Annotated in this window: 46 protein-coding genes, 1 pseudogene and 1 other annotated feature; of the genes and pseudogenes, 14 read left to right on the top strand and 33 right to left on the bottom strand. The window is 48.3% G+C overall.

Going from position 1 to position 57,671, the window contains the following annotated elements:
* Positions 1-515: 515 nt before the first annotated feature.
* Positions 516-2,576, bottom strand: a complete 2,061-nt coding sequence (locus tag GRH90_RS05900; protein ID WP_162364996.1) for a carbon starvation CstA family protein — start codon at positions 2,574-2,576, stop codon at positions 516-518.
* Between the two features lie 344 nt (positions 2,577-2,920).
* The gene (locus GRH90_RS05905) at positions 2,921-3,178 is read right to left on the bottom strand and encodes a hypothetical protein (RefSeq protein WP_162364997.1); all 258 of its coding nucleotides are present in this window, start codon (positions 3,176-3,178) and stop codon (positions 2,921-2,923) included.
* A gap of 500 nt (positions 3,179-3,678) precedes the next feature.
* Between GRH90_RS05905 and GRH90_RS05910 the strand changes: the two genes are divergently transcribed.
* Together GRH90_RS05910 and sbcB are read left to right on the top strand one after the other, a co-directional pair.
* On the top strand, positions 3,679-4,971 hold the full coding sequence (locus GRH90_RS05910; protein WP_162364998.1) for a hypothetical protein: 1,293 nt from the start codon (positions 3,679-3,681) through the stop codon (positions 4,969-4,971).
* A gap of 257 nt (positions 4,972-5,228) precedes the next feature.
* A complete protein-coding gene (gene sbcB / locus GRH90_RS05915; RefSeq protein ID WP_162364999.1) occupies positions 5,229-6,650 on the top strand; it encodes an exodeoxyribonuclease I in 1,422 nt (473 codons plus the stop codon).
* A gap of 14 nt (positions 6,651-6,664) precedes the next feature.
* Here sbcB and GRH90_RS05920 read toward each other — a convergent pair whose 3' ends face one another.
* On the bottom strand, positions 6,665-8,050 hold the full coding sequence (locus GRH90_RS05920) for a glutamine synthetase family protein (RefSeq protein ID WP_162365071.1): 1,386 nt from the start codon (positions 8,048-8,050) through the stop codon (positions 6,665-6,667).
* A gap of 240 nt (positions 8,051-8,290) precedes the next feature.
* Positions 8,291-9,139, bottom strand: coding sequence for an SDR family oxidoreductase (locus GRH90_RS05925; protein WP_162365000.1), 849 nt, complete (start codon positions 9,137-9,139; stop codon positions 8,291-8,293).
* 227 nt (positions 9,140-9,366) lie between these two features.
* Positions 9,367-9,487: a sequence feature (His leader region), on the top strand.
* A 33-nt stretch (positions 9,488-9,520) separates the two neighbouring features.
* On the opposite strand from GRH90_RS05925, the gene hisG reads away from it, so the two are divergent.
* The 8 genes from hisG to hisIE are packed head-to-tail and all read left to right on the top strand — an operon-like array spanning position 9,521 to position 16,635.
* Positions 9,521-10,420: an ATP phosphoribosyltransferase gene (gene hisG, locus GRH90_RS05930; protein WP_162365001.1), complete on the top strand. Its 900-nt coding sequence runs from the start codon at positions 9,521-9,523 to the stop codon at positions 10,418-10,420.
* 7 nt (positions 10,421-10,427) lie between these two features.
* Positions 10,428-11,786 (top strand): histidinol dehydrogenase, encoded by a 1,359-nt coding sequence (gene hisD / locus GRH90_RS05935; protein WP_162365002.1) that lies wholly within the window; start codon positions 10,428-10,430, stop codon positions 11,784-11,786.
* On the top strand, positions 11,786-12,877 hold the full coding sequence (gene hisC, locus GRH90_RS05940) for a histidinol-phosphate transaminase (protein ID WP_162365003.1): 1,092 nt from the start codon (positions 11,786-11,788) through the stop codon (positions 12,875-12,877). The genes hisD and hisC overlap by 1 nt, the downstream gene beginning before the upstream one ends.
* The gene (gene hisB, locus GRH90_RS05945) at positions 12,874-13,941 is read left to right on the top strand and encodes a bifunctional histidinol-phosphatase/imidazoleglycerol-phosphate dehydratase HisB (protein ID WP_162365004.1); all 1,068 of its coding nucleotides are present in this window, start codon (positions 12,874-12,876) and stop codon (positions 13,939-13,941) included. Before hisC ends, hisB begins: the two co-directional genes overlap by 4 nt.
* On the top strand, positions 13,941-14,531 hold the full coding sequence (gene hisH / locus GRH90_RS05950; protein WP_162365005.1) for an imidazole glycerol phosphate synthase subunit HisH: 591 nt from the start codon (positions 13,941-13,943) through the stop codon (positions 14,529-14,531). The genes hisB and hisH overlap by 1 nt, the downstream gene beginning before the upstream one ends.
* A gap of 3 nt (positions 14,532-14,534) precedes the next feature.
* Positions 14,535-15,275: a 1-(5-phosphoribosyl)-5-[(5-phosphoribosylamino)methylideneamino]imidazole-4-carboxamide isomerase gene (gene hisA / locus GRH90_RS05955; protein WP_162365006.1), complete on the top strand. Its 741-nt coding sequence runs from the start codon at positions 14,535-14,537 to the stop codon at positions 15,273-15,275.
* Positions 15,257-16,030 (top strand): imidazole glycerol phosphate synthase subunit HisF, encoded by a 774-nt coding sequence (hisF, locus tag GRH90_RS05960; protein WP_162365007.1) that lies wholly within the window; start codon positions 15,257-15,259, stop codon positions 16,028-16,030. Before hisA ends, hisF begins: the two co-directional genes overlap by 19 nt.
* Positions 16,024-16,635, top strand: coding sequence for a bifunctional phosphoribosyl-AMP cyclohydrolase/phosphoribosyl-ATP diphosphatase HisIE (gene hisIE / locus GRH90_RS05965; RefSeq protein WP_162365008.1), 612 nt, complete (start codon positions 16,024-16,026; stop codon positions 16,633-16,635). The genes hisF and hisIE overlap by 7 nt, the downstream gene beginning before the upstream one ends.
* Positions 16,636-16,830: 195 nt before the next feature.
* Here the strand turns inward: hisIE and GRH90_RS05970 are convergent, their stop codons facing one another.
* The 16 genes from GRH90_RS05970 to GRH90_RS06045 form a co-directional block, all read right to left on the bottom strand.
* Positions 16,831-17,355: a hypothetical protein gene (locus GRH90_RS05970; RefSeq protein ID WP_162365009.1), complete on the bottom strand. Its 525-nt coding sequence runs from the start codon at positions 17,353-17,355 to the stop codon at positions 16,831-16,833.
* A 331-nt stretch (positions 17,356-17,686) separates the two neighbouring features.
* Positions 17,687-17,911, bottom strand: coding sequence for a hypothetical protein (locus GRH90_RS05975; RefSeq protein WP_162365010.1), 225 nt, complete (start codon positions 17,909-17,911; stop codon positions 17,687-17,689).
* A 96-nt stretch (positions 17,912-18,007) separates the two neighbouring features.
* Positions 18,008-19,087: a hypothetical protein gene (locus GRH90_RS05980; protein ID WP_162365011.1), complete on the bottom strand. Its 1,080-nt coding sequence runs from the start codon at positions 19,085-19,087 to the stop codon at positions 18,008-18,010.
* 217 nt (positions 19,088-19,304) lie between these two features.
* A complete protein-coding gene (locus GRH90_RS05985; protein ID WP_162365012.1) occupies positions 19,305-20,417 on the bottom strand; it encodes an F-box protein in 1,113 nt (370 codons plus the stop codon).
* 185 nt (positions 20,418-20,602) lie between these two features.
* Complete coding sequence (gene gnd / locus GRH90_RS05990) at positions 20,603-22,009, bottom strand: NADP-dependent phosphogluconate dehydrogenase (protein WP_162365013.1); 1,407 nt, start codon at positions 22,007-22,009, stop codon at positions 20,603-20,605.
* A gap of 206 nt (positions 22,010-22,215) precedes the next feature.
* Complete coding sequence (locus GRH90_RS05995) at positions 22,216-23,031, bottom strand: glycosyltransferase (protein WP_162365014.1); 816 nt, start codon at positions 23,029-23,031, stop codon at positions 22,216-22,218.
* Between the two features lie 14 nt (positions 23,032-23,045).
* Complete coding sequence (locus tag GRH90_RS06000) at positions 23,046-23,972, bottom strand: glycosyltransferase family 2 protein (RefSeq protein WP_162365015.1); 927 nt, start codon at positions 23,970-23,972, stop codon at positions 23,046-23,048.
* A gap of 114 nt (positions 23,973-24,086) precedes the next feature.
* On the bottom strand, positions 24,087-25,808 hold the full coding sequence (locus tag GRH90_RS06005; RefSeq protein ID WP_162365016.1) for an HAD family hydrolase: 1,722 nt from the start codon (positions 25,806-25,808) through the stop codon (positions 24,087-24,089).
* A 65-nt stretch (positions 25,809-25,873) separates the two neighbouring features.
* Complete coding sequence (locus tag GRH90_RS06010; RefSeq protein WP_218586221.1) at positions 25,874-29,611, bottom strand: glycosyltransferase; 3,738 nt, start codon at positions 29,609-29,611, stop codon at positions 25,874-25,876.
* A gap of 178 nt (positions 29,612-29,789) precedes the next feature.
* Positions 29,790-31,181, bottom strand: a complete 1,392-nt coding sequence (locus GRH90_RS06015) for an ABC transporter ATP-binding protein (RefSeq protein WP_162365017.1) — start codon at positions 31,179-31,181, stop codon at positions 29,790-29,792.
* Positions 31,171-32,004: an ABC transporter permease gene (locus tag GRH90_RS06020; RefSeq protein ID WP_162365018.1), complete on the bottom strand. Its 834-nt coding sequence runs from the start codon at positions 32,002-32,004 to the stop codon at positions 31,171-31,173. Before GRH90_RS06020 ends, GRH90_RS06015 begins: the two co-directional genes overlap by 11 nt.
* Before the next feature lie 49 nt (positions 32,005-32,053).
* Entirely contained in the window at positions 32,054-32,911 is an 858-nt protein-coding gene (gene rfbD, locus GRH90_RS06025; RefSeq protein WP_162365019.1) for a dTDP-4-dehydrorhamnose reductase, read from the bottom strand.
* Between the two features lie 2 nt (positions 32,912-32,913).
* Complete coding sequence (rfbC, locus tag GRH90_RS06030; RefSeq protein WP_162365020.1) at positions 32,914-33,444, bottom strand: dTDP-4-dehydrorhamnose 3,5-epimerase; 531 nt, start codon at positions 33,442-33,444, stop codon at positions 32,914-32,916.
* Complete coding sequence (rfbA, locus tag GRH90_RS06035; RefSeq protein WP_162365021.1) at positions 33,441-34,316, bottom strand: glucose-1-phosphate thymidylyltransferase RfbA; 876 nt, start codon at positions 34,314-34,316, stop codon at positions 33,441-33,443. The genes rfbC and rfbA overlap by 4 nt, the downstream gene beginning before the upstream one ends.
* A gap of 23 nt (positions 34,317-34,339) precedes the next feature.
* Complete coding sequence (gene rffG, locus GRH90_RS06040; protein ID WP_162365022.1) at positions 34,340-35,401, bottom strand: dTDP-glucose 4,6-dehydratase; 1,062 nt, start codon at positions 35,399-35,401, stop codon at positions 34,340-34,342.
* A 622-nt stretch (positions 35,402-36,023) separates the two neighbouring features.
* Positions 36,024-36,323, bottom strand: coding sequence for a hypothetical protein (locus GRH90_RS06045; protein WP_162365023.1), 300 nt, complete (start codon positions 36,321-36,323; stop codon positions 36,024-36,026).
* Between the two features lie 551 nt (positions 36,324-36,874).
* Between GRH90_RS06045 and GRH90_RS06050 the strand changes: the two genes are divergently transcribed.
* On the top strand, positions 36,875-37,756 hold the full coding sequence (locus tag GRH90_RS06050) for a DUF4339 domain-containing protein (RefSeq protein ID WP_162365024.1): 882 nt from the start codon (positions 36,875-36,877) through the stop codon (positions 37,754-37,756).
* Positions 37,757-37,832: 76 nt separating this feature from the next.
* Here GRH90_RS06050 and GRH90_RS06055 read toward each other — a convergent pair whose 3' ends face one another.
* The 3 genes and pseudogenes from GRH90_RS06055 to GRH90_RS06065 all read right to left on the bottom strand — a co-directional run bounded on the left by GRH90_RS06055 (position 37,833) and on the right by GRH90_RS06065 (position 39,035).
* The gene (locus GRH90_RS06055; RefSeq protein WP_162365025.1) at positions 37,833-38,105 is read right to left on the bottom strand and encodes a SymE family type I addiction module toxin; all 273 of its coding nucleotides are present in this window, start codon (positions 38,103-38,105) and stop codon (positions 37,833-37,835) included.
* 156 nt (positions 38,106-38,261) lie between these two features.
* Positions 38,262-38,588 (bottom strand): annotated as a pseudogene (locus tag GRH90_RS06060) (IS110 family transposase); the annotation flags it as partial.
* Between the two features lie 207 nt (positions 38,589-38,795).
* A complete protein-coding gene (locus tag GRH90_RS06065; protein ID WP_162365026.1) occupies positions 38,796-39,035 on the bottom strand; it encodes a hypothetical protein in 240 nt (79 codons plus the stop codon).
* Positions 39,036-40,249: 1,214 nt separating this feature from the next.
* Here GRH90_RS06065 and GRH90_RS06070 point away from each other — a divergent pair.
* Entirely contained in the window at positions 40,250-42,133 is a 1,884-nt protein-coding gene (locus tag GRH90_RS06070) for an acyltransferase family protein (RefSeq protein WP_162365027.1), read from the top strand.
* Positions 42,134-42,394: 261 nt separating this feature from the next.
* Entirely contained in the window at positions 42,395-43,543 is a 1,149-nt protein-coding gene (locus GRH90_RS06075) for an acyltransferase family protein (protein WP_162365073.1), read from the top strand.
* 102 nt (positions 43,544-43,645) lie between these two features.
* Here GRH90_RS06075 and galE read toward each other — a convergent pair whose 3' ends face one another.
* The 4 genes from galE to GRH90_RS06095 all read right to left on the bottom strand — a co-directional run bounded on the left by galE (position 43,646) and on the right by GRH90_RS06095 (position 47,946).
* Entirely contained in the window at positions 43,646-44,662 is a 1,017-nt protein-coding gene (gene galE, locus GRH90_RS06080) for a UDP-glucose 4-epimerase GalE (protein ID WP_162365028.1), read from the bottom strand.
* Between the two features lie 46 nt (positions 44,663-44,708).
* On the bottom strand, positions 44,709-45,599 hold the full coding sequence (locus GRH90_RS06085; protein WP_162365074.1) for a sugar phosphate nucleotidyltransferase: 891 nt from the start codon (positions 45,597-45,599) through the stop codon (positions 44,709-44,711).
* Positions 45,600-45,854: 255 nt separating this feature from the next.
* The gene (locus tag GRH90_RS06090; RefSeq protein ID WP_162365029.1) at positions 45,855-46,745 is read right to left on the bottom strand and encodes a glycosyltransferase; all 891 of its coding nucleotides are present in this window, start codon (positions 46,743-46,745) and stop codon (positions 45,855-45,857) included.
* 178 nt (positions 46,746-46,923) lie between these two features.
* On the bottom strand, positions 46,924-47,946 hold the full coding sequence (locus GRH90_RS06095; RefSeq protein WP_162365030.1) for a polysaccharide pyruvyl transferase family protein: 1,023 nt from the start codon (positions 47,944-47,946) through the stop codon (positions 46,924-46,926).
* Between the two features lie 310 nt (positions 47,947-48,256).
* On the opposite strand from GRH90_RS06095, the gene GRH90_RS06100 reads away from it, so the two are divergent.
* On the top strand, positions 48,257-49,279 hold the full coding sequence (locus GRH90_RS06100; protein ID WP_162365031.1) for an acyltransferase family protein: 1,023 nt from the start codon (positions 48,257-48,259) through the stop codon (positions 49,277-49,279).
* Positions 49,280-49,320: 41 nt separating this feature from the next.
* On the opposite strand, the gene GRH90_RS06105 is transcribed toward GRH90_RS06100, so the two are convergent.
* The 6 genes from GRH90_RS06105 to GRH90_RS06130 all read right to left on the bottom strand — a co-directional run bounded on the left by GRH90_RS06105 (position 49,321) and on the right by GRH90_RS06130 (position 57,653).
* Entirely contained in the window at positions 49,321-51,864 is a 2,544-nt protein-coding gene (locus GRH90_RS06105; RefSeq protein WP_162365032.1) for a right-handed parallel beta-helix repeat-containing protein, read from the bottom strand.
* Between the two features lie 89 nt (positions 51,865-51,953).
* A complete protein-coding gene (wcaJ, locus tag GRH90_RS06110) occupies positions 51,954-53,348 on the bottom strand; it encodes an undecaprenyl-phosphate glucose phosphotransferase (RefSeq protein WP_162365033.1) in 1,395 nt (464 codons plus the stop codon).
* A 77-nt stretch (positions 53,349-53,425) separates the two neighbouring features.
* Positions 53,426-54,514 (bottom strand): glycosyltransferase, encoded by a 1,089-nt coding sequence (locus GRH90_RS06115; RefSeq protein WP_162365034.1) that lies wholly within the window; start codon positions 54,512-54,514, stop codon positions 53,426-53,428.
* Complete coding sequence (locus GRH90_RS06120) at positions 54,492-55,619, bottom strand: hypothetical protein (protein WP_162365035.1); 1,128 nt, start codon at positions 55,617-55,619, stop codon at positions 54,492-54,494. Before GRH90_RS06120 ends, GRH90_RS06115 begins: the two co-directional genes overlap by 23 nt.
* Positions 55,606-56,712: a glycosyltransferase gene (locus GRH90_RS06125; RefSeq protein ID WP_162365036.1), complete on the bottom strand. Its 1,107-nt coding sequence runs from the start codon at positions 56,710-56,712 to the stop codon at positions 55,606-55,608. The genes GRH90_RS06120 and GRH90_RS06125 overlap by 14 nt, the downstream gene beginning before the upstream one ends.
* 23 nt (positions 56,713-56,735) lie before the next feature.
* Complete coding sequence (locus GRH90_RS06130; protein WP_162365037.1) at positions 56,736-57,653, bottom strand: glycosyltransferase family 2 protein; 918 nt, start codon at positions 57,651-57,653, stop codon at positions 56,736-56,738.
* Positions 57,654-57,671: the final 18 nt, after the last annotated feature.

Here is a 57,671-nt window from a genome sequence, read left to right on the forward strand (position 1 = left end):
TTCATAATAGTTAATTGCATTAAATTAAGTTAACAGTTAAATCAACTCCGAAATATTGTCAAAAAATAACTTATTTACACCAAATTAATATCATCACGCCCTACGCTAACTAATCATGCCACCGGGACAATGACAGGAACTGACTGATTTAAAATTTATATTAATTAACAATTTAATGATAAACCCACGTTTCTCACCAAGCTTCACTGTTCTGTGAGTAATATCCAAGCTATCATGACAGGAAAATACCTGTCGGTTAGAATACTCGGTAATTCCGTCACGCGATAAGCTTCACCGCTATTATTTATACTACTTCAATATTGCACATGGATATATGATAAACATCTCTCGTTCTTTAGCCTGGAAACTGGTTTTCCTGTTAAGCGGTTTATTTTGGCTGGGTGTATTCGGGCTAATTGCCTGGCTGTAACCAACGCACCGCGCCCTATGGCACAAGCTCCCCGGCAATATCGGCGTAAAGCCGCCCGCGCCGTACAGGGGCGCGGGCAAGGTTTTTATTTGGTCACCGGCAGGGCCTGGTAGGGAACTTCAGTGTCGCTGCGTTTATCAAGCCGGTAGGCAAGGTATGCCGAGCGTAGGCCGAATAAAAAGATGCTGATCATCACAAAAATAAACAGCGCGGTTAATCCGGCGTTCAGCTGGTTATTAAAGACCAGCCGCCCCATTTCCTGCATGGTTTTAGCCGGGCCGATAATCTGGTTCTGATCGATGCCCGCCTGATATTTACGCGCCAGCGCCAGGAAACCCACCCGCGGATCGTCGGACAGTATTTTCATCAATCCGGCGGTAGTGGTGAATACCAATAATAGCGTCATCGGCAGACCGGCCACCCAGGCGTAAGCCTGGCGTTTCATTTTGAACAACACCACAAAACACAGGGTCAGCGCCATGGTGGCCAGCATCTGGTTGGCAATGCCGAACAACGGCCACAGGGTATTGATGCCTCCCAGCGGATCCACCACGCCCTGGTACAGAAAATAGCCCCAGGCGGCGACACACAGCGCGGTGGCGATAATATTGGCCGCCAGCGAGTCGGTGCGCCGCAGCGACGGCACCGCCACCCCCAGCAGATCCTGCAGCATAAAACGACCGGCGCGAGTGCCGGCGTCCACCGCAGTCAGGATAAACAGCGCTTCGAACAGGATGGCGAAATGATACCAGAACGCCATGCTGATACTGCTGACGGCCTGGCTGAGAATATGCGCCATGCCGACCGCCAGGGTAGGCGCCCCGCCCGCCCGCGACACAATGCTGCTTTCGCCCACCGATTGGGCGTATTCCGTCAGCATCTGCGGCGTAATTTCAAATCCCCAGCCGCTGACCGTCGCCGCCGCCGCTTCCACCGTGGTGCCGCCCAGGGCCGCCGCCGGGCTGTTCATGGCAAAATAGATGCCCGGGTCGATAACCGACGCGGCAATCAGCGCCATAATGGCAACAAAGGATTCCATCAGCATGCCGCCATAACCGATAAAGGCCGCCTGGGTTTCGTTTTCCAGCATCTTGGGCGTGGTGCCCGAGGCAATCAGCGCATGGAAACCGGACACCGCGCCGCAGGCGATGGTAATAAACAGGAATGGAAACAGCGACCCCGACCACACCGGCCCGGTGCCGTCGATAAACCGGGTCATGGACGGCATTTCAAGCGTCGGCGCGATAAATACGATACCGATGGCCAGCCCGACAATGGTGCCGATTTTCAGGAAGGTCGACAGATAATCCCTGGGCGCCAGCAGCAGCCATACCGGCAGGATGGACGCTATGCCGCCGTAGATCACCAGCGTCCAGGTCAGCTGCTTGCCGTCGAGGGTAAAGTAAGGCGCAAGCGTCGGGCTGCGGGAAATATCACCGCCATAGATGATGGCGGCCATCAGCACGACGAAGCCGATTATCGAGATTTCGCCAATTTTACCCGGCCGGATAAAACGCAGGTAGATACCCATGAAAATTGCCAGCGGGATGGTGCATCCCACGGTAAACGCGCCCCACGGGCTGTTGGTCAAGGCCTTGACCACGATAAGCGCCAGCACCGCCAGGATAATAATCATGATCATAAAGGTGCCGAACAAGGCAATGACGCCCGGGACCGCCCCCAGCTCCTGCTTGATCAAATCACCAAGCGATCGTCCGTCCCGCCGCGTCGAGACAAACAGCACCATAAAATCCTGTACCGCGCCCGCCAGCACCACCCCCGCCAGGATCCAGATCATGCCGGGCAGATACCCCATCTGCGCCGCCAGCACCGGACCGACCAACGGCCCGGCCCCGGCAATGGCGGCAAAGTGATGGCCGAACAGCACATATTTATTGGTGGGAACATAATCCAGCCCGTCGTTATGACGATATGCCGGCGTCATGCGCGTAGCGTCCAGCCGCAATACCCGACGGGCAATAAAGCGGCTGTAATAACGGTAGGCAATCAGATAGACCGACACCGCGACCACCAGGATCCACAGCGCGTTGATTTTTTCGCCATTATGCAGGGCAATAACGCCCAACCCAAAAGCACCGGCAACGGCAACCAGGATCCAAATCAAATGGGAAGCAATGTTTCGCATACAACCGCTCCTTGATAATTTATTAGCTAGCTAAATAAAACGCTGTGCGGAAAAGACCAGACTGTTGTATTACCTTTTTTCATAACATTGCTTAAACAACTTTGACAGACACAATATCGATATTTGTGATCAGCCAAGAAAGCTTTAACTATCTCTTACTGAAAACGAGGCATCGGTTATAATTATGCGCGGCTAAAAATAACCCGGCGCGCGCGCCAGGGCGGATCGTCTCCCGGCGGCGCTATTAAGAATGGAATTACCCGACGGTATGGGAGCGAACGGTAAATAAAATATTTCGCATAACGGCCCCGGGGCGAATCGGTCCGGCGGCTACACTCCGGGCGTCATCTGCGGACCAGCAGGACCAATAACGCGACAACCGCCGGAATGCCGAGCACCAGGGCAAAGATCGGCAGTTCCTCAAGCAGGGTATAACCGGCGCGGAACACCCCCACCGCGAGGTTGGCCAGTGAAATCACCAGCCAGACCACGATAAATGCCTTGACCGCCGTCGACACGGCCGGGCGCCCGATAAAATGCGCGCTATAGGCAAACAGGCCAAGCAGCACCAGTCCAACCATTACGATAATCAACGTATGCATGCGGCATTATCCGTGGAAGGTAAAGGAGCGCTGAACGACAGGGATCGAAAAGCGAACAAGCATGGCCCAGTATAAAGTTTAACTGGGGAAAATCCAAACACAACGTGGCGCCAAACCGGAATCGAAACCATCTCCGGCGTAATCCGTAGAAGCGGCCATGGCGCCGGTCGGTACGATTAATATTATGCATTCTGCGGATGCCCACTAATCCTATAGAAAATGCAGGCTATGACTACTGCTTAGATTTTCACTCTCTCGCTGATTTTGTAAACTTTAGCCTGCCTTATAAAATAGCAAGGTAATAATTTAATGTGCTACACCAATAACATAAACAGTTCGGCAATATACGTATATCGAGATGTATTTGTGATAACGTTTATTTAAATTATTCGTCACTCACCCTTGGCATTCTTGCATGACAATGATAGTATTATTTTTTTTAAAGCATGTGCTTTTGATGGGGGTAAAAAATCAATAAGTCCAAAGCCGTACTTTATGTATTGCTCCTTTTCGCGCTGGGTATCGCCTGCCTCGCTATCCGTAATCCAGACCCGCTCATCAATCCTGTAGTTTATGCGGAAGATGGTGTATGGGTGGCCGACGCGTTGACGAATGGTTGGCTCAATACTTATCTTCACGCGAGGCCTGACTACTTCGTATTCTTCAATATTTTTACTCTGCATATTTCATCAGTGATAAGCAGTGCATTAAGTGGAAATCCTCTCTTTTTTCTCCCTCAATCCATTGCGTTCGTATCTTATGGCTTTTATTCTTTTGTGTCCGTGCTGGCTTTTATTACGATTAAGAGAATATCGAACAATTATTTTGCTTTCTTAATCTATTTTATTACTTTGATGATCCCTCTGGGAATGTCGCAAAATGAGATCATAGGAAGATTGCTTCAGATTGGTTTTTATATGCCTTTTATTACACTATGCTTGTTTTTTAGCAGGGAAAAAATTGCGTCGAGAAATTTCAGGTTATCGATAGACGCATTAATCACCCTGGCAGCGGCCACTAATCCAGTAGTGTTTTCTGTGGCTGGTATTTATACGATTCGTAAGTTTATAACCTCAAATGATAAAAAATATTTTTTTAATGAGCATATGCTTTTGTTGATAATGCTGGGCGTTCTTTTTTTGATAATCGCACCCAAAATGATCGGTGTCGGCGGCATTGTCGAGAAGTTCGACGGAAAAAACCTTATAGAATTAATCACCGCCAGATCTATTCTATATCCGTTCGTGTTTAAATTCTACAGTGAATTAAATGATGTATATTCAATTATTCTCACAATCGCATACGTGCTTTTTTGCGCATTTTCATATCGAAAAACGAATTCAAAAACCATACAAGACATTATAGTTATAACATCCTGCGCTCTTGTTATTTATATCGCCGCCACCGTATTTGGCCGCCCCGTCCTCACCGGCATGCTGTCCGGATATCAGGTTACTTTTCTTGATAGATACTTTATGGGGATCAATATAATATCAGTATTTCTTTTTGTTATTTGCTTAACGCAATTAAGCATTGGTATTAAAACTCAAATAATCACAAAAATTATCTACTTATCTCTCCTCATAAATTACATAATAAACGCGGGGCTTATCATCGAGAACTATTCAACCAGGCAAGCAGGTAAAACCACTCTCTTTTTCTCGGAACAATTATGCCTGGCAGAAAAATCTGAAGATCCAGATTCCCTTACTATCAAAATCTATCCCGTGCCAGAGTGGGAAATGAAAGTGCCTTCCATATACGTTAATATGCTGCAATGTCGGAAAAATTAATTTAATCGCATGGATCTATTGTGTCCATGCATGTTATATCAGTGGCTATGTTTAACATACACGTCCTCGTCGGTAGCGCCAATACTGGCTTAGTAATACCACCGCAGCGGCGATGCCCTCGTGTTCAGCCCATCGCCGCTGTCTGGGTCTTCAGACTTTCCCGAATATGCTTTACCATGTCGGGCACGTAGTTTAGTGTCGCTGGCAGCCATAAAAAAATTAATGGATTGTTCAACGAATGAGGACGGGTGCCCACAGTGAACAACAAAGATAAACATCCAACATTCCTGGTTCATGATTACGAAACCTTCGGCAAGCATCCGGCGCTGGACCGGCCCGCCCAGTTCGCGGGTATCCGCGCCGGCCTGGACTTCGAGCCGCTGGAAGAGCCGCAGGTATTTTTCTGCAAACCGGCCGACGACTACCTGCCGGACCCGGAGGCGGTGCTGATAACCGGCATCACTCCGCAGCAGGCCGCCCGCGAGGGGGTCAGCGAAGCGGAGTTTGCCAAACGCATCCATGCCATGTTCAGCGTGCCGGATACCTGCATTCTCGGCTACAACAATATCCGTTTCGACGATGAAGTAACGCGCAATATTTTTTACCGTAATTTTTACGATCCTTATGCCTACAGCTGGCAACAGGGCAATACGCGCTGGGACCTGCTGGATGTGATGCGCGCCTGCTACGCCCTGCGTCCCGAGGGCATCAACTGGCCGCTTAACGACGACGGCTTGCCCAGCTTTCGCCTGGAACACCTCACCCGCGCCAACGGCGTGGAACATGCCAACGCCCATGACGCCATGGCGGATGTCCATGCGACGATTGCCATGGCAAAACTGGCCCGCCAGGCGCAGCCAAAGCTATTCGACTATCTCTACCAGCATCGGGGCAAACAAAAGCTGAAAACCCTGGTGGACGTCGCCGCCATGAAGCCGCTGGTGCACGTGTCGGGCATGTTCGGCGCCGGACGCGGCAACACCAGTTGGATTGTGCCGCTGGCCTGGCACCCGGAAAACCAGAACGCCCTGATCGTCTGCGATCTGGCCGGCGATATGGACGTCCTGCTGCGGCTTGACGCCGATGAGCTGCGCACCCGCCTGTATACCCGGCGCGATAAGCTGGGCGAATGGTCGCCGGTGCCGATTAAACTGGTGCATATCAATAAATGCCCGGTGCTGGCGCCCGCCAGCACCCTGCGGCCGGAAGACGCGGAACGCCTGGGGATCGATCGCCAACGCTGCCTGCAAAACCTGCAGCTGCTGCGCCAGCATCCCATCGTGCGGGAAAAAGTGGTGACCCTGTTTGCCGAAGCCGAGCCTTTTGCCGGCTCGGAAAATGTCGACGCCCGGCTGTATGACGGTTTTTTCAGCGACGCCGACCGCGCGGCGATGGGCATTATCCTGGAAACCGATCCGGTAAACCTGCCTGCGCTGGATATCAGCTTTGTCGACTCGCGTCTTGCGCCGCTACTGTTCCGCTACCGGGCGCGTAATTTTCCTCACACCCTGGACGACGGCGAACAGCAGCGCTGGCTGGAATATCGCAAGGGCCTGTTCACCCCGGAAATACTGCAAGCCTATGTGGAAAATCTTGAGCGGCTGTACGGCGAGCATGAAGGGGATGAAGAGAAAACCCACCTGCTGAAGGCGCTGTTTGAGTACCTGCAACAGCTTTAATCCATCGGGCACCGTCACGCGTTCTTCAGCATGCAGTCGATTTCCGTTTCCGTGACCAGCCGTTCGAAATGGCTGAGTTCGGCATATTTACAGGCATGGTAAACCTGGCAAAACCGTTCGCCCAACAGGCGCGGCAGGCGTCTGTCATCCTTGAACACCCGCAAAGCCTCGCATTGCCGCAGCGGCAAAGACTCGCCCTGGCCTTCATCGCCGCCGTTGCCGGTCACCGCCTCCGGCAACGGCGGCGCGTTATCCAGCCCGTGCAGCACCCCCGCCAGCACCGCGGCCATTACCAGGTACGGATTGGCGTCCGCGCCAGGCGCGCGATATTCCACCCGATGGTTGTCGCCGCCGCCGCAGGGGATGCGCAACGCCACGGTGCGGTTGTTATAGCCCCAGTTGGCCTGGACCGGCACATACATACCCGGCTGGAATCGGCGGAAGGCGTTAACGTTTGGCGCCAGCAGCGCCATGGAGGCCGGCATTAAATCGAGCATGCCGGCCAGGGCGTCGCACATCAGGGCGGAATGGCGGCCGCGCCCGTCGGACAGCACGTTATGGCCCAGCCCGTCGCGCAGGCTGATATGGATATGCATGCCGCTGCCCGCAAAAGCCTCGTAGGGCTTGGCCATAAACGTGGCGTTCATGCCATGGTGTTCCGCCACCAGCCGCACCAGCCGTTTCAACTGCAGGGCCTGGTCGCAGACGGCGGGCAGGTTGTCGCCATGCTGGAGATTAATCTCAAACTGGCCGGGGGAAGACTCCGCCACCGCGCCGGCAGCGGGCAATCCCTGTACCGCGGCCAGCCGTTCAATATCGTTGAGCACGCCTGCGAAGAGGTCCAGATTATCCAGCGAATAAACCTGGCAGCGGGTATGGCGATCGCCGGTTCCCGGCGCGCAGGGCGGCTGCGGCAAACCGGATGCGTCGCGCGCGCGATCCACCAGATAGAACTCCAGTTCGACCGCCGCCACCGGAAACAGGCCGCGCGCCCGCAGTGCCTGCCAGATGCGGTTGAGGACATTGCGCGGCTCGACGTCAAAGGGTGTGCCGTCCTCATCCAGCATGGTCAGCAGCAATTGGGCGGTGGCGTCGGGATCGGCGGCGGACGGGACCAGGGTGCCGGCAACCGGGACACAAACATGGTCCGGCTCGCCTTTTTCCTGGCCCAGGCCCGCTTCCTCGACCGTATTGCCGTAGAGGTTAATGGCGAAGACCGACGCGGGGAAATAACAGCCGGATTCGATATCGGACAATCCGGCCAGGGGGATGCGTTTACCACGAAAACTACCGTTAAGATCGGTGAGAAGAATATCTACATGCTGCGTCCGGGGATGGCGTTCCAGGTAAGCGGCTATCTCACGCTGGAACGCGCTGGTTCGACGCTCGTCGGCCAGCATCCCGCGACGCGTCTGCGCCTCCGCCTGCGCGGAGGGCGTCGCCAGGGTATCGACTGCTACAAGATTGTGCATAGTTTACCCGCTGGAACATCCGTTCATCGTAACATTGGCGGACAGCAAACCGGCACGCGCGACATTGCGCCTGCCCTAAAAACATAGCGCCAAGACCGTTGTTTGGCAAATGCGCCGCGCTCCCCCGCCGCCCCGTGACAGACGCGCCCGCAGACTGCATCCGTCGTGCTATGACAGGCGCGCCGGCATCAGGGCGGGATCGGGATACAGGTATTCAAACCCCAGCTCGCGGCAAATCCGGCTACCGTCGACGATTTTACCGGTATCCTTATCCTTGCCGTCGCCGGCATCGTCCGCCAGGTATTCCGGCGGGGCAAGCGCCAACTCCCGGGCCCGGGCCGGGTAATAATCACGCTTCGCCGGATGGCGCGGCGCGCAGATATTATAGGTATGGCCGCCCTTGGGCAGCTTGAGCAGCAGCTCGATGGCGGCGATCACGTCCGACTGATGCACCAGGTTAACGCCGTGCGAGCCGCCCGGCAGCGCGATCTTGCCGGCCAGGAACCGGCCCGGGTGACGGCTCGGCCCCACCAGCCCGGCGAGCCGCAGGATATCCACCGAGGTGTTGGGCAGGCGATGCAGCCAGCGCTCCAGCTCCACCAGGGACACGCCCGCGGGCGTCGCCGGCGCCAGCGGGCTGTCTTCGCGCAGCGTGCCCGTCGTGTCGCCGTAAACCGAGGTGGAGCTGGTAAAGATGATGCGCGGCACCGCAAACGCCAGGGCGCTGTCCACCACCTGCTGCACCGCCAGGCAATATTCCTCGGCGCGCTCCATGGTGCGGCCCGCCGGCAGGGTAATAATCAACGCGTCCACCTGGAACAGGGCCGCCAGATCGTCCTGATCGGCGTTGATTTCCGGCGTCAGCACCAGCGGATAGCATTCCACGCCGCACATCCGGGCCGCCTCGACGCCGTCGGGCGTGGTTTTGGTGCCGGCGACCCGATAGCCCCTGGCAAGCAACGACAACGCCAGCGGCATTCCCAGCCAGCCTAAACCGACAATGGCGATTTTTTTCATATATCCTTCTCCAGGCGTAGTATGTTTAAAGTAGGCCGTTCGCCCCGCCCCTCTCCAAAAAAGGGTTGCATTTGACGTTAAAGATCGTTAGCTTAAATAAAAAGGCGCTTAGCGCAGCCCCGCTGCCAATGTCATATTACTCCTGTAATAGACAATGCCCGCTGTACAACTTAGACTGTTCAACCCAGTACCACGGAAATCATAATGAACAACGTTCTGTTTAACCACCATCATCACCATCATCCTGACTAGTCTTTCAGGCGTTTGGTGCTGGAAGACATAATATCTTCCAGTGGCGCAGAATGTAAGAGAGAGCCCTCGGAAGATATCTTCCGAGGGTTTTTTTTTGGACTTAAAAATTTTATTTCAGGCAGAGGATTTATGTTGGACAAATCACGATTACGGATAGCGATGCAAAAATCAGGCAGGCTGAGCACGGACACGCAGCAACTGCTGGAACACTGCGGCATAAAAATCAATCTGCAGCAGCAGCGCCTGCTGGCCTTCGCGGAAAATATGCCCATCGATATCATGCGCGTGCGCGATGACGATATCCCCGGCCTGGTGATGGACGGCGTAGTGGACCTCGGCATCATCGGTGAAAACGTCCTGGAGGAAGAGCTGCTCAACCGCCGCGCCCAGGGCGAGGATCCCCATTATTACATGCTGCGGCGCCTGGACTTCGGCGGCTGCCGCCTGTCGCTGGCGTTACCGCTGGACGAGCCGTTTACCGGTCCCGAATGCCTGCGGGGCAAACGTATCGCCACCTCCTATCCGCACCTGCTGAAGCAATACCTGGACAAACTCGGCGTTAATTTTAAGTCCTGCCTGCTAAACGGTTCTGTGGAAGTCGCCCCCCGCGCCGGGCTGGCCGACGCCATCTGCGACCTGGTGTCCACCGGCGCGACCCTTGAAGCCAACGGGCTGCGTGAGGTGGAGGTGATTTACCGCTCCAAGGCCTGCCTGATCCAAAGCAATATTGAACTGCCCCCGGCCAAACAGGCGCTGATCGATAAGCTGATGGTGCGCATCCAGGGGGTCATCCAGGCGCGTGAATCCAAATACATCATGCTGCACGCCCCGACCGAACGCCTGGATGAGATCGTGGCCCTGCTGCCCGGCGCCGAGCGCCCCACCATTTTACCCCTGGCCGGCGACCAGCATCGCGTCGCCATGCATATGGTCAGCAGTGAAACCCTGTTCTGGGAAACCATGGAAAACCTCAAAGCCCTCGGCGCCAGCTCTATCCTGGTGCTGCCGATTGAAAAGATGATGGAGTAAGCGGCCGATGACTACCTCCCCTTTTTCCACGCCGGTACGCTGGGACGATTGCTCAAGCGCGCAGCAAATCGCATTGCTGGCCCGCCCCGCGGTGGCGGCGTCCGATCGTATCAGCAGCGCCGTCGGCGACATTATCGACAGCGTCCGCCAGGGCGGCGACCAGGCCATCAAGGCCTTTAACCTGCGGTTCGACAACATCGCCACGGCGGAATTGCGCGTCAGTGACCAGGTCATCCGCCAGGCCGCCGGGCGCCTGTCGCCCGAGGTAAAGCAGGCCATGGCGACGGCGGTGGCGAATATCGACTGCTTCCACCGCGCCCAGCAGCTGCCGCCGGTGGATGTGGAAACACAGCCCGGCGTGCGCTGCCGCCAGCTCACCCGTCCGGTGGCGTCGGTGGGGCTTTATATACCCGGCGGCTCCGCGCCGCTGCCCTCGACGGTACTGATGCTGGCCACCCCGGCGCGTATTGCCGGCTGCAAACGGGTGATCCTGTGTTCGCCGCCGCCGATTGCCGATGAAATCCTGTACGCGGCGCAGCTGTGCGGCGTACAGGATGTATTCCAGGTAGGCGGGGCCCAGGCCATCGCCGCCATGGGGTTCGGCAGCGAATCCATCCCCAAGGTGGATAAAATCTTCGGCCCCGGCAATGCCTGGGTGACCGAAGCCAAACGTCAGGTCAGCCAGCGCGCGGGCGGCGCCGCCATCGATATGCCCGCCGGCCCTTCCGAAGTGCTGGTGATTGCCGACGGCGCGGCCACCCCGGCGTTCATCGCCGCCGACCTGCTCTCGCAGGCGGAACACGGCCCGGATTCGCAGGTGATCCTGCTTACCCCCGACGCGGCCATCGCCGACGCCGTGGCGCGTGAGACCGAAGCCCAGCTCGCAACGCTGTCCCGCGCCGCCATTGCCCGCCAGGCGCTTTGCGCCAGCCGCCTGATCGTCACCCGCGATCTGGCGCAGTGCGTGGCCATCAGCAACCGCTACGGGCCGGAACATTTGATTATCCAGACCCGGGAGGCCGAAGGCCTGGTGGACGATATCACCAACGCCGGCTCGGTATTCCTGGGCGACTGGTCGCCGGAATCCGCCGGGGATTATGCCTCCGGCACCAATCACGTCCTGCCGACCTACGGTTATACCAATACCTACTCCAGCCTGGGACTGGCGGACTTCCAAAAACGCATGACGGTGCAGCACCTGACGCCGCAGGGCCTGCTGGGACTGGCGCCCACCATCGAAATCCTGGCGCAGGCCGAACGGCTGACCGCCCATAAGAACGCCGTTACGCTGCGCGTCGCCGCGCTGACCCAAGCCCAGGGCACCCTTTCCACCCAAGCGCCGTTAACGGCCGATAAGGAGCAATAATGTCCATCAGCCAACTGGCGCGCGCCAATGTGCTGGCGCTAGAGCCTTACCAATCGGCGCGCCGCCTCGGCGGCAAAGGCGACGTCTGGCTCAACGCCAACGAATACCCGCTGCCGCCGGCCTTTGGGCCACGTCCCGGCAATCTCAATCGTTATCCCGCCTGCCAGCCCGAAGGCGTAATCAATAACTACGCCGCCTACGCGGGCCTGCGGCCGGACCAGGTCCTGGCATGCCGCGGCGCCGATGAAGCCATCGAGCTGTTAATACGCGCGTTTTGCGAGCCGGGCCATGATGCCGTCCTGTTTTGCCCGCCGACCTACGGCATGTACAGCGTCAGCGCCGAAACCTTCGGCGTGGCGCGGCGCACCGTGCCGGCGCGGGACGACTGGCAACTGGATATGCCGGCCATCGAGGCGCGGCTGGACGGCGTCAAGCTGGTCTACGTATGCAGCCCCAACAATCCCACCGGCACCGTCATCCGCCCGGACGACATCAAGCGCCTGCTGGAGCTGACCCGGGGACGCGCGCTGGTGGTGGCCGATGAGGCCTATATTGAGTTTTGCCCGCAGGCGACCCTGGCCGGCTGGCTGGCCGACTACCCGCACCTGGTTATCCTGCGCACCCTGTCCAAGGCGTTTGCCCTGGCCGGGCTGCGCTGCGGTTTTGCCCTGGCCGGCGCGGAGGTGATCCAGCTATTATTGAAGGTGATCGCCCCCTACCCGTTGCCGCTGCCGGTGGCGGATATCGCCGAACAGGCGCTCAGCGCCGACGGCCTGGCGCTGATGCGTGCCCGGGTGGCGGAAATCACCGCCACCCGCGACTGGCTGGCCGGGGCGTTGCGCGGGTGCGACTGCGTGCTGGAGGTCTACCCCGGCGCCGGCAATTACCTGCTGGCCCGCTTTGACCCGGCAAGCCATGCGTTCAAGGCGCTGTGGGACCAAGGCATTATCCTGCGCAACCAAAGCGCCCAGCCCGGCCTGCAAGAGTGCCTGCGCATTACCATCGGCACGCGCAACGAGTGCGAACGGGTGGTGAATGCCCTGCGCGCGCTCACGGCGACCGTAGATTCCCCCCGCAAGGAGGCCATGTGAGCCAAAAACTGCTGTTTATCGATCGCGATGGAACCTTAATCAGCGAACCGCCGGAAGATTTCCAGGTGGACCGGCTGGATAAGCTGGCGCTGGAGCCGGACGTCATCCCCGCGCTGCTGGCGCTGCAAAAGGCCGGTTTTCGCCTGGTTATGATCACCAACCAGGACGGCCTGGGCACCGCCAGCTTTCCACAGGCGGATTTCGACGCGCCGCATAACCTGATGATGCAGATTTTCAGCTCCCAGGGCATCGCGTTCGATGACGTGCTGATTTGCCCGCACCTGCCTTCCGACGGCTGCGCGTGCCGCAAGCCGAACACCGGCATGGTAACCGGCTACCTGGAGCGCGACCGGATGGATCACGCCAACAGCTATGTGATTGGCGATCGGGAAACCGATATCAGCCTTGCGCATAATATGGGCGTCAACGGGCTGCGCTACCAGCCGGAAACCCTGGGTTGGCAGGCGATTGCCGACCTGCTGACGCGCCGCGATCGCCATGCCCACGTCAACCGCGTCACCAAGGAGACGGCCATTGATGCGCAGGTGTGGCTCGATCGCGAGGGCGGCAGCAAGATCAATACCGGCGTCGGCTTTTTCGATCATATGCTGGATCAGATCGCCACCCACGGCGGTTTTCGCATGAATATCGAGGTCAAGGGCGATCTGTATATCGACGATCACCACACGGTGGAGGACACCGCCCTGGCGCTCGGCGAGGCGATAAACCAGGCGCTGGGGGATAAACGCGGCATCGGCCGTTTTGGTTATATGCTGCCGATGGACGAATGCCTGGCGCGCTGCGCGCTGGATATCTCCGGGCGACCGCACCTGGAATATAAAGCGGAGTATACTTATCAGCGCGTCGGCGATTTAAGCACTGAAATGGTCGAGCACTTTTTCCGCTCGCTGTCCTACTCCATGGCCTGCACGCTACATCTGAAGACCAAGGGCAAAAACGACCATCACCGGGTCGAAAGCCTGTTTAAGGTATTCGGCCGCACGCTGCGCCAGGCTATCCGCGTGGAAGGCAACACCCTGCCCAGTTCGAAAGGAGTGCTGTGATGAAGGTCGTGATCCTCGATACCGGCTGCGCCAACCTGTTCTCGGTCACCGCCGCGGTACGCCGTCTCGGTTACCAGCCGGTGGTCAGCCGCGATACCGATATCGTGCTGCATGCGGACAAACTGTTCCTGCCCGGCGTGGGCACCGCCCGGGCGGCGATGGACCAGCTGCGCGGCCGGGGCCTGATCGAGCTGGTCAAGGCCTGCACCCAGCCGGTATTGGGCATTTGCCTCGGCATGCAGCTCCTGGGCCGCGAGAGCGCCGAAAACGGCGGCATCACGACGCTTGGCATTATCGACGCCCCGATCGAAAAAATGACCGATTTCGGCCTGCCCCTGCCCCATATGGGCTGGAACCAGGTGCATCCGCATCACGACAACCGGCTGTTTCGCGGCATCGACGACGGCAGCTACTTCTATTTTGTCCATGGCTACGCCATGCCCCTGTGCGCCGCCACCATCGCCCAAACCCATTATGGCGAGCCGTTTACCGCGGCGGTGGAGCAGGATAATTTTTTCGGCGTACAGTTCCATCCTGAACGCTCCGGCGCCGCGGGCGCCCAACTGCTGAAAAATTTTCTGGAGATGTAATCGGTGATTATTCCCGCGTTGGATTTGATTAACGGCGAAGTGGTGCGGCTGCATCAGGGCGATTATGGCCGGCGGCGCCAGTACGGCGGCCATCCTCTTGCCCGCCTGCAGGAATACGTCAGCCAGGGCGCGCAGCTGTTGCACCTGGTGGATCTTACCGGCGCCAAGGACCCAGCGGCGCGCCAGATCCCCTTGCTAAAAACCCTGCTGGCCGGCGTGGCGCCCACGCCGGTGCAGATTGGCGGCGGCATCCGCACCGCGGAAGATGTGGCGGCGCTGCTCGACGCCGGCGCCACCCGGGTAGTGGTGGGATCCACCGCCATCCGGCAGCCGGAAGAAGTACGGCGCTGGTTTGAGCGCTTTGGTCCCGATGCCCTGGTATTGGCCCTCGACGTGCGCATCGACCGTAACGGACAGCGCGAGGTGGCGGTCAGCGGCTGGCAGGAAAATTCGGGCATGACCCTGGAACAGGCGATCGGCGAATATCAGCCCTTCGGCCTGAGGCACGTGTTATGCACCGATATTTCCCGCGACGGTACGCTGGGCGGCTCAAACGTGGCGTTGTACCGCGATATCTGCGCCGCCTGGCCCGCCATCGCGTTCCAGTCCTCCGGCGGTATCGGCTGCCTGGACGATATTGCCCGGCTGCGCGATACCGGGGCGCGGGGCGTCATCGTCGGCCGCGCGCTACTGGAAGACAAATTTACCGTTGAGGAGGCTATCGCATGCTGGCAAAACGTATAATTCCCTGCCTGGACGTGCGCGACGGACAGGTGGTAAAAGGGGTACAGTTCCGCAATCATGAAATTATCGGCGATATCGTGCCGCTGGCGCGGCGTTACGCCGGGGAAGGCGCGGACGAGCTGGTATTTTATGATATCACCGCCTCGTCGGACGACCGCGTGGTGGACCAGGGCTGGGTGGAACGGGTGGCGGAAGCGATCGACATCCCTTTTTGCGTGGCCGGCGGCATTAAAACCCTCGATCAGGCGGCCCGCATCCTGTCATTCGGCGCGGATAAGATTTCGATTAATTCCCCGGCGCTGGCGGATCCCGACCTTATCAGCCGCCTGGCGGACCGGTTCGGCGTACAGTGCATCGTGGTAGGCGTCGACACCTGGCATGACCCTGAAACCGACCGCTACCTGGTCAACCAGTATACCGGCGACGAAACCCGCACCCGGGTGACAACATGGGAAACCCCCGACTGGGTAACGGAAGCGCAGCGGCGCGGCGCTGGCGAAATTGTCCTGAATATGATGAACCGGGACGGCGTGCGCAACGGCTATGACCTGCGCCAGCTCAGGCTGATACGCGAGCTGTGCCATGTGCCGTTAATCGCCTCCGGCGGCGCCGGCACGCCCGAACACTTCCTCGAGGCGTTCCGCGATGCCGACGTGGACGGCGCGCTGGCGGCCTCGGTATTCCATAAACAAATTATCAATATTGGCGAGTTGAAAACGTTTCTCGCACAACAGGGAGTAGAGATCAGATGTTGACCACACAACAGCGCGACCAGCTGGATTGGGACAAAACCAATCGAATGATGCCCGCCATTGTCCAGCACGCGATTTCCGGTGAGGTGCTGATGCTGGGGTATATGAATCCGCAGGCCCTGCAGGTGACCGAGGATACCGGCAAGGTGACCTTTTTTTCCCGCAGCAGGCGGCGGCTGTGGACCAAGGGTGAAAGCTCCGGAAACGTCCTGCATGTGGTGGGCATCTATCCCGACTGCGACCAGGATACCCTGCTGATCCTGGCCAATCCCGACGGCCCGACCTGCCACACCGGCGCCAGCAGCTGTTTTTACCCGGCCGCCACCGACTGGGGTTTCCTGCATAATCTGGAAACCCTGCTGGCTGAAAGGAAAACCGCCGACCCGGAAAGCTCCTACACCGCCCGGCTGTATGCCAGCGGCACCAAACGCATCGCCCAGAAGGTCGGCGAGGAAGGCGTGGAAACCGCGCTGGCGGCCACGGTGCATGACCGCGAGGAACTGACCAACGAGGCGGCGGATCTGGTTTATCACCTGCTGGTGCTGCTGCAGGACCAGGATTTGGATTTAAGCCGGGTTATCGGCCGGCTGCGCGAGCGGCATCAATAACCGTTGCAGTGCCACCCGGCGGCAAACGAGGAATTCCATGCCCCCTGTAATCGCCAGGGGGTCATCCGAAACTGCCGCTATTCGCGGTTTCAATTCGCCTTGATGATGGCCGGAGTTCAACAGCCGCTTACCGGAAATGGGCCGCCAGGCCGGCGTCGGGCGCCTCTGATCGACCGGAATTTATCTTCAAATTGCTCAGAACCATTTTTTAATTGCTTTGCTAATGGTTTTTACAGCACGCGGAACTTCATTGCGAACCTGTTCCACGACCCGCTTGGTTTCACGTTCGATCTTATTATCCGCCATGACACGATCGAACTCTCGTTGCATCTTTGCTTTATCCAGCGATTGTATCTGGTAAATAATACGAATGCTTTCGCGCAGCAATTTTTGCGTCGGGGAAAGAGAGGTTGTCGATTCGTCCAGGTTATTATCGGCATCATTCAGGGTATCTGTTTTAGGATCGGTTACATCCCCTGGATACGAATTGCTCACCGAGTGTAGATAAGCGGAAATATCGTTGTATAATGCCATATCCATATCCCCGCCCACCCTGCAGTTATCTATACGTTCAAGCAGTCCGTCGGGCAAAGGCTGTTGGGACGAATTGGCGACGCCGGTAAGCTTGCTGCGCAGGGACGGAAAATATTCATTATTACCTGAGGTGTCGGGCTGAATGGCGGCATGAGAATTGGAGCAAGGAGAAATAGCTTTGTCCATAATAATTACCTTATTAATTATATTGATAAAAATAATATTGCTAATTAGTTTGCCATGCGTATTTATGGCAAAGAATAGCGTTAATGGAATCACTAACCACATGATTATCCGTTGGCGATTTTAAACAGTCAATCCGGCTGATAAAATATTTCAGTGAAACTGCAGGCTATTATTTATCTCACTATCTCACTATCTCACTATCTCACTATCTCACTATCTCACTATCTCACTATCCTACTATCTTACTATCTTATTATCTTATCCATTAGCGGCACCATTGTTTGCCGGCAATAACTAACCAAGCGATCGGGCGGTCTGTTAATTTTAGCGGCTACAGTGGTTCCGGCAGCGGCGCCGACCGGGTTGACGCGCCGCTGTCCGACCCTGAACTGCCGCGCCGCGAAGGATGGAACAATTCGTTGTAACTGGGCGGGCTTGAATAGAGTGTGACGACCCTGGACGTCTCTTTTCCCTTGTCGCGCGCCTGTGATTGGCCGTATTCGCCCCCCAGGTGGGAGTGGCGGTTCGACGCCGCACAGCATAACCGACTTAGCATATGATGCTCCTGGTGATAAAACGAAACAACATCAATAACATTGTCGGGGTGGTATTTTCCACCGCGCCCAACGCCCCTAACCAGAACGGCCGAATATTACCAGGCCGCCGCGTTCGGTATTTTATCCGTCACTTTGGGATAATATTTGCAGGCGATCTCATCAAAAAACCGCAGATTATTGCGATTAAGAAGGGTATTCATCAGACCGTGATAATAAAAGTAGGCTATTTCTTTCTCAATCAGCCATAGAAATTCATTTGCCAGCATCAGCTGGGTTTTTTGCCAAATAAACGCCAGCACCTCCAGTTGATGATTCTCCGGCAAAACGATTAATTTTTTTATTAATTGAGTGACCAGTATGGTTCTTTTACGCATCGGATAATGTTCGCACTCCGCCAACATCCGGTGAAAAATCTCGGTATTACTCACCCAATTTGATTTTCCCGGCAGGTAATGGACAGAATGCATCAGTTGCGTAAACACGCCAATCCGGTATTTCGCCGGGAAACTACGCATTTTCTCCAATAAATAAGCATAGATAAAAGGATAGATTTCATGGGGTAAATAATTCAACGCTTCGCGACAAAAATGGGGCCAAAACCTCCCCTTGATGGAGAACAGACCTTTTTTCATTTTGATCGAATCAGGCCATGCCTCGACAACGCCAACTATTTTTTTGAAGATAAATGATTTTTGTTGTTCAATGTACGCTTTGAATTTATCAATAATCACCAATAGCAGGGTATACTGATCGATACAATTGAAATATGAAATAATTCCTTGGTGTTCATCTTTTCCCAAGATGAACTCCAGCGTTTCATAATGCGAATTTGCGCGCAGTCCCTGTATCACCTGCGCAAGGTGATCGGTCGTTGCGATGATGATATTGGGCGCGCGGACGACGGCATTACTGGTATTATGCACTTTGGGCGGCGAAAAGAGCACCCTGCCACCCTGCGGATTTTGGACCAAGTCCCGGTCGCGCGCCCGGGCCACCGCCTCCGGGCATGGCCCGCGGGCCCGCGTTAGCCTTGCAGCCAGGGCCGACAGGGTATTGGCGCCCGGTGAAAAAAATTTGTCCCGGCGGGTTGAAGGGCGCGAGGCCCCCTCGCCCGAGGGTCCGGGCCGCAGGGAATCGCCATAAATATGGGCATAGCCGGCAGGGTCGATTAACATCGTTTACTCCTGTGCGCATGTAACCGGCGGTGAGTTAAATCCCCAGCATCGCCGTCCGCACAGAAGTATTCTGAATATTAACTTCTTTTTCATCTGGCTTAATCGTTGTGTTGAAAAACCATTAAGTATTTTCAACCTAATATATGGGGCCGTTGATAGCCTATTGATATTTTTATCACCGGTCATCACTCTTCGTCTTCATTACCTCAGGCAACAGTTAAATCGGCTGATAATGTTTTTTTTCCATCAGGCTCCGCCCCGCCGCAACAAGTCTATTTGTTACCTTATGATCAAGCCCATGCAGTTCGACATGGGGCAGCTGGCACCGAAGTTCACGCAGGACCCTCACTCTCCCGCCCACGGCCAGGGTGAGCGCCGCCGCAAGCAATGCGTCCAATGCCGGTAACATATGCAACGGACACAGATGAAAAATATCAAGCGACAGCCCTATCAGCACAGCCTCCCTGGCCGTTCGGCCGTAGCTGCCCGCCTGCGCCAGCAGCCGCAGCATAATCCCGCCCCGGTCCCGCTGCGCCAGCAGCCTGAAATGGTAAAGGATATTGTCGGCGACCTGCTCCCGGCTGGCCGTCGATAGCGCCGGCGCCGCCAGCAACAGGTCTTTACAGGCACCGGCGAGGGCTGGGGCCGGCAGGTCCCGCAGACGATGAAGGCTCAGCGCCGGCCAGCCCTGGTTTTGCAATGAAACCGGCCAGGCCTTGATCATCAGGCTAAGACGCTGATAAATAAATTCCGCCGCCGCTTCATCCGGCGGACCGACCCGCTCGATGATACGCAAAACCGGCGCCAGCTGGCAGTGGGGAGGAAACGCGGCCAGGACGCCCGGGACAGTCTCCTTGCCCACCAGCATCACAACCCGCGGATAACCGCACCGGCGCGCCAGGCTGCCGGTCAAGATAATGCTATCCCGCTGCATTTTCAGCTGCTGATTGAGTTTTTTATTGGCGCTGGATAGCCTGAGCAGATCCCTATGGGGAAGATAACGGCCGATGTGCGCTATAAGCTCCATGGACAAGTTATCCAGGCCCGGCGGGCGGACCCCGCCGGCGCGCGCATCCGGCGTCATCCGCCCCGCCCGTGAGAATCGACCGGCGACCGCGCTGAAGCCCCGCGCCAGCGCGCCGGAAATGCAGTTTTCGGCGGCTATCGCGTTAACAGAACCCAACGAGGCGACAAATTCAGGTTCACTCGGGAAATGACAGCTTAATAACGAACGCAGCATCGCATACTCCTCTTCACGACCGGCAAGGCTTGCCCTGGCTTTTTTATCGTAATGGCAGCTATATTTACGCTGTGCGGCGGCACTTTGCATCCGGCTTGCGCGACTAAAGTTAATGCTTTAAACCACCTTGATATCGCCAGGAAAAAAGCAAAAAAAAACCGCCCGGTTTCCCGAACGGTTGATGATGACATCGGTGAGGGTATATTTGTGGCCCCCCCCTATTTCAGACGGTTTATGCCGGCGCCGACGCTAAAACGGTTTTACCCGCGGGCGGTTTATTCCAGCCACTCGGTATGGAATACGCCTTCCTTGTCGGTGCGCTTATAGGTATGCGCGCCAAAATAATCGCGCTGCGCCTGGATCAGGTTAGCCGGCAACACCGCCGCGCGGTAGCTGTCATAATAGGCAATGGCGGCCGACAGGGTCGGGGTCGGGATGCCGTGCTGCACCGCATAGGCCACCACGTCACGCAGCGCCTGCTGATAATCGTCGGCAACCTTTTTAAAGTAAGGCGCCAGCAGCAGATTGGCGATGTCCGCGTTGTCGGCATAGGCATCGGTGATTTTCTGCAGGAACTGGGCGCGAATGATGCAACCGGCACGGAAGATTTTCGCGATTTCGCCGTAGTTCAGGTTCCAGCTATTCTCTTGCGACGCGGCTTTCAGCTGTGAGAAACCCTGGGCATAAGACACGATTTTACCCAGATACAGCGCGCGACGAACTTTCTCGGTAAATTCCTTTTTATCTCCGCTGAAGGTTTGCGGCGCCGGCCCGGTCAAGACTTTAGACGCGGCCACACGCTGGTCTTTCAACGATGACAGATAACGGGCAAACACGGATTCGGTGATCAGGCTTAACGGTTCGCCCAGATCCAGCGAGCTCTGGCTGGTCCATTTGCCGGTACCCTTGTTGGCCGCTTCATCGAGGATCACGTCGACCAGGTATTTACCTTCTTCATCCTTCTTGGTGAAGATGTCTTTGGTAATGTCGATAAGATAACTGTTCAGCTCGCCTTTATTCCATTCACTAAACGTGGCGGCCAGCTCTTCATTGCTGAGGGCCAGGGCGTTCTTCAGCAGCGAATAGGCTTCCGAGATCAGCTGCATATCGCCATACTCAATGCCGTTATGCACCATTTTCACATAATGACCGGCGCCGTCCGGACCGATATAGGTCACGCAGGCTTCGCCTTCGGCGCGCGCGGCTATTTTTTCCAGGATCGGCGCCACCAGATCGTAAGCGGCTTTTTGCCCGCCGGGCATGATGGACGGGCCTTTCAGGGCCCCCTCCTCGCCGCCGGAAACGCCGGTGCCGATAAAGTTAAAACCTTCGGCGGAGAGTTCGCGGTTACGACGAATGGTGTCGCGATAAAAGGTGTTGCCGCCGTCGATCAGGATATCGCCTTTTTCCAGGTAAGGCTTCAGCGAGTCGATGGTTTTGTCGGTGCCTTCGCCGGCTTTGACCATCAGCAGGATGCGCCGCGGTTTTTCCAGCGAATTAACAAACTCTTCCAGGCTGTAATAAGGCACCAGATTCTTGTCGGCATTCTCAGCGATCACTTCTTCCGTCTTTTCGCGTGAACGGTTGAAGATGGACACGCTATACCCGCGGCTTTCAATGTTCAGCGCCAGATTGCGCCCCATTACCGCCATACCGACTACGCCGATCTGTTGTGTGGACATTAAGCAACTCCTGTCTGAAGTATGTGTCTTAAGTATGAACCACCTGTGGCCGCACGCCGGCCGCCAGGTTATAAAATGTGGATGATATGTTAACCCAGCTTTGCATCCGGCGGGTAGTGATTGGTGCGATAGGCTTCTTTACCGGCGCATTTCGGTAAATCCGGCTTAGCGGCACCCGCCTGCGAAACGTTCCTGACCGGTCCGGACTAATCCGCCGCCAGCGGCAGCTTTTCCAGGCAACGCCGGTTAAGCCGCTTACGCTGGCGGTCAAACAGCCAGCCCCATTTATTGAAATACCGGATGGCCGAGACTATATGGTAGAGCATAAAGCGCAGATCGACATACGAACGGCGCTGGGACTCATGCACCACCAGCGAATCCGGGCAATAGCAGACCCGATGCTCGGTGCTGCTCACCCGGCGGGAAAGATCCACATCCTCCAGATACATGAAGAACCGGGGATCAAACCCCTGTACATCGCGCAGCACCTCGCGGCTGATAAGCATAAAACAGCCGGAAAGCGAGGGGGCAAAAAAAGGTTTGCTGTAATCAGCCAGGCGCAGTTCATAATCATGATTTAACGAACCCGCCGAGTTGGCGAAGAACCGCCGCATAAACAGCTGGTAAGGCGCCGGCAGCAGTTTGCATCCGTGTTGCAGGCTGCCGTCGGGGTATACCACCTTCGGAATGGATAAACCCACCCCGCCGTTGAGGCTGAATTGATATAATTTATCAATTTCTCCCCGGGCAAACGCGATATCCGGGTTGCAAATCAGGATAAACGGCGCGGCATGGGAGTAACGCTCAAAAACCTGGTTATGCCCCGCCCCAAAGCCTTTGTTCTCAGGTAGCCTGATAACATCCAGTTTTTCATGTGAAAAGTCGTCAAGCCAATCACAATGGGCGCCGTTATCGACAATGACGACCTTGGTAACGCTCAGTTCGCCGAACAGCGCGGTTAACGTCTGCTTGATGTCTTGATACTGATGCTTGTAAAGCACCAGTGAAGCTATAATTTTCACTGATTGCACCAATTCTATATTTTATTAAGCAGAATATAAGTTAATGTGCTGATACTGCCCAACAATTGCTGATGATAGATGCCGGATTGTCGCATTAAGTTCAGGCGCTTGAATACATTATTATCGCGGATGGCGCTAAATGCCGCGAGGGAATCCTTCGCCGCCGGCGTCAGTTCATCCGCCAGGCGCGACAATACGGCACGATTAACATCATTCCAGCGGGCCGCGCGGCCACCGTGCGCATAATGGAAATTACGCAGCCGGCGCAAGGGTTCCATACTGTTGCCAATAACGTTTTCATCATGCTGGCGATAAAATACCGTCGGTTCGGGATCATACCTCACCCTGCCGCCGCAGCCGGTCACCAGCTGATACAACGTCCAATCATGGATAACCGGTTTAACCGGCATTATCTTCGCAAGCAGTTCCCGGGCCCGCTGGTTAAACACCATGGTATTGCCGCTGGCGATATTCTGCAGCAAGGCATTGCCGAACGACGGCGCTCGGGTATAAAGCGGGGAATATCCGATTGGTTTGCCGTTGCCGCCGATCAGGCGGGTGCGGGAGCAATACAGGGCGGGGAGGCTTGCATCGGTTAGATCCAACCATTGTACCGCCCGTTGGAGCTTATCGCTGGTCCAGGTATCATCCTGATCGGCGAACGCGTAATAGTCGGCCTGGATGGCGCTGTTGCCAATCAAAGACATAAAATTATCGCACAGGCCGGTTTGCGGCCCGGCCAGCAGGTGCCCGTCAATATCAGGGCGGGCGATAAACGCCTCTATCTGCGCAACGGTCGTATCGGTTGAACCGTCATCGGAGACCCAAAGCCGCCACGGCCGATAGGACTGACGGCTAAATGAGTCCAACTGCTGTTCGAGATAAGTTGCGCCGTTCCTGCTGGCGAGCAGGATAGCCACGGCCGCGGATTGCTTATTCATTTCTTTCCACTGGTTAAAAAAATAACGATCCAGGCCCTTGGGGGCCCTGGTTCAATATCGATCATCTAAGAATCAATCTGGGCTTTACTCAACATAATCGGCAAATTTCAGTCTCTAGTTCCCGGTGGAACCCCAGGAATCAAAGTTTTCCAGACTGGTAAAACGCTCATCGCCAAGCCATTGACCGCCGGTGGCAAAATCAGTTAATGGCCGCACCTGCTCCATTGGGCTTACCACCAGTCCGATGCGCTGTTGCAGCGCAATGAAATCGTCGAGGAAAACATCAATACCGTCATTAAGCTGATTGATGATGTTAATATGATTAGTGATATCGGCCCGGCCGCGATAATCGACGGCGGTTACCGTTGTACCCTTAAGTTTATACCCGATGACGGTAGGATGCGGCGCCGAAAAAAACAGCTCAATCACGACACGGTTTTCATATAACTTATCCACAAATGCGGGCGAGGTCGAATCGGAGGAGATCAAGGCTTTCATAACCTGACGCTCGCTGCGCCGCTGGCGTTCCAAGGTATTGGCCAGGCAGAAATAATACCCCACTACGTCGAGATCCATCAATTTGGCGATAGCCAACTCAAAGGCTTCCTGGGTACTGCCGCTCCAACCGATATCCACCAGCGCCACCTTGCCGCCGGGTTTGATATTCATGCTTTTGAGATAAACAAAAAGTCCACGCCGATTCCGCTGGCAAATCTTGAGGATTTCACCCCGGTATGCCGTAATGAATTGCGTTACCAGGGCATAGTTTTCCGGTCCGATTGTTATCCCTGGCTGAAAGCCAAGATCGGTCAATACCGATTGCAGCGGCGGCTCAAGGCCAATTCGTTCCAATAATTCAGCTGGAGTCAGGCCTTCGGCGCCGGAAATCAAGAAAGGGATGTGCTGATTAAAATTATGTACATCGATCAGCGCCAGGTTGAAGGCGATGCGCGATCCCTTAAAATAACTGAACGGCGGCAAATCGGCGCCAAAATAACGTCGCGCCACACGCTCGGGAATATGGCCATCACGTGAAACAAACAGCACATGATCAACGCCGTCCGCTTTGCTCTGCCCAGCAATCCATGACAGGAATCCCAACGTGGCCGGGGCCTGATATTTAAACCCCAGTTCCTGGAATGAATGTAAGGGAACGCTATCGGCGCTGATGGTCCGCAGCATGCCCTCGGCAAGTGAACTCATCAAAGGCAGGGATTTTCTTGCGGCCATCGGGGGAAAGGCCTGATAATGGAATGCCGCCAGCTTTCGTTCCCGTGGCCGCTGCACGTCGGACAGATAGTTATCCCCAATATGCAGTATCTCCTGCGGGGCGACGCCATAAGCGTCGACAATCAGATCAAACATCTCGCCGTAATCACGTTTGGTGGCGTTGCGATCGGCTGAGATAAACAGCGGAATATCCTTGAGATCATACTTCAGCAACACCTCGTTAAAGAAGTTGGTGCCAAAATACATATCCGATGTGATGACAACGGTTTTGCCCTGGCTTATCAATGTGGTAAAAATGCCAAACAGCGCCGCATTAGGCATGACCAGTTTTTTTTCGAGTTCGTATTCCGCTTGCATCAGCGTATCGGCAGGCACTGATGAATCGCTGTAGTTGTCGTAGATATTGCGTAAGGTAATCTCCTTTTTACCGTTTTTCACCATCTGGCGAAAAGCATCCTTCTGGGCTTTCTGGCGCAACTTACGAAAATTAGGAATACTAAACTGATTGCCGATAATATCAAAAGCATCTTCAGGATCCGCCAGCGGGCGCACAAATAGCGTGTCAAAGAAATCAAAGGAGATGATTTTTGCATTATTGATAGCCAACCATAATGCTTTCGTAGAAAAAGCATCCGGATGCGCATCATGTAACAACTCAGACTTCTGGCACACTAGTTTTGCACCTCAAAACAATATCCATTAGGGTGAAGATTAATATTGAAAAACGGGTCATACTGAAAAAAAGCGGGATGCTTATTATACAGATGAGACAATTCACGTTTTAACCTTGCCAGTTTTTCCTGATCCATATGATCAATACCGCGGGATATCGATTCATGGTGGATTAACGTCGCCCCTTGGCACACCACATTATAAAGGCCCGCTTCCACTAAGCTCATGCACACATCAACATCGTTATAAGCCACCGGGAAGGTTTCATCAAAACCACCAATACTGAGATATTTCTTACGCTCTATCATCAAGCAGGCGCCGGTCACCGCCAGCCAGTTATAATCAACCTGGTTACGCATAAAATATCCCGGGATATCTTTAGGTTGGCGCATATAGGCATGCATCGGGCCATCGTTAAGGTTCAAGACTCCCATATGCTGCAGGCTGGCGCCATCGCCATACAGGAGTTTAGCGCCCACCGCGCCGATATGGGCAAGCTGCGCATAACCAGCCATCCGCTCCAGCCAGCCGTCATGCAGCGCTTCGGTGTCGTCATTAAGCAGCAGCAGCAAATCGCCTTTGGCGTTCGCCACCCCCACGTTTATCAATTGCGAGAAGTTAAAGGGCATATCATGCCGTACCAGCTTAACCTTTTTATTCCGTTTTAGCTGATCCAGGTAAACCAGCGTGCCGGCGTCGACAGAGCCATTATCGACTATGACCAGTTCAAAATGAGCATAGCGGGTTTTAGTAAGAATCGATTCCACGCAACGTTGCAAAAACGCCTGGTTATCACGGGTAGGGATAATGATCGAAATCAGCGGATTACCCTGCGGTGCATAGTTTATCCGAAAGAAACCAGGATGATTGGGTAATGGCTCTACGATGCCGTTTAGCCCACGACGCTTTAAGGCGCTCTCGCGCACCGCCTTGGACGCCGCCAGCACATAAGGCTTAGCGGTAAGATCCGACGCACATGACGCCGGAATGATGCGCCAATGATAAAGAACCTTGGGGATATGGCTTATCTTGCTGGTTATTTCGGTCAATCGCAGGACAAAATCCCAATCCTGACAGCCATTAAACTCCCCGCGTAATCCCCCCAATTTCCTGGCGACACTTAGCCTGACGCAGGCGACGTGACAGGTATACATGGTGCCCATCATCGTATCGGGAGACCAGTCCGGCTTGAAATGCGCCTGGGAGAAACGGCCTTCCGGGGTGAGCTTATCCTCATCGCTATAGATGAAGTCGGGGTCGTCCGCGTTGATACATTTAGCCAGCTCGAATAAACAATCGTCGGTTAATTCATCGTCGTGATCGAGAAAGACAATATAATCATTGGCCGCGCGCTCGATGCCGGCATTAGTTGCGCCGGCTATGCCCTGGTTTCTATCTAAATGGATTACGCTTATGCGTGTATCATCAAACGCATCAAGCGCCGCCGCCGTCTCCTTCAAGGGGCTGGCGTCGTTAACCAGCAGCAGTTCCCAGTCCGGATACCATTGGTTACGCACCGACGAGACCATCTTTTCCAGCAGATCCAGCGGCGTATTATAGATAGGCACGATGATGGAGAATGTCGGCCGCACGGAGAATTCGCTTAGCATATCGACAAAGCGGCGTGGTTTCTCGGTGGCAATATAGTTATATTCATCCGGGCGAGCGGCGTAATGGTATTTACCATTGTCGTCGCGGCTGATATAAAGCGGGCCCATGTGATGTATATTCCCCGGCAGCGTATCACCGGTCATGACATCCGGACGAAATGAGGGATGATGTAAAAACCATCCCGGACGAATTCGCATTGCCAGCTTTAATAAGCGCCCTTTATAACGTTGCGGCGCGCGCGCGTATAGCGACTTGGCCAGTTTGCGGGCCTTGAGCTTAATCGTGCCGGGGCGAGAAACCCCAGTAGTCGCGCCGCCATGCAGTGCCTGGCTGACATTAACCTTAATCGCCTGCCCATAAATGAATGCCCCGCTAAAAATGTGGCGCGCCCTCCGGCGCAGGCCGGTGGGAATATTGCGGCCAATGATGCGTACAGGAGCGGATATTCTCCAGCTTGATGAATGCAGAATACGGTGCATATCTTGGTGTAGTATGGCGATTATCGTCGCCTGTTCGGCAATCTCCCGCTGCAGTTGCGCCAATTGCCGCTCATAATCAGCCGACCGCTCCAGATTTTGCTGAAGAGTGGCTCTATCAACCGCCTCCGCCTCATTTGCCCTTAAACGCAGAAATTCCACCGACGGCGCGCGCATCACCATCTTAAGTTCTTGCACCACTTGATTAAGTTGGTTCACATCACTTTGCTGAATTAACGCGAGGAAGCGCGCCTCCTGCGCAATAAAATCAGCCAAGTCGTTCTTGTCCAGAACAAAACCGACCTCGTTCAGCACATCAAGCGCCAGCGTCGCCAAACTGGTCTGGGTATAAAATTGACTGTAGGAGACTGAACTAATACGCAAAAATGAGTGGACTATGCCGCGAAAACCAATATACGCAATGGAAATAACCTCATGGGATACCCATTCCTGATCGAAGAAACTCAGCTCTCCGTTTTCTTGCCGAATGATATTAAACGGTAATGCATCCTGATACCCATTAGGAATGACCACATTGCGCTCATAGGCGATGGGCAAACCCGCCCGGACCAGCAAAAGATCTATCCAGCTCCGCGCCCAGTCGCCAATGTCGGACAGACGCCAGTCCGGCTGGTTGATAATATTGACCAGATCAAACCACAGGGTATCACCCCGATAAAAATCATCACGACTTGCAACATGATGGATAGCGGCGGTTAATTCATGGTCCGTGCCGCCTTTTACCGCGTGGACGGAAAGCCCACCCTCAGGTTTTATCGCGAAGGTGGTCGCCTTGCGATACCGGGGCAAACGACTGTCGGAATAGTGAAATGCCGCAATGCCGGTGGTAAGTGGCGGCGCATCATCCTGGGTGGCGACCATCAAAAATGAATTGGCCAAATCGGCGGCAAGTCCATTATGCCAGATATTATTAATGCCCTGCTCAAGGGAAAATATACTTTCCACAATCCCCTGCTGGTCTTTATGGGCACTTTCCACCGCCAACGGCGCCAGGTCCAGCGCATGGTTCTGCCACCCATGCGGGGTTACCACCGATACCGGCAGCTTATAATCAGGCAGCGGCAGATAGTCTTCGCAAAAGTTAAAACCCGCCCTGGCCAATACCGCATGGAGTTCCAGGCGGCCGAAGGTGACCACTCCGTGCTCATGGTACGAGTTATTGATGCCGTACATGGGCAGACTGACGTGATCTTCCTTGGCGCCGGCGAAATATTTGATGCCCAATTTATTTTCAATCGCCACAAACAGCTTGCCGTCGGAGGTCATGCGCGACTGGCAGGATTTCAGCAACGCTTGCTGGCCATCTGTTCCCAGAAACATACGGGCGTATTCCAACACGCCGATAAGCATTACCGCATCAAACTGCCCCAGATCGGGAATTTGATCGCTGGGCGAGCAAATCACCTCGACGTCGGGCAAATCGCGGCATCGCTCGCGCGCAATAGTGGCGCGGCGCATGCTGCCTTCCACCGAAACCACATGTGCGCCGCTTTCGCCCAGGAAGCGCGAAATGGCGCCGCAGCCGCAGCCGATCTCCAGTATCCGCTTGCCTTTAAACCAATCGCTAAACGGCCGCAACAGATTGGCGCGCAGCGAGCTGAGATGATAGGTTGAAGGCCAATCCTTCATTTTCAGAGCCAAATCGCAAGACTTCACGCTGACATCAGGCGCGTTTTTTACAACGTCAAAGATATAGTTTTCCGCTTCATCTCCGTCACTATAGGCAAATTCAGATAATTCTTCTGGCCGCCAAATCCGGTTATCCTCATCAAGAATAAAATGATGGGATGATAGAATTGAATGAATATTACTTGGTTTCAAATTTAATTCTCGCATTCAGGTCCGCCAGGCCGGTAAATGAAGTTACCGCCCCAACAGCAAGGTGGATAGAATCATAGCGACGGTCATGGGGGATAACGTCACCCTCGGTAGAACTGCTAGCGATTCCTACCGAAATAAAATAATCACCTTCATAAAGCATTACCGGCATGGTGACCGAAACAATCATTTCCTCGTTCGGCTGGGCCACGTCGGTTAATTCAACCGATTGCCATTCGGAATTGGTATTGTAAATCGTCACCCCCTCCTTGGTTTTTACGGCAAAACCAAAGATCGGGCGCACTACGGTGGCGCGAAACAGCACCCGGAAAGAAAATACAATTTCTTCATGGGGTATCAGGCTGCTCGGGTAGCTTTTGCCCGCCTGCGAAAGGTGGTAGTCCATGAACTCCGCCGCGCGATCGCCCCAACGGTATTCCGAGGGGTTATAATTCGGCCGCTCAGTATAAACGCCGTTTAATTGATCGGCGATCCCCATGGAACCATTGCTGCCATTGACCGACTGCATCTCGCGAGCCGAACGTTTCTCCTCACCCTCGATGGCAACATCTATCTGCTTCACCACCGCCTGGCGTTCGCTATTCTGGATTTTTTGTTTACCAAAAAGAATATCCAGGTAACGATTTACGATATCGCGTGGAGCCCCCTTGCTCTTCATTACACCACCATCGAGCAACATGGCGCTGTCACAATGGGTAACGATTTGTTCGGTCGCATGGGAAACAAACAGAATGGAAGTACCGTTTTGTTTAAGTTTTTTCAAGCGGGCAAAACATTTGGCCTGGAACTTGGCATCGCCAACGGCCAACGCTTCATCGACAATCAGAATTTCCGGGTCGATCTGGGCCTGGACCGCGAAGGCCAGGCGCACCAGCATTCCGCTTGAATAGGAGCGCACCGGGGAGTCGATAAACCGACCGATATCGGCAAAAGCAAGTATATCATCAAGCTTAATGTCGGTTTCCTCGCGGCTTAACCCCAACAGCGAGGCGTTAAGGTAGACATTTTCCCGGCCGGAAAAATCACTGTTAAATCCGGCGCCAAGTTCCAGCAGGGCCGCAACCCGGCCATTGACCTGCACATTTCCCCCGGTGGGGGATAATGTGCCGGCAATGATCTGCAGCAAGGTGGATTTGCCCGACCCATTCCGGCCGACAATGCCCATGGTTTGGCCACGCGGCAGTTCAAATGAGATATCTCTTAACGCCCAGAAATCTTCGTGGTAATTGCGCGGCGGTTTACCTAAATAATGATCCAGCCGAGGCACGATAAACTGTTTCAGACGGCGAGTCGGACTTTCGTAGACCTGATAGCATTTACTAATGTTATCAATCTTTATAGCCATATCGTTAAAGGACATCGGCAAATCCTTTTCGTGTTTTCTGGAACCAGGCATAACCCAACCACATCACTATCAACGCAACCAACGTATACCACCCCAGGCCGACAAAATTCGGATATTTTCCCCAGATTATGACGGCGCGCGCCTGTTCAATGATAAAGGTCAATGGATTGAGCAAAATCAGCGGGCGTACTTTTTCCGGTAACGAGGAGATAGGATAAAATACCGGTGAAAGAAACATCGCGATGGTCATAAGAATGGTAATGGTTTGTCCTACATCGCGCACAAACACGCCCAGCGACGCCAAAAACCAGCTTAGCCCCAGGGTAAGGAACACCAGTGGCAACATCACCAATGGCGTAAAGATCAATGTCCAGTGCAAATAGCCATTAAAGATAAAAAATGCGGTAACCAGCACTATCATGCTGATCATACTGTGAAACAGCACGCCGCCCAGGGAAACTATCGATAAAATCTCCAGGGGAAAAATGACCTTTTTGACATAATTGACATTGGCCAGCACCAGTGTGGGCGCGCGGGTCAATGTCTCGGCAAACAGGGTATGCATAATTAAACCGACAAATAGGATCACGGCGAAATCCGTTTTGGAATCCGTGAGTGCGCCGGCTCCCCAGCGTGCTTTGAACACCACCGAAAAAACCAGGGTATAGACCGTCAGCATAAAAATCGGATTTATGACAGACCAAAAGATGCCCATAAAGGAACCCCGGTAGCGTCCGATGATATCCCGTTTAACCATCTGGTAAATCAATTGCCGATTGTTCCATGATGTGGCAACCAAAGAAACAAACGATGTGGGTTTATCTGTATGAGGATTCATTTAAAACTCTTTAGTCGGCGGCAGTGCATGCCGCATGCCGCCGTGGTGGTTATGCTATTTTGGCCATGCAGGAATTCAGCGCCGCAGCCCAGTCCGAAGGACGGATACCGTAACGCGCTATTTTTGCGCATGACAACGTCGAATGCCCCGGACGCTGCGCCGCGGTTGGATATTGATCGGTCCCGATGCCCTTAACTATCGGCAGGGCATCAAGTAAGTCAAGGCGCGCCGCGGTAGTCATAATCTCATCGGTAAACTCTTTCCACGAAACCTCGCGGTCGCCGCAGAAATGATAAATACCGCCGTCCGCCCCGGCTATCGTCATATCGATTATCGCCTGGGCAATATCGCCGGCATACGTGGGACAACCGCGCTGGTCATCGACGATGCTCAGCGCCGCGCGCTCACGCCCGAGACGCAGCATGGTCTTGACGAAGTTATTGCCATACTCGCTGAAAACCCACGCGGTGCGGATAATAATCGATTGCGGATACTCACGCATCACGGCAATTTCGCCATCAAGCTTGGTGGCGCCATACACCCCCAGCGGATGGGTGGCATCGGTTTCCACATAAGGCGTCTTCGAGGTGCCGTCAAACACGTAATCCGTCGAGATATGAATAAACCCGGCATGGGCGCGTTTAGCCGCGCGCGCAAGATTTGCCGGCCCCCCGGCATTGATAAGCGCGGCGCGGGCGGCATCTGATTCCGCTTTATCCACCGCGGTATAGGCCGCGGCGTTAACCACAAGCCCAGGCTGGAATGCCGCCGCCACCCGGTCGACCGCGCTCGCATCGGTGATATCCAGCGTATCGCTATCAGTGGCCATGACCTGCCAACCGGCGGGAACACGATCCTGGAAACAGCGGCCCAATTGGCCGTTAGCCCCGGTAAGTAATACTTTCATCTTTAAAGATCCTTCAACAACTTGCCTAATTTGTCTTTTTCTGACAATAGGGGCTGAGTTACCGGCCACGCAATGGCAACCGCCGGATCGTTCCACAGCAGGCACTCTTCGTGCTGCGGGTTATAATAATCGGTGCATTTATATTCAAAATCGGCGACATCGGTTATCACCACAAAACCATGAGCCAGGCCCGGCGGGATCCAAAACTGTTTCTTATTTTCTTCGGAAAGCAGCACCCCTTCCCATTGGCCGTAGGTGGGGGAATCACGGCGGATATCGACCGCCACGTCAAATACTTCGCCGCGCACCACCCGGACCAGCTTGCCCTGTGGATTGGTCTTCTGGAAATGCAGGCCGCGCAGCACATTTTTTGCCGAGCGCGAGTGGTTATCCTGAACAAATTCCAAATCGATATCCAGCAATGACTGGTAGCGCCGCTTTTCAAAGGTTTCCAGAAAAAAGCCACGCGCGTCGCCAAAGACTTGAGGCTCGATGATCTTGACGCCGTCTATTTTTGTGTTAAGCACTTTCATGCATTTTTTTCCCCGGCAATTTGAATCAAATACTGGCCATACTCGGTTTTACTCATCAATCCGGCCTCTGCCAAAACCTGCTGTTTATTTAGCCAGCCCTTATTAAAAGCAATTTCTTCCAGGCAAGCGACTTTAAAACCTTGCCTTTTTTCGATGGTATGAATAAACACCGAGGCTTCAATCAAGCTTTCATGGGTGCCGGTATCCAGCCAGGCAAAGCCGCGCCCCAGCAGCTCGACGTTTAATTGGTTTTGTTTTAGATACATCTCATTAAGCGAGGTAATCTCCAGCTCGCCGCGAGAAGAGGGCTTTACCCGCTTCGCCATTTCCACGACCTGTTCATCGTAGAAATAAAGCCCGGTGACCGCCCACTCGGATTTCGGCTTGAGCGGCTTCTCCTCCAGCGATAACACCCGGAACTGGTCGTCAAACTCCACGACGCCAAAACGCTCGGGATCGACGACATGATAACCAAATACCGTTGCGCCCGTGGTACGGGCCGCCACGGTTTCAAGCTTGGCGCCGAAGCTCTGGCCAAAATAGACATTGTCCCCCAGCACCAGCGCGCAGCGATCGCCGTCGATAAATTTCTCGCCGATGATAAACGCCTGGGCCAGGCCATCGGGACTGGGCTGGATTTCATAAGAAAAATTAACGCCAAACCGGCTGCCGTCGCCAAGCAAACGCTGGAACGAAGGCATATCCTCCGGGGTGGAAATAATTAAAATATCGCGTATCCCGGCCAGCATTAATACCGAGATCGGGTAATAAATCATGGGCTTATCATACAGGGGCAGCAGTTGCTTGGAGACCCCGCGGGTAATCGGATACAGGCGCGTGCCCGTACCGCCGGCCAATACAATACCTTTCATAAGATGCACCGATTCCTAACGCATTAATTTAAGCCAAGACGCTCGCCAGAGTAGGATCCGTCCTGCACCCGCCGCCACCAGGTCCGGTTGTTCAAATACCATTCCACGGTTTTACGAATGCCGCTGTCGAAAGTCTCCAGCGGCTGCCAGCCCAATTCCCGTTTGATCTTGGCGCCGTCGATGGCATAACGCAGATCGTGACCGGGACGGTCAGTGACGTAGGTAATTAAATCTTCGTAGTGAGCCAGCCCTTCGGGCTTGCCCGGTACCAGTTCATCAAGCAAACGGCATAGGGTTCGCACCACATCGATATTCCTGCGTTCGTTATGGCCGCCGATATTGTAGGTTTCACCCACCGCGCCGGCTGTAACGACTCTATATAAGGCCCTGGCATGGTCTTCGACATACAGCCAGTCGCGAATTTGCGCGCCGTTACCGTATACAGGCAACGGTTTGCCGGCGATGGCATTTAGAATAATCAGGGGTATCAGTTTTTCAGGAAAATGGTAAGGACCATAATTGTTAGAGCAATTAGTCACCAGGGTGGGCAGGCCATAGGTCCGGTGCCACGCCCGTACCAGGTGGTCGCTGGACGCTTTTGATGCCGAATAAGGACTGCTGGGGGCATAAGGGGTGGTTTCGGTGAACAAATCATCAGTGTTGTGCAAATCGCCGTAAACTTCATCGGTCGAGATATGATGAAAGCGAAAAGCCGCCTGGCGCGCGGCCGCCAGGGCCAGCCAATAGTGACGGGCGGCTTCCAGCAGGGTGTAGGTGCCGATGATGTTGGTTTCCATAAAGGCCGCGGGGCCGTCGATGGACCGGTCCACATGGCTTTCCGCTGCCAGGTGCATCACAGCGTCAGGCTGGTGTTGCGCAAAAACCCGATCCAGTGCGGCGCGATCGCATATATTGACCCGCTCAAAACCGTAGCGGGGGTCATCTTTTACACCGGCCAGGGACTCAAGGTTTCCCGCATAAGTTAGACAGTCAACCACCAAAACCTGATCCTGCGTATCCCTGATGATATGCCGCACAACTGCGGAACCAATAAAACCGGCACCGCCGGTAACTAAAATTTTCATTTAAAATGAATCCATTATTTCTTGTTGCTGGAAGATTGCATCAAAAATAGTTCATGTCGCCTGGGCCCGGCGGGCGATTATTGCCGCGCCCCGGGAACAGGCATCAACAGCCGCATGACGTACCACCGATATATTAACATCGATAAAGATAACTTTGGATGACTTACATTAAAGAAAATCGCCCAATCGTCCTTGATCTTGCCCGCGTTTGCTGACTCGTGCGCTATCCTGCGCGCCCAACCTACCGCCTGTAACGCCGATCATAGACAACACCATTAGGTTAGCAATGGACGATAACATGATGATAAAGGTACCCGTTATTCAGTGAAGTGGTATCAGAACTCACTGAAACTGACAATATAAGTATGCCGACAGTGCACACAATCAAACGGCGTCTGCCACGTGTAACGACATGGCGACATTAAGGTTTAAATCAAGAAAAAAACCGCACGCTAAAGCAGGGTTCACGGCGCGTTGCGCGTTTTGCCGGCCACAATCTGGGCTAAGGCGATTTTTAGTGGAAAAAACCAACACACCGGCGTCAAACCAGACGGCCTGGAAAGATAAAAAGCCGAAGCGAGCTTCGGCTTTTTATCTCAATTCAACATAGACTAGGAGCGGATCACTCTTTTTTGATGGAAAGATATGCCGGCATCTTCATTTCACGGTGACCCAGAGTCACATTTTCCAATAAAATAGCGGGAATAAACCATATCGCTGATAAAATCATCAAGCCGGTGGAGAGTATAGCCGTGGAGAATCTTGGCACCAGGCCTGTTTCATCATGATCATGGAATAAAGGTATCGCGAAAACAACACTGCTAATCGTGAATAACAGCGCCAAAATGCCATAAAAAAATGCTGTCCAATCGAGTATAGTTTTATTTTTGTAATGCATCGACTGGCGGTTTACTGCCTTCATGCCTAAATTGTTTCAATAACAGATAACAGCCGGTGACTGAGTAAATCACGATAAGGTTGGCGCTGGCGAAGCATAAAGTATATTTAGCGATGGGATTGATGTCATTTCCAAATAGGCAAGCAAGGCCAGGCGCGTTAATATCGCGGCTAAACTAACAAAGCAAAGTACAACAACGGGCGTTGCGTACCAATTTCCAACAAAACGCAATAAACTGACCCAAAAACCCAACACCGCGAAGAAGAACAAAAATGGCATCACCTTGCTATCTATAAAAAAACACTCCTCTCTCCTACTGTCCATTGTAGTTCGCTTCGTGCAGTACTAGACCGCCAAATGCAGTCGTCATTTTTGGGCAGGATAAACATAACTAACCCGCATATCGGTTTGAGCCAAAGGCGGCCCGCGGCTTTTCGGCAGTGCTCAGACGGCATGCAGAAAGTCTGAAATGTCAAAAATTGAGCATTAACACCTCTTTTGCTGCTTGATTTCCCCTACCCTCTATGGCCATCGGTGATAAAATGCCCTAATCAATTTTATCCAAGGGTATCGTTATGGCCAGGTGGTGGTACATTGCAGGCAATAAGCAGCAAGGTCCGGTTACCTTACCGACGATCAAACGCCTGTTAAAACGGCAGGTATTGGGCGCGCACAGCATAGTTTGGCGCGAGGGTTTTAGACAATGGACCCGACTGGACGCCTCGGCTGAACTGCAGCCCTTGCTGAAAACCACCCCGCCGCCCCTGCCGCGTGCGCCTGGTGCAGCTGCACACGCCGCTATGCCATACCCCAATGCAGAATCAAAACCGGCACAGCCCCAAACCCAAACGCCCGGCAACTGTCGCTGGCTGGCCGGCTTGCTAGCAATGTGTTGCTTAACGTTTGGCGCTTACCTGTTTTATCCACAGCACCTGTTAGAGCAAATGGTCGTGGGGGTTAAAACGCTCACACCTTCACTCACCCAGTCAGTCGCTTCCGCCACGTCCAGCACTGCAAGTGCCACCCTGGGAGAAAACCAGTGGCAAAATCCGGTCACCTTAAAGCAGGCCAATCTGGAGGGCTGGACCGTCAAACAGCTATCGACGGGTGAAGGCAGCGTCGCCAGCTCCTTTATCAGCGATAACGCGGTAGTCAATTTCAGCGTTGCCGCAGCCAAAAACCAAACCTTAAATGCCTTGGTCAATTATTTAAAAACCAATGAATCCGCGCTGCGCTTTGTCAACCAGGGTATCTATAGCCATACCGGCGGCCTGCCGAACTGGACCGGTATTGCCACCAGTACCGACGATCATGATAAAAGCTACGTGGTGCACGTCACCAATGCCCCCGATGGTTACGGCATCTTGATCGCCGCGATTAACCAACAAACTGCAAACAGCGTAAGCCGCCTTGAGGCGCTGATGACAAAGCTGGATCAGACTTTCAAGGGTAATTGATTCGTCAGCTTAGAGGTTGTCTGTCTCACATTAAGCAATACTCCCCTTTACAGAAATCGACATCGATCGCCTTTTATTAACCTGCTTCCGCGCAATTTTCAGCCGCTTTGATGATGATAAGCCCGCGCTTAGCCGAGACTATCAGCTGCTGACCGGTGATGAATCCAAACTCGGCGAGCCAATGGCCGCCAAGGTTGATTGCCGGCGCAGGGGTACGTTTACCGCCGTTAGGCACATAGCCCACCCGGTAAAGATGAACTTTATTTTTTGTTTTTGGGAGAGGTTTAGGCATGGCGCCGGCTTTGATCATGGGGACGATTGTGCTTGGCAATTCATTCTGTTTAAACATATCTAGTATTCCTTATCGGCCCAAAAAGTGGTAGAAATAAAAACAATACTGTATACATTACCAGTAAAAAACACCAAATCCAGTCAGAATATGATTTAAGAGGATAAGAATCGTTTATTGCAAATCGCATGCTATAAAATAGAAATAACTGTAATAGCGCACCAGTCTGGCGGCATCACGGCGATCAGTCTTCACACGCTCACCCGGTTTTTTCGGGATCAGGGACGGTGCACAGACCATGCAGTCAAAACCTTTCTTTATCAACCGGCGATAAAGGCCGTAACCACAGGGGCCGGCTTCATAAACAACCTGGACTTGTCCTGCTTTTGATATCAGCCGCTTGCAAAGGTGCCCAATGTCCGTTGGAGTGGTGCCGATTTTACCCATCAGTTCGACCGGTTCTGAGTTGATGGAATAGGCAACAGTAATCGATTCTTTGTGGACATCTAATCCGACATACAACGTGCTATTATTGTTGTTCATGCTGGCCTCCGTGAGGGAAATACCGGGGTGCGGCTCATGCCCACCCATGCGGCTCTGGCAGTGATGTTAACCCGCGTTAAATACTTCACGCCAGGCCAGCACCTGTCTCACGGAAAGTCATATTGTCTTACCTTCCGCCTCGCCGTAATCCTGATTCAGCTTTTTCGCAAGAACAGCAAGGCGTCTGCCTCCGCCAGGTTTTTTTCCTTACGGGCAGTTCCCGTTGTAGCCCTTTGATTTCTTTTTGCACTTGTTTTGCGACTGGCGGGTATATGTTTGCGGCGTCTGGAGAAAGTCCTGTTTCCACTGGTCAATTTTTTCAGGGCAAAACCCTTTGAGGCAGCAGTATTCACTCAGTTCGGCTTCACTGAGTGTGGCGGGTTCAACGATGACGGCAAAACGGGATTCAGTCGACCATTGGTCGGTGTTTTTATTGGCTCCGGGCACCGGTTTTCCCTCCATTTTGGCTTGGTTTCGCCAGTTATAAATGGTAGCTGACGATATCCCTTCCTGGAGTGCAAGTGCGGTAACAGTCATATTGTAAGGGGGGAAGTAATTCGGCTAAAACTGCCGCTTTACGTTCTGTTAAATAGCATTTCATATCAGGCTCCGTTGCCCCCATTTGAATTTTAGTATGGGATGTCAACTACCCGGTCAGAAGGGGGAAACACCGTCCTCTCATTCTCATTACACCCCGTAAAACCGCTGTGAGATGAACTATAACAAAATACTTTTCCCGTATTGAACGACAACAACATATCAACGCTTAGCAACGTAGCGGTTTGACCAACAAGACTATTGCCAGCAGCATGCCCAAACCATTAGCTTCTTTAATTATTGGATCAAATACAAAAAAAATGGCACTACTACAACAGTGATACCGGCCTTTATTCCTGTGCACCGGAATGTAGCAGGGAGTAATAGATCCGAGGGAGCCACTCAACCTGCCCAACAGCTGTTTGCCTGCCTAGTCCAACAACCGGATAAACAAACTTTTATTCTATGCTGAAAACAGCTTCACTTAACACGCGCTTAGCAAGGCGGGTTATCTGCCAAGTTAAGTCAGCTTGTTACCCGCTTATAAAATAACACCATAAACAATCTCTTCATGATGAGGTGAAAAATAACCGGCAAAAAGCCCGGCCAGCAACATTAGCCTACCAATACAACCTGTCAACAGCTCACAGTAATGAAACATGAACAAGGCTTTATAGTGGAAGAGCAAGTCACAATTGCTACATAATGGTACCATCGTATTGCCAAATCGGGTTGTGGAACACGTGAGAAAAATCTGCCTGTCAATATCAAAGGACATGACGAGTTAGCCACCAGCTAACGGATAAAACGCATGCAAATGCTGTAGAAAGTGGTTTTAGGCATGAAAACATAGCCTTATCGTGATAGTTATTGATAATTTTTATCCGGGTAACCGTGTGGGGAATCAAGTGACTCTGTAGCGCGTGAAACCTTTTACTTATTGTTAATTTTTTATGAATAGCTGTATTATCGCAGTTATACAACATAACCAATTGATTAAAATAGAAAGAAAATTGCAACATTCATCAAAACCCTAGCTTTTATCTTAATTTTTATAAAAAAATATCAATTTACATAAAATTATATTACTTTACGTTTTATGCTATGTTTAGATGGGTATTGCCGTGAAATACAGAGCAGATATTGACGGTCTAAGAGCTTTAGCAGTATTACCTGTTATTGCGTTTCATTTAGGGTTGCCTGGATTAACAGGTGGATTCACTGGTGTTGATATTTTTTTTGTTATATCTGGCTATTTGATATCAGGAATTATATATCAAGACACTATAAATAATGAATTTTCATACATTTCTTTCTATAAAAGAAGATGCTTACGTATTTTACCACCATTAATAGTAATGTTATTTTGCACTCTTATCATAGGCTATAAAATACTGCTGCCTCACCAAGTCGCCGAGTTGGGGAAAAGTAGTATTGCAACAGCTTTATTTTTTTCAAATTTTTATTTTTGGAGTCAAACCGGCTATTTTGATGGCCCTGCGGAAATGAAACCATTGCTTCATACTTGGTCACTCGCTGTTGAAGAACAATTCTATATTGTATTTCCAATTATTCTATTCTTTACTTTAAAACACATAAGAATAAAACCAACCTTTATATTAATTTTTTTAATTTTGGTTTCCTTTGCTTTAAGTGTATATGGCGTAAAATATAAGCCCAACTTGACATTTTATTTACTGCCTGCGCGAGCTTGGGAACTACTTTTAGGTGGATGGTTAGCATTATCCAACTTTGAAGAGTATCTAAATAATAAAAGCATATTATGCAGGAACTTATTAAGCTCAATAGGATTAGCGCTAATTTTTTTTGGTTTTTTTTGGTTAGACTCCTCAAAAAACTTCCCTTCTTATAATGCCTTATACCCATGCTTAGGTGCATTTCTAATCATTGCGTCGGGTAAGAATTCAATAATTGCCAAGGGATTGGCCTTAAAATCTGTGGTATATATAGGGACGATATCATATTGTTTGTATCTCTGGCATTGGCCTATTATCGTCTACACAAACTTACTTTTTGATTTATCAACGGCATTGAAAATAATGCTCGTTTTTACGCTGACATTATTACTGGCTATCTTTTCAAGGTATGTTATTGAAATTCCTTTTCGGTATAAGCTCAAGAATGTAAAATCGAAGTTTATAATCAATTCGTCTTTTATAGCGATTGTAATCACTGTAATTTTCTCAACGTATACGGCATATATTTCACATGATAGCTCTTTCTCAAAGGAGGCCTTAAGAATCGCTGAATATGCTGACTATAAAAATACTAAGGATTATGAATATCAGTATCGATACGGAAAATGTTTCATAAATGGCAGTGTCGGCTCTCCTGAAGATTATGACATGAAATTTTGTCTTTCATTGGAAAACTCAAAAAAGAATTATATCTTAATCGGTGATAGTCATGGCGCGCATTTATGGCGGGCATTGAGTAACGCAGCAGGAAGTCATATAAATATGATCCAAGCTACCGAATCGGGCTGTAAACCAGTAATGACCCAGAACATTGTAAATAAGTGCAGTATTTTCATGTCATATATTTATAAAGAATTTTTGCCCCATAATAAGGTAGACGGTGTAATTGTATCAGGAAGGTGGCGAAATGAAGATATCAAGGACTTGGTAAAAACCATTGAGTACATGAAAAACTTTGTAAATAATATTTACGTATTAGGCCCTACGGTTGAGTACAATGGCGTTTTACCAGATATCTTAGCCTATCAGATCAATGGAAGAAAAAACTTAACAAATAAACATCGTAAAACGGATATAAAAATTATCGATCAAACCATGAATCAGATACTACTAGCTAATAACATAAAATATATTTCAATATACAATATAATATGCTCAGAGAAAAAGTGCTTAGAATTGACTAAAGATAACGTCCCTATTGATTTTGACTATGGACATTTCACTTTAAGTGGAGCCAACAACGTAGCAGAAGTTATTATATCGATTTTTAAATCAGATAATTTCTTATGAAAATATATTAATATAAAAATAGCAAACGCGACACATCAAACTATTAACTACTAAGGAGAGCGAGCAATGGTGATATCAACATAACCATGAATAAAATATTCACATTTCAGGCATTATGATTCAGTAAGGTTAATCCTATTTTTAATTGCGCTAGTGTAAATGACTATAAATTGATATTTGCATTTGTTACAGTGAATAAATTGCTCGTAAAATGTATTTTAGAAAGTGAAGAAAGGCACTCTTGGAAGAGGAATTTTTATGATTGTCCCTGTAAAGACATGGTCGCCTGAACTTGAAGGTTTGAGAGGTATAGCATCTCTTTGGGTTATGTTCGGACATATTTGTTTATTAACACAGTTCCATTTCCCTGTCTTGTCTGATCCAGGGATTGGTGTTGATCTATTTATCCTGCTTTCTGGATTTTTGATGGCTAAAAACTATATGGAGCGACAAGTCGTTGAACCTTGGAATGACAAAAATACCTTTTTTAGATTTTGGATTAGACGCTTTTTCAGGATAGCGCCTTTATATTATTCCCTTTTGATATTTGCTTTACTCTTAGGGCCATGGTTTGGTGAACTTAGAGATATTATTTCGAGTTATTACCCTACAACCTCAACGGCAGCATCACGATATGCTGACCAATCATTTAATAACCTGATTACTCATGTAACATTTGTATTTGGCTTTATTCCACAGTATTCATTTAATACAGTACTTCCCGACTGGAGTATTGGATTAGAAATGCAATATTACGCCTTATTACCATTCATTATGATTTTGATAATAAAATTAGGCTATGTTAGAACATGTTTAAGCATAATAGTTTTCTGTATTATACTAAAATTTTCACTACCTTCTTATTTTAAATCTTTCGCAATGCCCTCAATGATATTCACTAAACTTCATATGTTTATGGCTGGCATGCTGATTTCTGAGGGAATAAGACGCAACGATATTAAATTTATATTCTATGCATTAATTGCACCATTCGCAAGTATATTAATTCATGTTGGTATTGATCGATTAAGAGTGATGGCAGAATTTGCAATGATAATGTTTATAACTGCTCTCATTTGGAAAAATGAGAAAAATGGCATCTTCAAAACCTTAATGTCTATACCAAAAAAAATGCTTACATCAAAATTCGCAAATTTTCTCGGCGATGTTTCTTTCTCTGTTTATCTTTTGCATCTCCTCATTATAATCCCTGCTATAGCTTTCTCACTGCAATATATCAACTTAAATACGTGGTCCAGTGCGGTAAGATTTATGATAATATCACTAATTTCAATTCCATTGATCTATACTCTAGCTTTAGTACTTTTTAAACTAATTGAAAAACCGGGAGTTCTCTTTGGTAAAATGTTAATAAAAAGGTCATTATGGATGGAGCAAAAGGAGTCCTAGATTTTAAACTAAGTATATAAGTTTTCCGATGCTGAATTGAATATAAAAAGCCTCGCAAAATGCAAGGCTTAAATATTTTAGAATCTAAATGGTTAAAAACTATCAATCATTATATCCGTTCGGATTATTTTCTTGCCACTTCCACGTATCGCGCATCATACAATCCAGATCCCGAGAAACCGACCAGCCCAGCTCTTTTTTGGCCAGTGAAGCGTCGGCCCAGAACGCGGCTAAATCGCCATCGCGGCGCGGTACAATGTCATATGGGATAGTCTTGCCGGAAGCTTTTTCAAATGCATGCACCATCTGCAGCACAGATGATCCTACTCCTCCGCCAAGATTATAGGCTTTGTAGCCTTTGATCGCAGCCAGATGATCTAAGGCCTTAAGATGGCCGTCGGCCAGATCCATAACATGGATATAGTCGCGAACGCAGGTGCCATCCTCCGTAGGATAATCATTGCCAAAAATCCTGAGCTTTTCCTGGCGCCCTACCGCCACCTGCGCAATAAATGGTAGCAGGTTATTAGGGATACCGTTGGGATCCTCGCCAATTCGTCCGGATTCATGAGCACCTACCGGATTAAAGTAGCGCAGCGCAATAATGGAGAACTGCGGTTCTGCCTTAGCGAAATCCGCTAGCACATGCTCTACCATGACTTTTGAAGTGCCGTAAGGGCTGGTCGTGCCGCCGATAGGAGTAGTCTCTATATAGGGTACCGGCGCATTCTCGCCATAGACGGTGGCTGACGAACTGAAAATAAAATTATGCACGCCGGCACGGCGCATCTCTTCCAAGAGTACCAAAGTGCCGGAAACATTATTCTGGTAATACTCCAGCGGCATGCGGGACGACTCCCCTACCGCTTTTAACCCGGCGAAATGGATAACCGCCGTGATATCGTGGTCGTCAAAGATCCGCTGCAGGCAGTCAGGATCGCGCACATCGCCCTGGTAAAAAATAATATCCTTATCCGCCAGCTCTGAGACACGATCAAGCGAGGCCTCGGAGGCGTTGCAGAGATTATCCAGTACTACCACTTCATCCCCGCGTTCGAGCAACGATAATACCGTATGGGAACCGATATAGCCGGCGCCCCCGGTGACAAGAATCGCCATAAAATCTCCTTGGGTAACATTTTTTAGCGTAGATAACCCCTAAAAACTACAGCAGGCTTTTGATCTTCTCGCGGAAATCTTTGCCCCATTTCTCGTTGCGCAAGCCGTAGGTGACAAATGCCTGCATATAACCCAGCTTACGCCCACAGTTAAAGCTTTTGCCCGTCAGGTAAAGCGCATCTACCGGCTGATGATTAACCAGCGACGCAATGGCATCGGTCAACTGGATACGACCCCAGGCGCCCGGCTCGGTTTTTTCCAGCAACGGCCAGATATCCGCGGATAGCACGTAGCGGCCGACAGCGGCCAGATCGGAATCGATGGAGCCCAGGTCCTGTGGTTTTTCAATAAAGGATTGAATCAGGGCACTGTCACCGGGTTCAGAAACATTGTCATTACAGCTAATAACCGAATATTCAGGTAAATGTTCACGTGGCATGGACTGTACCAAAACCTGGCTGTGGCCGGTTTCATGATAGCGTTTAACCATCGAGGCCAGGTTTTCAGTACGATTATTGTAAGTGGAGTCATCCAGCAGAATATCAGGCAGTACTACCACAAACGGGGAGTTGCCCAGCATCGGCTTGGCGGACAGGATGGCATGGCCTAACCCCAGCGGTTCGCCCTGGCGCACGTTCATAATCGTCAGGCCTTTAGGGCAGATCGCCTGCACCTCGGCTAACAGGGTGTTTTTGACCCGCGCTTCCAATAAAGCTTCCAATTCATAGGAGGTGTCGAAGTGGTTTTCAATGGCGTTCTTAGAGGCGTGCGTCACCAATACAATTTCTTTAATGCCGGCCGCTGCGCATTCTTCCACAAGATACTGGATCATCGGCTTGTCCACGATGGGCAGCATCTCTTTCGGTATGGCCTTGGTTGCCGGTAGTAAATGCATACCCAGACCGGCTACGGGGATAACAGCTTTTAGTATTTTCATTAAGTCAAGACTCAGTAGGTATGTTAAAGAAGACATGATTAGTTGTGTATAGACACAATATAGCACCTATTATCAGGTTCTGATTACCTTCTTCCTTCTCAGGAATGGCTATCAGTGCAACTTTTGTTCTGATAAAGTCGCTAGCAGCAAAGCTTAAAGGTGATTTTCAAAAAAAATCCAATAAAAACATTAATAACTAGTATTTTGCATGTTAAATTTTTGAAAAATAGTTGAACACAATAATAGCATATTGCATTAAAGCTGTCTCCTCAAAATAACTTTAATGCAATTACGGGCAACTTGTTGAAATGTACCACGTATAGGGTCTAGAAGATCTGTATTAACTATGTATCCATTCATCCCATCATCAAAAAGTAGCTTTGAGGAATTTACAATGCGTTCGTCCCAATGCTGATTCGTTCGATTACGGCTTTGTGCGCGATTTATGCGTTGCCTACTATCTATGCGTTGGTTCCAATCATCTCTAATCTCATGACTAAATTGATTTCCAGCCACTTTAGCTGACCGCAAATCTAATCTGTGTTGAATTTGTTCAGGATATCGATATTGAAAATGTTTAAGTCTAATATGATTTTTCCATATTAAATGAGGAAATCGAGCCTGTGGCCACAACATAAAGTCATTCCATTTGGTATTTCTATTCCTCACGAAACGAGCTTCAGAGCTATTACATGCAAAATATTTTAAAGTATCGACACAAGCACCATTTTTATATAAATCTGGATTGTTATTATAGGCAACAACATCACTTTCAGTGAAATAGTATTGAAAACTTGCACAATGAACAACATCATAATATTTGTCAACTTTTGCTAAAAAATCGCGTGGGCTGTCAATATAAAACTCATCCGAATCCAGTCTACATAACCAGTCACCTTCTTCTATGAGATTTTTGTATTTGTTATAAGCACGTGACCTTAGTCCATCTTGGAAGTCATCGGTAACTTGGCCAAATACTTCAATTTTATCCCAATATCTAAATTTTTCGTTGATTAATTCCCAAGTTCCATCTGTACTATTATGATCTATTAATACAATTTTATCGGCCCATTTTAGAGCGGATTCTAAAGAACGCTGTAAAATGTCAACTTCGTCTTTAACCATGCAAATTGCAAATATTTTCACTGTTCACCTATAAATAATTAGTCTAGCATCAAAATGATTATATATAATTTAGCAAAAATAATTTAATTACAAATTAAATACATTGAAAAAAAATCTTTTAGACACTAAATCATCTTTTTACAAAAAGATGCTATGATTATTGAATAAAACAGTTCTAAATAAGAAAATTGGAATTATATTATTTCGAATATCGGTTTTTTACTGCATTTATGCCATTAAGTAAACGGTCCAAATTTTCATCAAAAACGTTTTGTTCACTCAAAAAACCGCCATTTCTTGTTGCCTCTAATAACCGCGAAGTTACATATTCAATAGCACGCTCGCCACGATTTTTACTGACTTGACTTTCATAAAGACAAAATAGTTTATTTGGCAGGCGATAGTAAAGAGATTTAACTTTATTGATATATTTATGGCCCTCGACTGAATCAGTAAGATTTTGCTGTTTCTTAAAAGTTTTTAACGCTTCATCAACATCTTCACCGGGATGAAAGTTCTTTTCACCATAAAGATTAACTTTCCTATTATGCAATACATTCTGTAAAAAATTGCTTCCCACTACTATCGGCATATAAGGGCATGAAATTGTTTGCGTCCAATCCAACCACTTGAATGTATTTATTTGTGATGAAGTCACCATTGGAACCCAAGGAACTCGCATCGCATCAGCTATAATAGCTGCATGCATCGCATCAGCTAGAACTAATCTTGAGCGCCTTATTTTTTGGATTATTTCTGTAGCTTCACCACGCGGATTTACAAATTCGACATTTGCGCGCTGACACCCCCGCTCCCAAGGGCCCTTATCTAACGCATTGTGATGAGGAATAAAAATGGTTCCAGAGCGCTCATTTTCAGCACAGGGAGTAAATTCAGACAAGGTATTTAGCAAAGCCGCACCATCAGTAATATATTTTTCTTTACCTAATCCTAAAATTTGCGCGCTCAATGGTCCTCGTACACTAACAATGTCCCATTTATTTCCACCAAATCCTTTCGGAGGATGACCATATCCAATACCGCTACCGAAAACAATCCATTTGTTTGCGTCAGGCATTTCTGTGTTAATTATTGTTCCAATGCCTGAAAAACGGGTGTTATCGTCATTATCAAAAAAATTGGGCAATAACCTATCCCAAATCCATGCATTCAAATCATCTCCAAAATTACCTAATGCTGACTTATAATAATAAAGTTTCAATCTATACACTCCAAAGTTAAATAAACCCGATAATAGTATCAACAAAAAAGTATAACTAATTCAAATCACTAACCTACGATTGACTAAGAAGAATATTGATAAAAAGGTAAAGGAAGCAAAGACATAAGATCTTTGAAACCAAACATTATCACAAAATAGTTGTAAAATACAAAAGCCACTTTTCTTAACACCAAATAAATCACTTCCTATATAGAACAATTCTTAAAAAGAAATTTTTACAGTATAATCATGTTTATAGATCAAGACTCATGTTATCATCTGATTGATGTTATTCAATTGAGATAAAACCATGATCTATTCTGTGCAATATCTTCGAGGCATCGCCGCTTTATTGGTGGTGCTGCATCATATTGGAATCAAAGGTGCGCAATATAATGTTACACTTTTAGATGGATTTCATATTGGTTATTTTGGGGTGGACCTATTTTTCATCATATCTGCATTTATAATGTGCAATACTACAGATAAGAAATCGATAACTTTTAGTAGATTCATAGGTGCCCGTATCACTCGCATCATGCCACTGTATTGGTTAATGTCACTCTTGGCACTAGTAGTTTTTCTTATCAAACCCAGTTTAGTCAATAGTTCTGGCGGTGTAACCAGCATCTGGGCTTCCTTCACTTTATTACCTAATGGCGATCGTTATTTAGTTAATAACGGATGGACTTTAAGTTATGAGTTCATTTTTTATTTTATATTTGGCGTCGCGATATTTTTATCTGAAAAGAGAAAAATATTGATAACATCAAGCATTATAATCATGTTATGTACACTTGGCGTAATGATGAAGTTTGATTCAAGCTATTATACGTTCCTAACCAGTAAAATGTTATTCGAATTCATAATGGGTATGGGGGCATTTATTATATTACAAAAATATAACTTGCCGAAAAGTATTGCTACTGTATTGTTAACCGGTGGTATATTGCTACTGTTTTATCAAAATAATTTTGGAACAATCAAAACACCACTTAGTAGAACTTTTTTTGCAGGGATCCCGATGCTAATGATATTCATTGGGACTGTGAGATTTGAATATATATTGAAAAGGCAAAAGAATAAATTCCTTAAATTGATTGAAGAATTGGGGAATTCGTCATATTCACTTTATCTGATACATGCTTTTGTGTTAAGCCCCTGTGCATTGATTGCTGCAAAATTAGGATTAACCTCTTATCCATTGATATTTTGCGCCATACCTCTTATCGCATCATTAGCTGCAGGTTGGCTGTGCTACAAATACATAGAGACTCCCATCAATAATAAACTTAAAATCCACACCGCCAAACAGCGTGAAAAAGCAGCTTGAGAAAACGATATGGGCAGCGAGACTAATGTTGCTCATATCTCTCAACTAGCTATGCTACCAAATTCCCTCCATCCTTCCTTGGTCATAACTATCCCTTCGCGACCACCTGGTTTAGTAATGATGTAATTTATTTTGTCACCTAGAGATGCTAGATATCTATTATGAACGTTATCAATACGATTGGGTTCAAAAACTAATTCATTTTCAGTAATACCTCTAGAAAATGTATTTCCATAAATCACAAGAGGTGCTTTGACTCCATCAATAGAACTAGCAACAAAAGCCTCACCATCAGAAGAGTTATTGGAAATTTTAATGATGCTCGTAGCTTTCAACGACAAAAACGCAACATTATCTATATTTCCCACAATATGATTACCACTAATTTGAATATTTGAAGATCCGGATATTAGATTAATAAATTCTTTGGCACTGGCTGGAGCCTTTGTAGCTTTAGTGATGATAATTTCATTATTTTTTATTACATACGAATTATTAGAAACTTGAAGAAAAGAAGTCGAAAAATCACGAGGAATCTCAAAAGTATTATTAGCAACGAGACTTTCTCCACCGTTGAGTTCTATAATGCACTGAGTTAAACCTCTATTCGAAAAATAATTTTCTGAAAGAGTTATTTTGGCATCAGAAATAATACCTATTTGTCCAATTATTACATTTCGAGTAAAAAATATTCTTTGTGAATTAATATTACGTACGATCTTTATTATTGGTGTTTTCTTTGAATTTATAATAAATGAATTATTTTCAAATGTGCCAAACACATTATGTAGTAAAACAGAATCCTTAGGTGCTGCATCCTTTGCAACAAAAAAAGTATTCCCACGCATTTCCAAACCAAATAACCGGCCTTTTCCTGAAGAAACAAAAAAAGAGGCACTACCGTACATATCTATGTAATTATATAAAAATTTCAAATTGATACGATTAGTAGTAATCGGCGGGTAATTTTCAGTACGGACATAATTATGCGATATCTCCAAACTTAAATTATAGCTTTCATCTTTCGCAAAAGTCATCCCCCCCAGATGTGAACGATGTTGTTCTAGCCCACCCTGTGGACATTTTATATTCTCACAATCAAGCATGTTAGTGTAATTACGCTGTACGACTCCTCTTACACCGCTACACGTTATGGGTAGATAGCAGTTCAAAACAATATTATCAACAATAGAGACATCAGCATGCGTCTCACTTTTTATCCCGATAGTATAACCATTGACAATACAATTACTAATTTCTACGCCCCTCGACGCTGTGTCTAAGTGCTCTTTATCGTCTGATATCCAATCTGTTAGCGGTGGTCCAGCCTTATTCTTTTTCTTTGAAACAATACTTGATTCACTCCAGAAAGCTATATACCCACAGAGCGTATTTTTTAGCTGCTGCTTATTATCAGGGGACAAATAGTCCACATTATATTTTCGCGTATTCCAAGCAAGACAGTTATTAATTTTACCTGAGAAACATGACCAGAAAAAAACAGCCCCTCCACTATTATCTCTGTCCATTCTATTATCTCTTGCTAAAATCTGGTTGGCTGAAACATTGTAGAAAGAAAGATTTTCTGCCACCGGGTAAAAACAACGGCGACAACACACTCCATTGCCATAAATATTATGCATTTGAACATTGCGGATTATCGGGTTTAAGCAATAATTGAAAAATAAGGCTGTAGTACCAATCGAGTGTGGAGTGGGATGGCATTCATTTAGATTCGCAAGGTCGGTCCCACCTTTATTTCTTTGTTTTGAGTAGTCTATTGTTAGGTTTTCAATTATAATGTTATTGATAAATCTATCCGAATCCATTCCAATAAAAGATAACAGATTCTCTTCTGATGTCCAATTTTTATTACTTTTACGTTCCGGTGGGTCTATATTATCGAATGTAATTATTGTACTTTTTCCCTGTCCCATTATTGAAAAGTTTTTAATGCCGTCGAACCAAACTATTTTTTTTCTTAAAACCCCAAAATTTATCTCACCTGCTGGGAAAGAAAGAACGCCTCCATTCTTTGCAACATAATCGATTGCAGCAGATATATTGTCTACACGGGCAATCCCATCCCCCACTACACCGAACCACTGCGCATTTATAATTGTCTCAACTTCCCGTATCCAACACCACTGAGCGTTAACACGAAATACAACCCCACCATCCTCCACCAGTTTATCACTCTCCACGGCGAAAAGCGTTCCACCTCCAGATTTAGGTTCGATTGGTGAAATCTGATGCCATGAAGATAACAAAATACGTTGTCCAGGGGATTGAGGTATTATTTTTTTTAGCGCATCAACATCTGGACATTGACCAATAAACTTTGCTCCATCAAAAGCGAAAAGGTTACTTAAAATATGCTTAAAAGTAGCAGTAGTGTCTAAATTATTTTTCGGAATATTATTTGGCAATAAAGACATTTCATTAGATCTATTTTCCGATGCAACATTTTTACTACTTACGAGTAGGGAAAAAAACGGCAAGGAACAAAATAATTTTTTTAGGAAAATCCTACGTTTAATCCTTTTACTACCATTTGGTAAATGTGACTTTGATATATTATTCATACTACCTCGATCATACGATGTCTAAGTATCGTCCAGGGAAATATGAGTATCGACTCGTGTAAATATTTTTTGTGGTCAAGCTGAAAAGACTAATATGCTTCTTTACTGATAAATCCTTTAAATACTGTAAAAAAGACTATTTTTAAATCTAACCAAACACTCCATTCACGTATGTACTCCAAATCATAATCTATTCGCTTCTGCATTTTCTCAATTGTATCTGTTTCGCCTCGCCATCCATTGATCTGCGCCCACCCTGTAATTCCTGGTTTTACTTTATGACGGAGCATATAACCTGTGATTAAACTACGATATTGTTCATTATGCGCAACAGCATGTGGTCTAGGACCTACAATCGACATATCACCAATAAGAACATTAAAAAACTGGGGGAGCTCGTCTAGCGAGGTCCTTCTTAAAAATCCACCAAAACGGGTTAATCGCTCATCACCCTTCTTTGCTTGTATGATTTTATCGCCATCATCCATGACATTCATAGATCGGAATTTCCAAACAAGGATTGGCTTCCCATCGATTCCATATCTTTTTTGCCTGAATATGACAGGGCCAGGTGATGTCACTTTTACAGCTACAGCAATTAACAATAACATCGGCATAATAAATGCCAATATTAGTATAGAAAGAATAACATCCTCTATACGTTTCAAGACCATATTCATTCCGCTGAGAGGAGTATCTGCGATTGACAATACCGGCAATCCATTAATATCTTCAGACCTTGAACGTAATATGCTGAAAGTAAAAATATCTGGAATCAACATAATAGAACATGTAGTATCATATAACTCATTTACTAAATGTTTTATATTAGCTTCTTCAGTCATAGGCATCGCAATATATATTCTATCTATACGGCCTTCTTTAGCATCGCTAATTACTTGCCATATATTATCAATATATTTTAGTCTATTGTCTTTTTCAGAAGGATGATCGCCATAAACTCCAGCAATATTGAGACCAAGCCACGGAGCATCAAGTAAACTTGTAGCCAATTCTATGCCAACTGTTGAATTACCAACAATTGCAACATTTCGAGTATTATATCCCCGATGCCGTACGAGGCCAATAAAATACCGTATAAGCATTCGGGAAAGAACAATATTTATACTTACTAATAAGTACCATTCAGAGAAAGTTATAAAATTTAATTCGTACAAATGAACTATTGACATAGCTCCAGCTGTAAGAAAAAGACTTAGAGTCCAGTTTTGCAGCACCATAGTAATTTCAGTACGTAGTTTTACGCCACGCCATGAACGGTAAAAATCTGTAATACCTCCGATCATTTGAAAAATAACCAGTGCGCTTAATGCCATCAAATGATGCATAGGAGTTATAATTATTGAATTTAGTTTACATATACCATATAAACTAAAAAACATGATAAATATATCAGAAAATCGCTGTACTATTGATATAAGTGAAGCATTTGTCGCAATACGATGATTGAATTTTTTATTCATAGTATACACCGAGTACATTAAGCTAATTATAAATATAGATCATCTTTAGGCCAGTACTATGATTAAGAAGAAAATGGCTAGTTCATTTTTGATTCTAGGATAATGGTATAAATCGAGAGAGTATTTGAGACCATTTTTTCAGAAGTGAAATGTTCTTTAAAAAACGTATTTCCTGCCAAACTCATTGAATCAAGATCGCTTCCCTCCATTTTTAACATTTTTTCTCTTAAATCATCCGCATTACCATTTTTGAATAAATACCCGGTAACTCCATCGATAACTACTTCTGGTAAAGAGGTCGAGTTACTAGCAATAATTGGTAAGTGATAACTCATGGCCTCCAATGGCACCATCGCAAACCCCTCCCATCGACTAGGAATGACTAGTGCATCAGCTTCTACGAAGTATTTCTCTAATTCAGACGATTTCAACCATCCTGTATACGTGATCCCTTCCAAATTTACTTTTTTGATTTCAGAATGAACACTTTCTCCTATTATTGTTAACTTAATATTTGGGTTTTTAATGTTTGCCATAGCCTCAATCAAAAGATCATATCCTTTTTGATGATCTAATCGGCCAACAAACAAAAAATTGAAAGTATCATTTACTTGTTTGTGCCTAACGGATTCTCTAATTGGGACACCATTGTATATTACAACAAGTTTCTTAGATTTTACACCTAACTTATAAGCTTCATCTTTTTCATACTGGCTGACACATATCACTTTATCAGTAATGATAAGGAAAAACTTCTCAACTAACACGTAAATTTTTTTCTTTAATGATGTTCCCTCCATCAAGAAAGAAAAAGCATGTGGGCAATAAATTACTTTTGGCCTGCGTACGGGCCATAGAATAATTAAAGCTACTCTGCATACCACACCAGCAAAAGTGCTATGAAGGTGGACAATATCAGGTTTATTTTGGATTACGTTCTTAGAAAACAAAATAAATAATCTACAAAATGACGATATATTTCTTCCTGTTCTTTTGAATAATTCGATGTGCTGTTTATCAATCCCTGGAAGATCTTCTACTTGTGAATTAGGAATTAGACTTATGACAGAAGTGAATTTTTTTGAGTCTATCTGAGACATCATTAATTGTTTTAATACGGTGGCAACACCACCCTTTATAGTTTCAGCCGCGTGCAAGACTTTCATTCTCTTTTTCCTTTATTACTTCAGTTTTCCCTCTGGAAACAAATAATACATAAAAGAACAGTGGGTATAGTGGCGATAGATGTCTAACGTAGCTTCCATAATCAGGTTCAAATATGCTTTGTATGGCCGTAAAAGATATGATGAGACAAATTGTCGCCTTCAGCGTCGTATTTTTTTTTGTTATCAGTTCTGACTTAGTTGCCGACCAAAACTTCCAGAATAACATTGATATGAAAAAAGATATAATAAGATAAAATGGAGATAGCGATAATATCAGTGGAATAGGTACCATCATAAATAGCCAAACCAAATAAACATTCAGCCACCCAATTATAACGCCACCACCTGGTATATAGCTTGTTATCATTGATTTCGCACTAATATCAACCGCTTCGCTCCGTATATCATTAACCATTGTTCTATAGTTATCGAGATCAACTCCCATTCCAATTTTAAATAAAACAGCAAGTACAAATAACAACGCTAAAACAATTAGAAATAATTGCTTCGGCTTTTTTATCCAACTGAACATTACATATAACGTCCAAAACAAGGCTAAGATAAGAAGCCAGTAACCTCTAAAAAAATAAGCATAAAATAGGGCTACAACACTCCATATAACTAGCCCTATGGCTTTATGACTTGCCAGTGAAATAAAAGGGATAATAATAAGTAATACGATAAAGTCTTTGCTTAATAATGTCATATAGACAATTGATAACAGCATACAGTATAAGAACATACCAAGCTCTAATAGACTCATTCTTGTAGCTTTTGATTTTTTTAGTATCCAGAAAAAGAAACCACATATAATTAAGGCAGAGATAACAGGAAAAACTATAGAGTCTTTTGAGACATTTAATGCACTATAAAAGGCTGCAGTACTTGCATAAGAATCTCCTTTCGTTAAAGTACTTTTATGCATAATAAAATTATTGATTGTATTGGCATCAAGAAAGTAATAATTTGGAAAAACCTTTTGCTTAATCGTTGCAAAAAGTGGGAAAACTAACAATACAAATATCCAGACAAACAACGACAGATAGGCATCAAGCACAAAATACTGCCCTCTACTAATAGTAATTTTTATCTTAGTTGGCTTCATATAGTTTTTCCAGGCTTGTTTTTGCCTTACTTATTTGTTTTAAAAATTTTTCTTGGGAGTAGTTATCGGCAACATACTTTCTTCCGTTTTGTCCTAACTTAATTCTGAGGATATCATCGTGTTTGAGCTCAATAATCGAGTTTACTGCGTCATAAACAGTTTCAACTGTCATACCAGTGATTCCATTACTAACGTAATTGGAAAGTTCACCGACGGGCTTCACTATACATGGTAATCCTATGCTCATTGCTTCTAGTGTAGCGATGCTTAAGCCTTCAAAATCACTCATCAAAATATAGGCATCGTATTCTGCGGCATCGGATATCCAATTGTCGACAAACCCACGGAAGATAATTTTTCCATCAAGACGAAGATCTGCAACTATCTGCTTAAGATGCGAAAGTAATTCCCCATCCCCGTATATTGTAAGTTCAATATCAACATTCTGCCTACAAAGATTATTGACAACATCGATCAACTGCGGATAATTTTTTTGCGTCATTAGGCGCCCAACAGCCATCAATTTTATTTGTTGATCAATAGAATAAATTTGTTTAATCGGCACATCTGACTGAACAAAAAACAAATTAAGGACAATATTTTTTGCCTTTTTTCTTCGGGCTAACAATGACCGTCGCGTAGCGATAGAATCGCACCAGAAAATATTAGTCAGAAAATCAGTTGCTTTTAACAAATACCATGCTGGTCTACTCGAAAAATGAGTATTATGTTCGAAAGTAATGTGATTAAATGAGGGGTATAAAAGCTTTACCATTCGAGTAACTATTACCGATTGTGATAATGAAGCGATAACAATATCTGGCCTTATATTTTTTATAATTTTATAAAGAGAAAGTGCGTAGTTGAATATTTTTTTATTTTTAACTTCTGAGTGACTTAAATAAATAATTTCAATATTAGAAATCTTTTCAATTCGCTGTTCTAAATTTGAACTGCTTTTGGTGAGGCATACAATGTGCAATTGAGTATCAGCAAAAAGACCATTGCTAATTAGAGTCTCCAATCCCATCTCGGCTCCGCCAGGATGTAGAGAGTTAATAACGTAAATAATTTTTTTACCTAAAATGCACATTTTACAAACCTCAGGTTTCAAATTCATTTTAATAATTTTTTAACATATCTTAAGCTAACAAGCATTGGAGATGTCAAGCCGATGAGGTATTTCTTTGAACCGAATTTGAGCATGCGAAATTTTATAACTTTTGAACCCCTTAATGTCATTCCATCTAAGATTCCAAAAAAAAATCTTAATGCTTTTTTATCTTTATTACAAATTGCTCGAATAATATGAACCTCAACAAAACTTAACAAGTGTTTGTTATTTGTCAAATAATTGTTTATAAAATACTTACTCGCTTCAATATTCATACTGGCACTCATTTGATTCGAGCGTCCTTCATGAATTATCATGTAGGTGGAATTATCATAATACAATATTTCACCCGCATCATAGCATCGAATCCCAAGTCCCCAATCCTGATGTTTTTTCATCAAAGGATCGAATAGTGTTCCTTTATGAAATTTTTTGTCAATGGATACAGTAGACGTTCTAAAATCCCCATTATTTAAAAACAAATAATCTCTCATATCTCCATTAGAATATTCTGGCCTATAGGTAATCATTTTTTTACTATTTATAACCGTTGTATACCCGCCAAAATATACACCATATTCAAGTGTATCCATTAATTTATTTCTATTAATTATATATTCAACAGTAAAACAATCATCTGAATCTAGAAAAAAAACTTTTTCAAAATTTGAATTTTCAAATCCTATATTTCGTGAATGCGCCGCATTGGTTTTTTCTTTTTTTTCAATAACTTTTGCAAAAGAATATTTTTTTAAAATATTTTTGATAATGTTAATATCGTCAGATTTATCATCGACAAGAATGACTTCTACATTAAAATCGGCACTTGAATTTTTTATGCTTTTAAGTGTCTGGTCAATATAACTTGCGCTATTATAAATTGGTATCACCACCGAAAAACTATTTCGTATTGCTCGCATTAGTGCCCTCTTCAATAT

It is taken from the genome of Acerihabitans arboris (assembly GCF_010131535.1).
Taxonomy (GTDB): Bacteria; Pseudomonadota; Gammaproteobacteria; order Enterobacterales; family Enterobacteriaceae; genus Acerihabitans; species Acerihabitans arboris.

Excerpts from the sequence above, each read along its gene's own strand:
- GRH90_RS05900 (WP_162364996.1), bottom strand. The coding sequence starts at position 2,576 with ATGCGAAACATTGCTTCCCATTTGATTTGGATCCTGGTTGCCGTTGCC.
- GRH90_RS05905 (WP_162364997.1), bottom strand. The coding sequence starts at position 3,178 with ATGCATACGTTGATTATCGTAATGGTTGGACTGGTGCTGCTTGGCCTG.
- GRH90_RS05920 (WP_162365071.1), bottom strand. The coding sequence starts at position 8,050 with ATGCTGGCCGACGAGCGTCGAACCAGCGCGTTCCAGCGTGAGATAGCC.
- GRH90_RS05925 (WP_162365000.1), bottom strand. The coding sequence starts at position 9,139 with ATGAAAAAAATCGCCATTGTCGGTTTAGGCTGGCTGGGAATGCCGCTG.
- hisG (WP_162365001.1), top strand. The coding sequence starts at position 9,521 with ATGTTGGACAAATCACGATTACGGATAGCGATGCAAAAATCAGGCAGG.
- hisD (WP_162365002.1), top strand. The coding sequence starts at position 10,428 with ATGACTACCTCCCCTTTTTCCACGCCGGTACGCTGGGACGATTGCTCA.
- hisC (WP_162365003.1), top strand. The coding sequence starts at position 11,786 with ATGTCCATCAGCCAACTGGCGCGCGCCAATGTGCTGGCGCTAGAGCCT.
- hisH (WP_162365005.1), top strand. The coding sequence starts at position 13,941 with ATGAAGGTCGTGATCCTCGATACCGGCTGCGCCAACCTGTTCTCGGTC.
- hisF (WP_162365007.1), top strand. The coding sequence starts at position 15,257 with ATGCTGGCAAAACGTATAATTCCCTGCCTGGACGTGCGCGACGGACAG.
- hisIE (WP_162365008.1), top strand. The coding sequence starts at position 16,024 with ATGTTGACCACACAACAGCGCGACCAGCTGGATTGGGACAAAACCAAT.
- GRH90_RS05970 (WP_162365009.1), bottom strand. The coding sequence starts at position 17,355 with ATGGACAAAGCTATTTCTCCTTGCTCCAATTCTCATGCCGCCATTCAG.
- GRH90_RS05975 (WP_162365010.1), bottom strand. The coding sequence starts at position 17,911 with ATGCTAAGTCGGTTATGCTGTGCGGCGTCGAACCGCCACTCCCACCTG.
- GRH90_RS05980 (WP_162365011.1), bottom strand. The coding sequence starts at position 19,087 with ATGTTAATCGACCCTGCCGGCTATGCCCATATTTATGGCGATTCCCTG.
- GRH90_RS05985 (WP_162365012.1), bottom strand. The coding sequence starts at position 20,417 with ATGCAAAGTGCCGCCGCACAGCGTAAATATAGCTGCCATTACGATAAA.
- gnd (WP_162365013.1), bottom strand. The coding sequence starts at position 22,009 with ATGTCCACACAACAGATCGGCGTAGTCGGTATGGCGGTAATGGGGCGC.
- GRH90_RS06000 (WP_162365015.1), bottom strand. The coding sequence starts at position 23,972 with ATGAATAAGCAATCCGCGGCCGTGGCTATCCTGCTCGCCAGCAGGAAC.
- GRH90_RS06010 (WP_218586221.1), bottom strand. The coding sequence starts at position 29,611 with ATGAAGGATTGGCCTTCAACCTATCATCTCAGCTCGCTGCGCGCCAAT.
- GRH90_RS06015 (WP_162365017.1), bottom strand. The coding sequence starts at position 31,181 with ATGTCCTTTAACGATATGGCTATAAAGATTGATAACATTAGTAAATGC.
- GRH90_RS06020 (WP_162365018.1), bottom strand. The coding sequence starts at position 32,004 with ATGAATCCTCATACAGATAAACCCACATCGTTTGTTTCTTTGGTTGCC.
- rfbD (WP_162365019.1), bottom strand. The coding sequence starts at position 32,911 with ATGAAAGTATTACTTACCGGGGCTAACGGCCAATTGGGCCGCTGTTTC.
- rfbC (WP_162365020.1), bottom strand. The coding sequence starts at position 33,444 with ATGAAAGTGCTTAACACAAAAATAGACGGCGTCAAGATCATCGAGCCT.
- rfbA (WP_162365021.1), bottom strand. The coding sequence starts at position 34,316 with ATGAAAGGTATTGTATTGGCCGGCGGTACGGGCACGCGCCTGTATCCG.
- rffG (WP_162365022.1), bottom strand. The coding sequence starts at position 35,401 with ATGAAAATTTTAGTTACCGGCGGTGCCGGTTTTATTGGTTCCGCAGTT.
- GRH90_RS06045 (WP_162365023.1), bottom strand. The coding sequence starts at position 36,323 with ATGAAGGCAGTAAACCGCCAGTCGATGCATTACAAAAATAAAACTATA.
- GRH90_RS06050 (WP_162365024.1), top strand. The coding sequence starts at position 36,875 with ATGGCCAGGTGGTGGTACATTGCAGGCAATAAGCAGCAAGGTCCGGTT.
- GRH90_RS06055 (WP_162365025.1), bottom strand. The coding sequence starts at position 38,105 with ATGTTTAAACAGAATGAATTGCCAAGCACAATCGTCCCCATGATCAAA.
- galE (WP_162365028.1), bottom strand. The coding sequence starts at position 44,662 with ATGGCGATTCTTGTCACCGGGGGCGCCGGCTATATCGGTTCCCATACG.
- GRH90_RS06085 (WP_162365074.1), bottom strand. The coding sequence starts at position 45,599 with ATGAAAATACTAAAAGCTGTTATCCCCGTAGCCGGTCTGGGTATGCAT.
- GRH90_RS06100 (WP_162365031.1), top strand. The coding sequence starts at position 48,257 with ATGATCTATTCTGTGCAATATCTTCGAGGCATCGCCGCTTTATTGGTG.
- GRH90_RS06105 (WP_162365032.1), bottom strand. The coding sequence starts at position 51,864 with ATGAATAATATATCAAAGTCACATTTACCAAATGGTAGTAAAAGGATT.
- wcaJ (WP_162365033.1), bottom strand. The coding sequence starts at position 53,348 with ATGAATAAAAAATTCAATCATCGTATTGCGACAAATGCTTCACTTATA.
- GRH90_RS06115 (WP_162365034.1), bottom strand. The coding sequence starts at position 54,514 with ATGAAAGTCTTGCACGCGGCTGAAACTATAAAGGGTGGTGTTGCCACC.
- GRH90_RS06120 (WP_162365035.1), bottom strand. The coding sequence starts at position 55,619 with ATGAAGCCAACTAAGATAAAAATTACTATTAGTAGAGGGCAGTATTTT.
- GRH90_RS06125 (WP_162365036.1), bottom strand. The coding sequence starts at position 56,712 with ATGTGCATTTTAGGTAAAAAAATTATTTACGTTATTAACTCTCTACAT.
- GRH90_RS06130 (WP_162365037.1), bottom strand. The coding sequence starts at position 57,653 with ATGCGAGCAATACGAAATAGTTTTTCGGTGGTGATACCAATTTATAAT.